Genomic DNA, 54,790 nt, shown 5'->3' with positions numbered 1-54,790 from the left:
GGGGCCGTTCGAGTAGAAGACGGCGACAGGCTCGATCGCCCGGATCTCGTCGATGCTCACGTCCTGCGGGAGGACGTGTACGTCGAAGCCGCGGGCGGCGAGGTTGTCGATCGTGGCCTGCTTCACACCCAGGTCGAGCACGGCGAGGTTGCCGATGCGCTCCCCCACCGCCGGGGTCACGGTCGCGTTCTCGACGGACACCTGGGCAGAGAGGTTGAGGCCGGTCATCTCCGGAGCCTCGCGGACGATGCGCAGCTGCTCCTCCGGGTCGAGCTCCGCGTCCGCACCCGAGAAGATGCCGCCGCGCATGGAGCCGGCGGAGCGGATGTGACGGGTGACCGCACGCGTGTCGATGCCACTGATGCCGACGATGCCGTCCTCGACGAGGACCTCGTCGAGGGACGCGTTCGCACGCCAGTTCGAGACGACGCGCGAGGGGTCGCGCACGATGTAGCCGGCGACCCAGATGCGGCGGGATTCGGTGTCCTCGTCGTTCATGCCGGTGTTGCCGATGTGCGGGGCCGTCTGCAGGACGATCTGTCCGGCGTAGGACGGGTCGGTGATGGTCTCCTGGTATCCCGACATGCCGGTGGCGAACACGACCTCGCCGAGGGTGCGTCCGCGCGCGCCGTAGGCGCGTCCGCGGTGTCGGGTGCCGTCCTCGAGCACGAGGACGGCGGGATCGGGGAGGCAGGCCGCGGAGGCCTGCGGGGAGGAAGTCGAGAGGGTCATGACGTGGCTCCTGTGTCAGGGGCGGCGGGGATGAGCCGCTGCAGGTCGGAGATGAGGGTCGGGAGGTCGCCGCCGGTGAGGCGCACATAGCTGTCGACGACGGTCGCGTCGTCGACGTGCCACGCGATGCGCACGAGCCCGCCGGGCTCCACGACGCGATCGATGGTGACGGTCGCGCGGTCGACGGAGACCAGGCGGTCGGCGGCGAGGAAGACGGTGGGGGCACCGTCCAGGGCCAGCGCGATGCCGCGGTCGGTCACAGCCAGCTCGCCGCGTGCACGGAACGCCAGCGGGGTGATCGCGAGCCGCTCGAGGGGCTGCTCGTGCCGAGTGGTGGACACGTAGAGCACCTCGTCGCGGCGCGTCACCTCCGCGTGCTCCGGCACCCCGAGCGGGGCCGTGTACGCGGCATCGCGCCGCACTCGTCGTCGCCAGGCGAACAGCATCGACAGCAGGATGAGCAGCGCGACGGCGATGATGATCGCGACCGCGAGGTCCCGTGCGCTCATGCGCCGAGCTCCTCGACGACGGTGCCGCCGTCGACCGTGAGGACGCCGCCGTGCACCGTGTACTCCACGCGCCCGGGCAGTGCGCGGCCCAGGTAGGGCGAGTTCACGCTGCGCCCGTGCAGGTCCGCGGCGGTGAACACACCGTCGACCGCGGGGTCGTACAGCGTGATGTGCGCGGGCTGCCCGGCTGCGAGCGGCGTGCCGTGGCCGGAGAGCCGGCCGATGCGGGCGGGCGTCGAGCTCATGACGCGGGCGACGTCGGCCCAGCCGAGCAGACCGGTCTGCACCATCGACTGGTGCACGACGCGCAGGGCGCTCTCCAGACCGACCATGCCGTTCGCGGCGGCCTGCCACTCGCACGCCTTGTGCTCGCTGGGGTGCGGTGCGTGGTCGGTCGCGACGATGTCGATCGTGCCGTCGGCGAGACCCTCCCGAACCGCGAGGACGTCCTCCTCGCGGCGCAGCGGCGGGTTGACCTTGAACCGCGCGTCGTAGCCGCGGACGAGTTCGTCGGTGAGCAGCAGGTGGTGCGGCGTGACCTCCGCCGTGACGTCGACGCCTCGCTTCTTGGCCCAGCGGATGATGTCGACCGAGCCGGCCGTCGAGAGATGACACACGTGCAGCCGCGAGCCGACGTGCTCGGCGAGGAGCACGTCACGGGCGATGATCGATTCCTCGGCGACCGCCGGCCACCCGGCCAGCCCGAGCTCGGCCGAGACGGTGCCCTCGTTCATCTGGGCGCCCTCGGTGAGCCGCGGGTCCTGCGCATGCTGGGCGATGACGCCGTCGAAGGACTTCACGTACTCCAGAGCCCGGCGCATGATCAGCGGGTCCCAGACGCAGAAGCCGTCGTCGCTGAAGACCCGCACCTGGGCACGCGAGGTGGCCATGGCGCCGAGTTCCGCGAGGCGCTCGCCCTTCTGGCCCACGGTGACGGCGCCGATCGGCTGCACGGTCGCGTAGCCGGCCGCCTCGCCGAGGGCGAGCTCCTGCTCGACCACGCCCGCCGTGTCGGCGACCGGGGAGGTGTTCGGCATCGCGAACACGGCGGTGAACCCGCCGGCGGCGGCCGCCCTGGTGCCGGTGAGGATCGTCTCGGAGGCCTCGAACCCGGGTTCGCGCAGATGGGTGTGCAGATCGACGAGACCCGGCAGCGCGACCAGGCCCGCGGCGTCGATCACGCGCGCGCCGGTGCGGGTGAGCCCCGTCCCGACCTCGGCGATCACGCCGTCCTCGATGATGATGTCGGCGCTCGTCGCGCCGAGCAGCTGTGCCCCGGTGATGACGAGGGTCTCGCTCACAGGTCTCCCCCTCGTTCGTCGTCTCGTTCCCCTGCCAGCAGCAGGTACAGCACCGCCATGCGCACGGAGACCCCGTTCGACACCTGTTCCAGCACCGTCGAACGGGGGGAATCGGCAGCTTCGGAGGAGATCTCCAGTCCCCGGTTCATGGGTCCGGGGTGCAGGACAATGCTACCGCCCGGCAGAGCCGCCACGCGCCGTGCGTCCAGGCCCCACCGGCGCGAATACTCCCGCTCAGTCGGGAAATACGCCGCGTTCATCCGCTCGAGCTGGATGCGCAGCATCATCACGGCGTCGGGCCCCTCCGCGAGGGCTTCGTCCAGGTCGTAGACCACGCGGACCGGCCACAAGGACACGTTCTGCGGAACCAGGGTCGGCGGCGAGACGAGCGTGACCTCGGCGCCGAGCGTCGTGAGCAGCCAGACGTTGGAGCGCGCCACCCGCGAGTGCAGCACGTCGCCGACGATCGTCACTCGGAGACCGGACAGATCGCGTCCGCGGCTGTCCGCTCCGAACCGGCGCTTGCGGATGGTGAAGGCGTCGAGGAGGGCCTGGGTGGGATGCTCGTGCGTACCGTCGCCGGCGTTCACGACCCCGGCGGAGATCCAGCCACTCGTGGCCAGGGTCTGCGGGGCGCCGGAGCCGGGGTGACGCACGACGACCGCGTCGGCGCCAATGGCCTCGAGCGTCTGCGCGGTGTCCTTCAGGCTCTCGCCCTTGGAGACGCTGGAGCCCTTCGCGGCGAAGTTGATGACGTCGGCGGACAGGCGCTTCGCCGCGGCCTCGAAGGAGATGCGGGTGCGCGTGGAGTCCTCGAAGAAGAGGTTCACGACCGTCTTGCCACGGAGCGTGGGGAGCTTCTTGACTTCGCGGGACTGCGTGTCAGCCATGTCCTCGGCGACGTCGAGGATGCGCAGGGCGGTGGCTCTGTCGAGCGTGCGGGTGTCGAGGAGGTGCCTCATTCGCCGATCGTCACCTCCTCGGCGCCGTCGTTCTCGAACAGGCGCACGTTGACGCGCTCGGTGCGCGCGGAGGGGATGTTCTTGCCCACGAAGTCCGGGCGGATGGGAAGCTCCCGGTGTCCGCGGTCGATGAGGATCGCGAGCCGCACGACGGCGGGACGGCCGATCGACTGCAGGGCGTCGAGCGCGGCGCGGATGCTCCGGCCGGAGAACAGGACGTCGTCGACGAGGACGACCGTCTTCCCGTCGATGCCGCCCGGGGGGATCTCCGTCGGCTGCGGCGACCGCGTCGGGTGCTTGGCGAGGTCGTCGCGGAAGAGCGTCACGTCGAGGGAGCCGACCGGGACGGAGACCTGGGCGATCTCGCTGATCAGGGCGGCGAGCCGGTGACCCAGCGTGACACCGCGGGTCGGGATGCCCAGCAGGACGAGGCCGTCGGCCCCGCGATTGGACTCGAGGATCTCGTGCGCGATCCGGGTCAGCGCTCGTGAGATGTCGGCTTGGTGCAGCACAGTGCGCACACTCATCAGCCGCTCCCTTCTCCGCCTCACAGGACGGTGTTAAAGGTTGCTAGTGCCCCCAGTCTATCGGACCCGCGATGGTCCCCCCGGTCAGCTCGCCTCGCGGAGCACGGGATCCGTCACGTCGTCGATTTTCGAGGAACGGATCGGGTGGCCGCTCGTGGAGAGGCAGCGCCCGGTCTTCAGGTCCCACTTCCAGTCGTGCATGCTGCACGTCAGGATGCCGTCCTCGTCGACCTTCCCCGTCTTGGTGAGGTCGGCACGAAGGTGCGGGCAGCGGCGCTGGACGACCCAGTCGCCGATCTCCGCATCCTCGGTCTGGTCGGTCTGCTCCTGGTACCAGTTCTCGACGTACTCGATCCGGTCGACCGAGAGGCACTTGAGGAAGGTGGTGAGGAACTCGTTGAACTTGCCGCTGCGCCCGACCGAGAACTGCATCGACAGGAAGATCGAGTTCGACCAGTCGATCTCGTGGTCGCGGATGTTCGTCGACACGAGGTCGGCCGGGATCGTGTACCAGTACACGCACTCCTCGCCCGCGTACTCGCGGACCTTGGCGCGCGGGAAGTCGACCACCATGTCCAGCTCCCCGATCCGGAAGCGGACGTGCCCGCCGACACCGAGGCGGATGGTGCGCGACTTCTTCAGCAGCGGCTCCCACCACTCCTTGATCGCCGCCAACATCTCGTCGGGCGGGATGGTCTCGGCGCGAGACGCCTCCTCGTCGCGGATCTCCTGCTGGCGGGTCGCGCGCTGCTCCTCCAGGTACTCCCACTTCTCGTCGAAGATGTGGGCGAGCTCGGCCTCGGTGTAGAGCGTCTGCTCGGTGGTCACCGCACCGCCGTCGATCGTGACGAGCGTGCCGGGGACGAAGAGCTGCCCGTCGTACTTCGGCGCCAGCTCCTTCATGTGCGCGATGAACTGCTTCTGGTCCGTGAAGATGGACTCGCCGTTGCGGCCCATCCCGTTGAAGTCGAAGAGGTCGTCGCGGAGGAACATGGGCGGCCCTGCCATCGGAAAGACGTGCGGCGCGTCGACCTTCTCGATGTAGTACATCGCCCGCTTGTTCTGCGCCTCGCGCTTGAGACGGGCGAAGTTCTGCTTGGCGTCCAGAGGCAGGTCGTAGACCATGGGCCACCAGATCGCTCCGGAGACCTGGGTGAAGTAGGCGTCGGGCTTCCCGAAGTGCAGCAGCTTGTCGAGATCGAGCGGGTGCGAGTCGTTCTGGTTCAGCATCGACCCCGTGCCGTCGTCCACGCTGAGCGACGAATCGCCGATCGGGCCGTCGCTCGGAGCGCGCAGCGGGGTGATCATCATCTTGAGCGCCCCGCGCTCGATGATCTCGCCGGCGGGCGCGTAGGTGATGTTCGTGTAGCCGAGCGCCCGGATGTCCTGCTCCAGGTCGTCGATCGGGTACTCCGGGAGGAGCACCTCGATGTCCTTGCGGATGTACCGCTCCAGCAGCGCCGGATCGAAGTGGTCGCGGTGCCGGTGCGAGATGTAGAGGAAGTCGGCTTCCCGTCCGTACCGCTCCCAGTCGAGCGCGCGGTTGTCCGGGAACGGGAACCAGGACCCGAAGAAGGACGGGCCGAGCACCGGGTCGCAGATGATGTTGCCGCCCACCGTCTCGATGAACATGCCGGCGTGGCCGAGTCCCGTGATCCGCATTGCATTCCTCTCGAAGATGAACCGTTCGATTGTACCGACGGCTCCCTGAGCAGCCGGCGGGACGGGCCGGGGAAAACGGTCTAGTCGTCGAAGAGACCGCGGATGTCGTCGGCGGTGAGCGCCTGGGCGAAGAGCGCGTCGTCGTCGAGCACGGCCGTGAACAGCCGCGCCTTGCGGCGTTGCAGCGCGAGGACCTTCTCCTCGATCGTGCCGGTCGCGATCATGCGGTACACGAACACCTGGCTGCGCTGGCCGATGCGGTGCGTGCGGTCGACGGCCTGCGCCTCGGCGGCGGGGTTCCACCACGGGTCGAGGAGGAAGACGTAGTCGGCCTCGGTCAGGGTGAGTCCGAATCCGCCGGCCTTCAGGCTGATGAGGAAGACGGGCTGCTCCCCCTCCGCGAAGTCCGTGACCACCCGCTCGCGATGCCGCGTCGAGCCGTCGAGGTGCGCGTACGGGATGCCGGCGGCGTCCAGACGCGCGGCCGCCATGTCGAGGAAGGACGTGAACTGGCTGAACACGAGCGCGCGGTGCCCCTCCGCCTGCAGCTCGACGATCCGTTCCAGGAGCTCGTCGAGCTTGCGGGAGCCGAGGCGCGCATCGGCCGGGTCGATCAGCGCCGGAGCGAGGCTCAGCATGCGCAGCAGAGTCAGCGACCGGAACACGATGAAGCGGTTCCGATCGAGATCCTCCAGCAGGCCGAGCACCTTCTGCCGCTCGCGTTGCAGCACCGTCTCGTAGAGCTCGCGATGCCCCGCGCTCAGCTCGACCTCCAGCACCTGCTCCTGCTTCGGCGGAAGATCGGGGGCGACGAGCTCCTTGGTGCGGCGGAGCACGAGGGGACGGATGCGCCGTCGAAGCTGCGCGAGGCGGCGCTGCCGGTAGGGTCCGCCCTCCGCGTTCTCCGGGACCTTCCCCTGCTCGATCGGCTGGATGTAGTGCTCGCGGAACTTCCGCGCCGAGGCGAACAGGCCGGGCGCCGTGAGCTTCAGCAGCGCCCAGAGCTCCTCCAGGCTGTTCTCCAGCGGCGTGCCCGTGACCGCGATGGTGACGTCGGCTGGGAAGCGGGCGACGGCACGGTGCAGCTTCGTCGCCGGATTCTTCACGAACTGGGCCTCGTCGAGGAACAATCCGGCCCAGGTGACGCCTGCGAACCCCTCTTCATCGAGCCGGGCGACGGCGTAGGTCGTCAGCACGACGTCGGCCTCGCGAGCCGCGACACTCGCCGACGGTCCGGCCGTGGAGTCCCGGGTGACCACGCGGAGGCCGGGAGCGAATCGCGCGGCTTCGGTGCGCCACGTGGCCAGCACGGACGTCGGGACCACGACGAGGAAGGGGCGCTCCTCCCCCGCCGCCCTGGCATGCAGGATGAGCGCGAGCAACTGGACGGTCTTCCCGAGCCCCATGTCATCGGCGAGGATGCCGCCGAGGCGGTGCGTCCAGAGGAACGCGAGCCAGTCGAGGCCCTCCTTCTGGTACGGCCGAAGGTGTGCGGTGAGCCCCGGCGGGATCGGCACCGACGGCACCGCAGTGGCGCTCCGCAGTCCCTCGGCCGTGGCGCGCCAGCTCACCGCGGGAAGGGCTTCGTCCGCCAGATCCTCGAACTCCTCCCACAGATCCGTCTGATGACGACTGATCCGTGGGCCCGTCTCCCACTCGTCGAGGTCTCCGGCCTCGTCGAGCAGGTCACGCAGACGGTCGAGCGCCGGGTGGTTCAGGGAGAAGTAGCTGCCGTCGACGAGCAGGAGCTTCCGTCTCCCCGCGCTCAGGGCGGTGAAGAGCGGCTCGAACGGGATGTTCCGACCGTCGATGCGGACGATGACGCCGAGGTCGAACCAGTCCGGGTCGGTGCTCTCCACGGTCGAGACCGTGATCTCCGGCTCCCCGGCGAGCTCGCGATACGTCTTGCGGCGGCCCGACCCCTCCACCTCGACGCCCTCCGCCTCCACGGCGGGGACGACGCGGGTCATGAACTCCGCGGCTTCCACGTCGTGGAACGCGCCCGCGGGGGCGAACGCGACACCGTGCTCCTGCCAGACGTTCCGGATCCGCTCCGTCACCCCGGCCTCGGCCTCCGGATCGCGCACGGCCTCCGGACCCGGCGTGAACGGCACCCGCCCGAAGCCGCGATAGTCCCACTCGACGGCGTACTCCACGGTGTCGCCGCGACGGAACGCCACCCGCAGCACGGCACGGGGCGGCGGGAGGTCCGGCAGCGAGACGCGGCCGACCGCGCGGACGGAGAGGCGACGCGCGAGGAGCGGATAGGCGTCCTGGAGGAAGGCCGCCTCCTCCGCTGCGGGGACGACGAGCATCCCGGCCCGGAGCAGCGACGGCGCGGGCCCCGCGAGCGGAAGCTCCGCGAGCGTCACCTGCAGGCGCGACCCGCTCTGCGCGACCTCGTACACGCCGGAGCGCCCGAGGGCGCGGATGCTGCCCGGCAGCGTCTCGCGCCCGTCCAGGGTCACGACCGGACGGACGACGAGGCCGCCGTCGTCGTCACGGGACACGGTCGCCGCCAGTTCTGCGCTGTCAGCGAGGACGAGCGTCGTCGACCGCTGGGCCGCCACGAGCGGGATGCCAAGGTCGGTCGCCGACCGAAGATGCCCCCAGAGGAGCCGCGACTCGATCAGGTCGGCGACGAGCCAGTCCCCCGCCGTGCCGGAGAGCAGCGCGTCGCGCGCGATGCTCAGCAGATCGGCGAACCACCGCGACTGCTCCCGACCGTACTGGTCCGGCGCGCGGCGGACCGCGTCCCAGGTGGCGGAGCCGAGCACCCAGGACCCCGTCGCCGCGCTCCGCTCCAGCGGACGGATGCCGAGGAGGATCTCTCCGGTCGCCTTCGCGACATCACGCGGAGTCGCGGTGCGCTGCGGCCGGGACGCCCACGGATTCGCTCCTCGGGCGTCGCGGACGCGCAGCTCGAACCCGAGGGCCAGCGGGGTCGTCGCCGCCGGAGCGGCGCCGCCCTCGAACAGCGCGCGCCAGTCCCGCGCCCCGTCTCCCGGGGCACCCGAGGCGGAGACGGGCGGGCGGATCATGGGATGATCCTGCCCGCCATCGCCGACACCGCCGCTGCGGCGCTCAGGCCGAGCGGGCGACGCGGGCGAGCACGCCGTGCACGAACGCGCCCGACTCATCGGTGGAGAACTCCTTCGCGAGCTCCACCGCCTCGTCGATCGCGACCGCGGTCGGCACCTCGTCGTTGTAGAGGATCTCCCACGCGCCGATGCGCAGCAGGGCGCGGTCGACGGCGGGCATCCGCTCGAGCTTCCAGTCACGGCTGTGCGTCGTGATCTGCTCATCGATCTCGTCGCGCTGGTCGATGATGCCGTCGACGATCTCGCGGGCGTACAGCCACGACGCCTCGCGCGCGGGCTCGTTCGCGGCACGCTTCGCCTCGGCGGCGAGGGCCACCGCGACGTCGTCGCCGCGGACGTCGGCGGAGAACAGGATGTCGAGCGCGCGCTTGCGCGCCTTCGTGCGGGCGCTCACGCCTTACTTCTCGCGGCCGAGGTACTCGCCCGTGCGGGTGTCGACCTTGACCTTGGTGCCGGTCTCCAGGAACAGCGGGACCTGGATCTCGTAGCCGGTCTCGAGCGTCGCGGGCTTGGTGCCGGCGGACGAGCGGTCGCCCTGCAGGCCGGGCTCGGTGTAGGTCACCTCGAGGATGACCGACGCCGGGAGGTCGATGTAGAGGGGGTTGCCGTTGTTGAGGGCGATGGTGACCTGCTGGTTCTCGAGCAGGAAGTTCTTCGCGTCGCCGACCGTGGCGGCCGGCAGCGTGATCTGGTCGAAGTCGGTCTGGTCCATGAACACGAACCCGTCACCGTCGGTGTAGAGGTAGGTGTAGTCGCGACGGTCGACGTTCTCGATGTCGATCTTCGCACCGGCGTTGTACGTGCGGTCCACGGTCTTGCCCGAGACGACGTTCTTCAGCTTCGTGCGGACGAACGCGCCGCCCTTGCCGGGCTTGACGTGCTGGAACTCGATGACGCTCCAGAGCTGCCCGTCGATGCTGAGGACGACGCCGTTCTTGATGTCTGCGGTGGATGCCATGTGCGAGGAGTTCCGTTCCTGAGTCCGTGGGGGCCGGGGTCGGCCGACAGTCGATTCTACGGGATGCCCGGCGCCAGCCGCCGCGTGGGCACGATAGACGCTCCTGGGTGCGAGGGGAAGCCCCGTGACGACGACGACCGCCCCCGGGCAGCCTGGAGCGGGACAGGAGGAATCGACATGAGCGAGAACGACCGCGACCGCGACCGCGACCCGACCAGGATGGCGAATCAGCCGGCACTGCGGACGTCGTCCGGGGCGGTGTGGCTCATCGTCGCCGCGATCTTCACCGCGGTCAGCCTCGTCCCCCTGATCGGGATCGTCCGCAGCGGCGGGGCGGCGGGAACGGTCGGCCTCATCACGGCGATCGTCCTGGTCATGGGTCTGGTGGCGATGGTCGTCATCCGCCTCGCCGTGGCGCCTGTGCGTCCTCGGCTCCGTGCGCTGGCCGGCTGCTTCCTCGCCATGGCTCTGCTGACGCTCGTGGGCATCACCGTCTGCGTCCTGCTCGTCGGCCTGCCCTGATCCCGCCCGGTCAGAGGTGCGCGACGAGCTCTCGCACGGCCTCCGCGTAGCCGTCGACGCCGTGTCCGATGACACGGACCGCGGCGACGTCGTGCAGGTACGAGTGGTGACGGAACTCCTCGCGGGCGTACACGTCGGAGATGTGCACCTCGGCGAAGGGCAACGCGACGCCGGTGAGTGCGTCGCGCAGGGCCACCGACGTATGGGTGAGGCCGCCCGGATTGATGACGATGCCCGCGCAGTCCGACCGCGCGTCGTGGATCGCGTCGATGAGCACGCCCTCGTGGTTGCTCTGCAGCGCCCGTACCTCGAACCCGAACGCCGCCGCGGCCTCGGCGGTGATCCGCTCGACGTCGGCGAGGGTCGCCGTGCCGTAGACCTCGGGTTCGCGGGTGCCGAGGAGGTTCAGGTTGGGGCCGTTGACGAGCAGCAGCCGACGCGGAGCCGTCATGCGGGCACGCTCCCCGTGTCGGCCAGTTCGCGGCGCATGACCCACTCCCGACCGAAGCCGGAGGTCTCGATCTCGCCGGTCCGGACGAAGCCGAGTCGACGATAGACCGCCTGCGCCCGCTCGTTGTCCACATGGACCTCGAGCACGAGGGCACGGAGGCCGCGATCACGTGCCCAGGCGGCCGCGGCGTCGAGGAGCGCATCGATGACGCCCGCACCGCGGTGCGCATCCGCCACGTAGACTCCCACGACCAGGCCGGCGTCATGCTGCTCGCGATGCGGGAGCAGCGTCACGGTGCCGGTCCAGGTGCCGTCGTCGGCGATCGCGACGAACTGCGCCGCGGCCGCGTCACCCGAGGCGTTCGCCGCGCGCTCCTGCCAGAAGCGGTCGGGCTGTGCGGCGGCGTGCTCGACGGTGTCGAGGAAGGCCATCGGCGCGGCGGGGTCGGCGAGGGCCTGCAGCCGCAGCGCCTTCACCTCCCGCCAGTCCTCCGGCGTGATGCGCCGGACGGCGATGCTCATGCGCCGATCTCCTGATACGCGGCGAAGAGCAGCGACTCGTCCGGCGCCTGGAGCACGGTGGGCTTGGCGATGTCGTCCAGCAGGATGAAGCGGAGCATGCCGCCGCGGCTCTTCTTGTCGCGCTGCATCGTGGCGAGCAGCTGCGGCCAGGCTCCGGCACGGTACGAGGTGGGCAGGCCCAGCGACTCGAGGATCGTGCGGTGGCGCTCCGCCGCAGCGTCCGAGAGGCGCCCCGCCAGCCGGGACAGCTCCGCGGCATACAGCATGCCGATCGAGATGGCCGCCCCGTGCCGCCAGCGATACCGCTCGGCATGCTCGATCGCGTGGCCGAGGGTGTGGCCGTAGTTCAGGATCTCCCGCTGTCCGGCCTCGCGGAAGTCGTCCGAGACGACCTGCGCCTTCATGTCGATCGCGAGTTCGACGGACCGCCGGAACTCCTCCGTCGTGGTGTCGACCGCGCGCGCGGGATCGGCCTCGATGATGTCGAGGATCTCCGGTGCCCAGATGAAGCCGGCCTTGACGACCTCCGCGAACCCCGCAGTGGCCTCGTTGGGGCTCAGGCTGCCCAGCTCGTCGAGGTCGCCGATCACCGCGCGCGGTGCCCAGAAGGCGCCGACGAGGTTCTTGCCCTCCGCGGTGTTGACCCCGGTCTTTCCGCCCACGGCGGCGTCCACGAGGCCGAGCACGGTGGTGGGCACCTGAACGATCTGGATGCCGCGCAGCCAGGTCGCCGCGACGAAGCCGGCGAGGTCGGTCACCGCTCCCCCGCCGTAGCCGACGACGGCGTCCGTGCGCGTGAAGTCCGCCTGACCCATGACCTGCCAGCAGAACGCGGCCACCTCGATGCGCTTGCCCTGCTCGGCATCCGGGATCTCGGCGAGCAGCACCTCACGCGGGCCATCGGCGGTGTCGGCGAGGAGTCGGTCGCGGAGTTCGGCGGCGCGGGCCGCGAGGGTCGGCGGGTGCACGACGAGGATCTTGCGGACGCCCGGCGCGAGAGCCGCGGACACCTGGTCGAGGATCCCCCGTCCGATCGTGATGTCGTAGGCGTCGCTCCCGGTGACGCTGATGGTCGTCGTGCTCATCGCTGTTCTCTCCTCCATGCCACGATCTCGTCCGCGATGCGCTGCATCGGACGCCGTGAGGTGTCGAACGTGGTCGACGCCACCTCGTCATACCATCCTCGCCGTTCCGCGAAGATGCGCTTCCACTTCTCGACCGGGTCCTCGCCCGCCAGCAGCGGGCGCGTCCCGCCGCGCAGTCGGTCGGCCACCGCTGCCTCGCTCACGGAGAGGAAGACCACGGGGTGCGCACGCAGCAGCGCGCGCGTCTCCGGGTCCGTGACCGCGCCGCCGCCGAGGGAGATCACGCCGCCCTCGGCGATAGCCTCACGGACCGCCGCGCGCTCGAGCTCCCGGAAGTGCGCCTCGCCGTGCGTGGCGAAGATCTCCGGGATCGGGCCGTGCGCGGCGACGATGCGCTTGTCGGTGTCGATGAAGGCGACCCCCAGACGCCGCGCGACCCGTCGCCCGACACTGGTCTTGCCTGCCGCCATCGGTCCGACGAGGACCAGCGTCAGCGGCTCAGCCTCGTTCGTCATGCGCGATGAGCGCCGCCTCGGACGCGGGGGCCGTGCGCAGCTCCGCGGGGATGCCGTCGAGGTATCCCTCCAGGTTGCGGCGCGTCTCACGGATGCTGTCGCCGCCGAACTTCTCCAACACGGCGCGGGCCAGCTCGATGGCGACCATGGCCTCCGCAACGACGCCCGCCGCGGGCACGGCGCAGACGTCGGAACGCTGGTGGTGCGCGGTCGCCTGGTCGCCGGTCGCGATGTCGATCGTGCGCAGCGCGTGCGGCACGGTCGCGATCGGCTTCATGCCCGCCCGCACGCGCAGGACGGTCCCCGTGGACATGCCACCCTCGGTGCCGCCGGCGCGGTCCGTGCCGCGGGCGATGCCGTCGGCGGTGACGAAGAGCTCGTCATGGGCGGCCGAACCCCGGCGACGTGTGGTCTCGAAGCCGTCGCCGACCTCCACGCCCTTGATCGCCTGGATGCTCATGAGTGCCTGGGCCAGTCGGGCGTCCAGGCGACGGTCCCAGTGCACGTGGGAGCCGAGGCCCGGCGGCAGGCCGTAGGCGAGGACCTCGACGATGCCGCCGAGCGTGTCGCCGTCCTTCTTGGCGTCGTCCACCTCCGCGACCATGAGTGCCGAGGTCGCGGGGTCGAAGCACCGCAGCGGGTCGGCGTCCAGCGCGTCGACGTCGTCCGGGGTCGGCAGCGCCGCGCCATCCGGCACGCGCACCGGGCCGATGGAGAGCGTGTGGCTGACGAGCCGGATGCCGAGCTCACCGAGGAAGGAGCGGGCGACGGCACCGAGCGCCACGCGGGCCGCGGTCTCCCGGGCGCTCGCGCGCTCGAGGATCGGACGGGCCTCGTCGAAGTCGTACTTCTGCATGCCCACGAGATCAGCGTGGCCCGGACGCGGCCGGGTCAGCGGCGCGCCACGACCGCGCGAGCGGTCGGTGAGCTCCACGGGCTCCGGGTTCATGACCTCGATCCACTTCGGCCACTCGGTGTTGCCGATGCGCAGGGCGATGGGGCTGCCCAGCGTCTTCCCGTGCCGGACACCGCCGGAGATGGTGAGCTCGTCCTGTTCGAACTTCATCCGGGAGCCGCGTCCATAGCCGAGCTTGCGGCGGGCGAGGTCGGCCTGGATGGCCTCGGACGACACCGGGACGCCGGAGGGCAGACCCTCCATGACGGCGATGAGTTCTGGGCCGTGCGATTCGCCGGCCGTGAGCACGCGGAGCATGTGCTCTAGTCTCCCATGCGTTTCCCCCCGCGCCGTGCCGCGTTTCGTCGGGCGGCGCTCAGAGGGTGGCGCGCATCGCGGCGAGGACCGCGTCCTCGTCCGGCAGCGGCGAAACCGGGTCGCCGTGCAGGAAGATCCGGATCTGCCGGACCGCCTGATGCAGCAGCATTCCGAGTCCGGAGACCGCCGGCGCTGCGCCCCATGCCGCCGCCAGGGTGGACGGCCAGGGCGCGTAGGCGGCGTCGAACAGCGTGCCGCCGGTCTCGGCCAGGCGGGCGGCACTCTCCGGCGGCAACGTTGTACCGGAGGGCAGCGTCGCCACCGTGAGGTCGACGGCGCCCTCCACCTCGTCGAGCGGTCGCGGGGTGACCACGACGCCGCGTCGCTCCCCGATCCCGACGAGCCCCGCGGCGCGCTCCGGCCGACGGGCGGCGACCTCGACCCGTGTCGCCCCCAGGTCGGCGAGAGCGACGAGGGCCGAGGCCGCCGTGGCTCCGGCGCCCAGGATCCGCGCCGTCCCGATCTCGCGGATGCCGGCGTCCCCGAGCGCATCGACGATCCCGCCGACGTCGGTGTTGAATCCTGCCGGGGTCTCCGAGAACAGGAGCGTGTTGACCGCGCCGGTCAGCTCCGCGTGGGCATCCCGGCTGGCGGCGTATCGGTAGGCCTCTTCCTTGAGCGGCATCGTCAGGGACAGGCCGCGCCAGGTGTCGTCGAGCGCCTCGACCGCGTCCGCGAAGCCCTCCGCGCCCACCTGGCGGCGCCCGTACTCCCAGTCCAGCCCGAGCACCGCGTAGGCTGCGGCGTGCAGCTCCGGCGACCGTGAGTGCCCGATCGGGTCGCCCCAGACCGCCAGCCGTCTCCGGTTCACCGCGTCAGCAACCGGCGTCGGGGTTCGCGCGGCACCAGTCCCGCCACTTCTCCACGCCCTGCTCGTGCTCCGCGAGAGTCTCCGAGAACTGCGTCTCGCCGGTCTCGAGGTTGACGGTGACGAAGTAGATCCACGGCCCGTCCGCGGGGTGCATCGCGGCATCGATCGCGGCATCGTTCGGGCTCGCGATCGGCGTGGCCGGAAGCCCCTTGTTCACGTAGGTGTTCCACTCGTTGGGGTCTTCCAGAGCCTCGGCCGAGCTCGAGACCACGCCCTCGTGCAGGGAGCCATACCCGTACTGCGCCGTCGAGTCCATCTGGAGCAGCATGTCGTCGTCGAGGCGGTTCTGGATCACGCGGGACACCTTGGCGAAGTCGTCCGTGCGGCCTTCGCGCTGGATGATCGAGGCGATCGTGAGGATCCGCTGCGCGTCCTCGTCCGGGACGCCGGCGGCGGCGAGCGATTCGCGCGTCCGGTCGACCATGCGCTGGATGACCTGCGTCGCGGTGACCTCGGGGTCGAACGTGTACACCGCGGGGAACAGCCACCCCTCCAGGCTCTGCGCCTCCACCCCGTACGCGGACGGATCGGCGACGGCTGCCTCGAGGTCGGCCAGCGGCATCCCGAGAGTCTCGGCCATGGACGGCAGGGCCGATTCGATCGTCCCGCCCTCCGGCATGGAGACGGTGTTCTCGAGCTTGTTCTCCTCGTTGCGGAGCGCGGCGAGGGCATCCTCCGCCGTCATCTTCTTCTGCAGGCGGTAGACGCCGGGATAGAAGGTCACCGCGATGTTCTCGTCGATGAGGTAGTCGTAGAAGACGTCCTCGGTCTTCGTGACGCCGGCTTCGTACAGCGCCGTCGACACGGGGCCGCCCGTGTCGCCCTGCTTGATCGTGACGTACACCTCACCGGTCGCCTGACCGGGCTCCCAGTCCTTCGGCTCCCCCCACCCCATGGCGTCGGCGATGCGGTCGCCGAAGGTGTTGGCGACCCAGACTCCGCCGGCGGCGATGCCGCCGAGGATCACCAGGACGATGATCAGGGCGACGAGGCAGCCCTTGCGGCGCTTCTTCTTGGTCGGCGCACCGTGATCGCGGCCGTCGTCCTGGGCGGCGAAGATCTCGTCGAGCCCGCCGCCCAGCGCGGGTGCGGGGTCTTCGGTGCCGGTCGACCGGCGCGGCCCCGGAGCGGGGGTCTCATCCGCGCTCGTCGCGGCGACGGGCATCGCGCGTGTCGCGACCGGTTCGGGATCCGCGCCGGGCACCGCCGGCCGGTGGTCGTTCCCCGGTGTCTCCGCAGTGGTCGCCGCCGACGCCGAGACCGGGCGGGCGGGCACATCGGCAGCGGGTGCGACACCGGGGTCCGGAGCGGGCGGGGCCTCCTGCTCGCGGGCCGCGGCCTCCCTCGCCGCGCGGCGGGATCCGGGTGCCGGCGTGTCATCCGCGGCGGTCGGGACCTGCGGGGACGGAGCGGGGAGGTTCTCGAACAGATCCCCCAACCGGGTGCTCTGCTCGTGCTCGGGCGCACGGCTCTCGCGTTCGGACATGTTCAGGCGGGCTCCTCGTCAACGGGGACCGGGGCACCGGCCGGGTTTCCGGTGCTCTTCTCCGTGTCGATCGCCTGCTGCAGCAGCACCACGGCGGCGACCTGATCCACAATGCTACGAGAGTTCTTCTGTGATCGCCCAGAACTCCGCAACGCCGCATGCGCGGAGACGGTGCTCAGACGCTCGTCCACGAGGCGGACCGGCACGCCGCTGCGTCCCTGGAGTGCGGCCGCGAACTCCCGCGCATCGACCGTCGACGGCGTGTCCGCGCCCTGCATGTTCACCGGAAGTCCGACCACGATCTCCAGCGGCTCGTACTCCGCAGCCAGCTCCGCGATGCGCGTCAGCGAGTGCTCGTCGCGCGGCACGGTCTCGACGGGGACGGCCAGCATGCCGTCCGGATCGGACCGGGCCACGCCCACGCGGGCCCGGCCGACGTCGATGCCGAGCCGGACCCCGCGGCGATAACCGCTCACGCGCCCCGCAGCTCCTGGGAGACGGCCTCGAGCGCGGCGGGCAGCGCCGCTGCGTCGGTACCGCCGCCCTGGGCGACGTCGTCCCGGCCACCGCCGCCTCCGCCGAGCACACCGGCGGCGCGCTTCGCGAGCGCACCCGCCTTCGCCCCGGCACCGCGCGCGGCCTCGTTCGTGGCGACGACGATGACAGGGCGACCGTTGACGACCGCCCCGAGCGCGACGACTGCGGGGTCGGAGCCGAGCCGGTCGCGCACGCCGTTGACGAGCTCGCGGACATCGTCCGCCGACGCGACATCACCCAGCGACTGTGCCGCCACGCGGAAGTCCCCGACGCGCGTCGCGGCCTCGGCGATGGCGGGGATGCGTCCCGCTCGCTCCTTCGCCTCGAACTGCGCGATGCGCTTCTCCGCGGCCTTGAGGCTCGCGGCGAGATCGGCGATCCGCTCCGGGAGCTGCTCGCGCGGGGTCTTCAGAGAGGCGGTGAGCTGCGAGACGAGAGCGCGCTCTGCCGCGAGCTCCCGGAACGCATCCGCGCCGACGAGAGCCTCGATCCGGCGGTTGGAGGCGCCGACCGACGACTCCCCCACCACGCTGACCAGACCGATCTCGGCACTGGTCGACACGTGCGTGCCGGCGCAGAGCTCGCGCGACCACGGGCCGCCGATGTCGACCATCCGCACGACGTCGCCGTACTTCTCGCCGAAGAGCGCCATGGCGCCCGCTTCCTTGGCCTCGTCGAGCGTCACGATGCGGGTGGTCACCTCGAGGGCGTCCTGCACGGCGCGGTTCGTGATCTCCTCGATCTCCGTGCGGGTGTCCGTCGACAGTGCCTGCGACCAGGCGAAGTCGAACCGCATGTAGCCGGCGCGGTTGAGCGAGCCCGACTGCGTGGCGGTCGGGCCGAGCGTGTCCCGGAGGGCGGCATGCACGAGGTGGGTGGCGGAGTGCGCCTGACGGGCGGCGCGCCGATTAGCGGCGTCGACGATCGTCGTCGCGATGTCATCGACCGCGACCGTGCCGCGGGAGACCTCCACCGTGTGGCTGATCAGCCCGGGGACCGGACGCTGCACGTCGAGCACCTCGAGCTCGTAGCCGGGGCCCACGATGGTGCCCTTGTCCGCGACCTGGCCGCCGGACTCGGCGTACAGCGTCGTCTCGGCGAGCACGACCTCGGCGATCTGGCCCTCGGCGGCGCTGCGCACCGGCGCGCCGTCGACGAGCAGGCCGAGCACACGGGACTCCACCTCGAGGGCCGTGTAGCCGTCGAAGCCCGTCTCGCCCAGCGCGCGCAGGTCGCGGTACACCGAGACATCCGCGAGCTGGCGCTTGCGGTTGCGGGCGTCGTCCTTCGCGCGCTGACGCTGCTCCTGCATGAGGGAGTCGAACGCGGCACGGTCCACGTCCAGCCCGGCCTCTTCGGCGACCTCCAGGGTGAGGTCGATCGGGAAGCCGTAGGTGTCGTGCAGCAGGAACGCCTCGGAACCGCTGAGGGTCTTCCCGCCGCCCTTCTTCGTCTCGTCGAGCGCGAGGTCGAGGATGGTCGATCCCTGCGCCAGGGTGCGCCGGAAGGTCTCCTCCTCGGCGAAGGCCGCCGAGGAGAGCACGGACCAGTCCCGCTCCAGCTCCGGGTACGCCGACTTCATCGCGTCGCGGGAGGCGGCGAACAGCTCGGGGAACGCGGGGTCGTCGACACCGAGGAGCCGCATGGCGCGCACGGTCCGGCGCATGAGGCGCCGCAGGATGTAGCCGCGGCCCTCGTTCGACGGACGCACGCCATCGGAGAGGAGCATGAGCGAGGAGCGCACGTGATCCGCGATCACCCGGAAGCGGACGTCGTCCTCGTGCACGGCGCCGTAGCGACGGCCCGAGAGTTCGACGGCACGGTCGAGCACCGGACGCACCTGGTCGGTCTCGTACATGTTCTCGACGCCCTGCTTGAGGAACGCGACGCGCTCCAGTCCCATGCCGGTGTCGATGTTCTTCATCGGCAGTTCGCCGACGATGTCGAACTCGGTCTTGCCGCGGATGTTCTCGATGAAGTCCTGCATGAACACGAGGTTCCAGATCTCGAGGAACCGCGAGTCGTCGACAGCGGGGCCGCCGTCCTTGCCGTAGGCCGGGCCGCGGTCGAAGAAGATCTCGGAGTCAGGGCCCCCGGGACCGGGCTGCCCGGTGTTCCAGTAGTTGTCCGCGCGGCCGAGGCGCTGGATGCGCTCCGGCTTGAGTCCGATGATGTCGCGCCAGATCGCCTCGGCCTCGTCGTCGGTCTCGTACACGGTGACCCAGAGATCCTTCTCGTCGAAGCCGAGGCCGCCGTCGGCCTCCGAGCTCGTGAGCAGCTCCCAGGCGTAGCGGATCGCGCCTTCCTTGAAGTAGTCGCCGAACGACCAGTTGCCGAGCATCTGGAAGAACGTGCCGTGACGCGCGGTGCGCCCGACCTCCTCGATGTCGTTGGTCCGGATGCACTTCTGCAGGTCGGCGATGCGCGGATGCGGCGCCGGGACCACGCCCGTGAGGTACGGGATCATCGGGACCATGCCGGCGACCGTGAACAGCAGCGAGGGGTCGTCGCTGACCAGGGATGCCGAGGGGACGATGAGGTGGTCGTTCTTCTCGAAGTAGGAGAGGTAGCGCTGCGCGATTTCCGCAGTTTTCATAGGAGTGCCGGATGTCCTTGCGTGAGGGGGCGCGCCGAGGCGCAGATGCGGGGGGTCAGTTCTCGCCCGGCTCGGTCAACCGAGCCTCCTGCGCGCGATACGCGTCGCTGAGGATCGCGGCGAGGCCGTTGAGGCGGGCGTCGACGTCGGCCAGGATGTCGTGGCCCCGCGGGTCCTTGTTCATGAAGTGAGCCGCGACGAAGCCGCCGATCACGCCGATCAGGAACCACAGCACATTCTTCATGTCGTCATCCTTGCCCTAGAGCCGCGAAGGCGCGGTCTCTCCATCGTAGGCGGAAACGACAGGAGGCGTCGGGAACCCCGACGCCTCCTGCCTGATGCTCTTCCGCTGGATCAGCGAGCCGCGTAGTACTCGACGACGAGCTGCACTTCACAGGTCACGGGGACCTCGGCGCGCTTCGGACGACGGACCAGGCGGGCCTGGAGCTTGTCGAGCTCGACCTCGAGGTAACCCGGAACGGCGGGCAGGACCTCGGCGTGACCGCCGGCGGCTGCCACCTGGAAGGGCTCGAGGCCCTCGCTCTTGGGCTTGACGTGGATGAGCTGACCCGGCTTCACGCGGAACGACGGGCGGTCGACGAGCTGGCCGTCGACGAGGATGTGACGGTGCACGACGAGCTGGCGAGCCTGCGCCGTGGTGCGGGCGAAGCCCGAACGGACCACGAGCGCGTCGAGACGCATCTCGAGGAGCTCGACGAGGTTCTCACCGGTCAGACCGTCCTGGCGACGGGCCTCGTTGAACGCGATACGCAGCTGCTTCTCGCGGATGCCGTACTGCTCGCGCAGACGCTGCTTCTCACGCAGACGGACGGCGTAGTCGCTGTCGGCCTTGCGCTTGGTGCGGCCGTGCTCGCCCGGAGCGTAGGGACGCTTCTCGAGGTAGCGGGCGGCCTTGGGGGTGAGTGCCACGCCGAGGGCGCGGCTGAGACGCACCTTGCGGCGGTCCTGGGACTTCGTGACCACGAAGTTATCCTTCCGATGACGTGGACGTGGATTTCACGTCCGACGGACGTATCACCGCGTTCTTCCTCGGGGCGCACGCCGGGGTGCCGTCGAGGTGGGGTGTGAACGAGGAGATGCCCGAAAACACGGTTTCGAGCCGCTCAAGTCTAACAGACGACGGCAGACACCCGAGGCCCGCGGATCACCGGTCGCCGAGGATCCGGCGGATGCGCTCCAGCCGTGCACTGATGTCGCGCTCCGCGCCCAGGTTCTTCGGCTCGTAGTAGTGGCGTCCGTCGAGCTCGTCCGGCAGGTACTGCTGCGGCACGATCCCGAACTCGCTGTCGTGCGCGTAGCGATAGCCGCGGCCGTGGCCCAGGCGCTTGGCGCCCGGGTAGTGGGCGTCGCGGAGGTGCAGCGGCACGCGCCCGAACCCTCCGGCCCGGATGTCGGCGATGGCCGCGTCGATGCCGACATACGCCGCGTTCGACTTCGCGGTCGTGGCCAGGTACACGGTGGCCTCCGCGAGCGGGATGCGTCCCTCCGGCATCCCGATGAAGGCCACGGCGTCGGCGGCGGCCACGGCGATGCCGAGCGCCTGGGGGTCGGCGAGCCCGACGTCCTCGGACGCGGAGATGACGAGCCGCCGGGCGATGAACCGCGGGTCCTCCCCCGCCTCGATCATGCGGGCGAGGTAGTGCAGCGCGGCGTCCGGGTCGGAGCCTCGGATCGACTTGATGAAGGCGCTGATGACGTCATAGTGCTCGTCGCCCTGCCGGTCGTAGCGGAGCAGAGCCTTGTCGACGGCCTGCGCCACATCGTCGGCGGTGACCTCGGGGACGGTCGACTCCTGGTCCTCGCTGTCGTCGTCGGCCGTCGCCGCGTGCGAGAGCGCCACCGCGGCGGCGGCCTCCAGCCCCGTGAGGGCGCGACGGGCGTCCCCCGACGCGAGGCGGATGAGGGCCGACCGCGCCTCGTCGGTGAGCGCGACCGCGCCTCCGAGTCCGCGGGCGTCCGACACCGCCCGATCCACGAGCACGCCGATGTCGTCATCGGTGAGCGGCTGCAGGGTGAGCAGCAGCGACCGGGACAGCAGAGGCGAGATCACCGAGAACGAGGGGTTCTCCGTGGTGGCGGCGATGAGGATGACCCAGCCGTTCTCCACGCCGGGCAGCAGGGCGTCCTGCTGGGCCTTGGTGAAGCGGTGGATCTCGTCGAGGAAGAGGATCGTCGTCTGCCCGTAGAGGTCGCGCTGCGTGATCGCCTCCTGCATGACCTCCCGCACGTCCTTCACGCCGGCGGTGATGGCCGAGAGCTCGACGAACCGGCGGCCGGAGGACCGGGCGATGGCCTGGGCGAGCGTGGTCTTCCCGGTGCCGGGCGGGCCCCAGAGGATGATCGACACCGCACCGGGCGAGCTGGCCTCCGGATCGGCGAGGGCGACGATGGGCGACCCGGCCCGCAGCAGGTGGCGCTGTCCCGCGACCTCGTCCAGCGACACCGGACGCATGCGCACGGCGAGCGGTGTCTGCCCGGAGAGCAGGGCGGAGGGAGAGGACATTCCTCCAGGCTAACGGCGGCCGGGGACACGAGGCGAGGCCGGCGCCCCGGTAGGCTCTCAGGCGACGTCGTGGACCGGCGTCGGACGGGAGAAGCAGGGCATGGCTGCACGCGGTTCCAAGAAGGCGCAGACACGCACCGAGGCGGAGCGCGCTCGGCTGCACACCGCTCGCACCCGCTGGCACCAGGACCAGATCCGCCGACGGACCCGGGACAACGCCATCGCGATCACCGTCGGCGCCCTCATCGTCGTGGGCGCGATCGTCAGCCAGGTCGTGCATGCGCAGGTGACCGCTCCGGAACCGACGCCGTCGCCCTCGCCCACCTCCTCGATCGAACCGTCCCCGGCGCCGACCGATACCCCGACGGAGGCTCCGACCGCGCCCGCCACTCCCTCGGAGTGAACCGATCCGGCACGATCAGTCGTCGAGCACCGCGAGTCGATAGCCGCGCTTGACCACGGTCTGCACGAGGTCGACGTCGCCGAGGGCCTCGCGGAGCCGCGCCACAGCGACCTCGACGGCTCGAGGACTCCGCCGCCCACCCGGGAGCACCTGCCCGATCTCCGTCCGGCTGAGCACCCGCCCGTCGGCCACGAACAGCGCTTCCATGACGCTCACGGCTCCGCGGGAGAGCGGGACGAACACGCCGTCGATGAGAATGCCCCCGCTGCGTACCGCCACGTCGCCGACGTCCGTCCGCCGTTCGCGCCCCGCGCGGGCGAAGTGATCGATGACCGTGCGGGCGAGGTCTTCCGCCGTCGGCCCGCACGCTGTGGACGCGGCCAGTCCGAGCTCCGCCAGCTGAGCCGTCGCTGTGGGGTCGGCGGTCGCCAGGAGCAACCGCGAAGCCCGCGCGCGAGCACGCACCGCATCGAGCATGCCGAGGCGCTCGAAGATCGCCAGGAGGCCTGGCACGCCTTCGGCGGCGGGGAACAGCACAGCGTCGACCTGGCCGGTCGCGATGCGGTGCGCCGTTCGCTTCGTGCCGGCGGGGATCGCCTGATCGTCCCGCAGTGACACGATCCGCACGACCTCCGACCCGCTGCCGGTGAGGGCGTGCAGGAGCGCGTCGGCGTCGACGGGCTCGGGCCGCACCGGCCGTGCCACCTCGGCGACCGCGATGCGGGAACCCACGAGTGCCGGGGCCACGCGGGTCGGCGCGCTCATCTCGCCCCCTCTGCGGACCGCACTCCCGCCGCCGTCCCTGTGCCGCTGCGGTCCAGGTCTCGACGCCGGCGGGTTCCCCCGTCCGCGGGTCCGACCAGCGGCGTCATCGGGTGGCGCCCGCCGGCTTCCGGCTCCGAGGTCCGGATCACCGCGCCTGCGGCCCGGAGGCCCGCCAGCACTCGCGGGAGGTCGCCGCGCCGGATCCCCCCGACGGTGATCGTCGCCTCGCCGAGACCGATCGTGGCGTCGTGACGCTGGGCCAGGCGGCCGATCACGAGGAGGAGCGCAGCGTCGATCTCCCTCCCGACCTCGACCTCGACGTCGACGACGGAAGCGGCGGCCGAACCGCGGAGGCAGACGCCCGGTCGGCGGTCGGGGGTGTCGGCAGGGGCGGGGTCACGCTGCAGCAGCGCAACCGCCAGACGGCGGAGGCAGGGCCCGCAGTCACGGCTCTCCCCCGCTGCGGCCAGGGCATCGGCGAACGTCCGGATCCCCCGGCGATCCAGCTCGACACTCAGCGCGTCCAGCGGGAGCGTCAGGAGACCGTGGCCGCATTCGTCCGCGCGGTCGTCGGACGCTGCCGAAGCCAGAAGCACGCGAACCTCCGCGCGCCGATCGGTGTCATCGCGCGAGAACCGCGCCAGCCATGCCTCACCCTGTTCGCCGATCGTCGTCGTTCCGTACACCTGACGCGCATCTGCGGAGAGCAGGATCTCTCCGAAACGGCGTCCGTCGAGGGCGGACAGCGGGACGGCGAAGGCCGACCCGCGGACGTCGTCGATCCGCAGGACGGCGAGGTCGATGCCACCGGGCCGTCCGTACCAGCGCCGCGGTCCTCGGTACGTGAGCGGAGCACCGCACAGGGCGGCGACCGCACGGTCCGCGGAGGAGCATACGGCTTCGACGCCCCGCTCGAGCTGACCGACTCCCACCGCGACGTCCCCGATGGCGAGGATCCGCTCATCCTCTGTCTGTCCGGCGGCATCCACGATCACGCCTCCGCCCTGGCGCACCGGGAGACCGGCGTTGCGCGCGAGTTCGTCTCTGGCCCGTGCACCGGTCGTCACGACGAGGTCCGCCCGGGCGAAGGTCCCGTCCTGGAACTCGACCGCGGTGACGGCACCGGCCTCGTCGGGATCGACGCGCGTCAGCCGCGTCCGGGTCCGCACGGTGATCCCGCGTGCCTCCATGACCCGCCGCAGCGCCGCCGCAGCCGGCGCCGACAGCACGGAGGGAAGCAGCCGATCCGCGGTGGCGACGAGGGTCGTCTGCACTCCGGCCTCGTCCAGAGCGAGCGCAACGTCGACCCCGGACTCGTCTCCGCCGACCACCACCGCTCGGAGGGCACGTGGCAGCTCCGTCCTGCGGATGGCCAGGAACGCGCGCAGGGTCTGTGCGTCTTCCATCGCGCGGAAGGTGAAGGCCCCACGAGCGCGGATGCCTGGCACCTCGAGCGGGCGGGCGTGGGTCCCGGTCGCCAGGACGAGCGCGTCGTAGTCGTACCAGCGGCGCGAACGGGTCCGCACGCGGCGTCCCGCCCTGTCGATACGCAGCACCCGGTCGTCGTCGATCAACCGCACCCGATCGTCGCGGAACGGCGCCCGGTCGAGATCGATGCCCGATGCCGCGTCGCCCGCGACCACCCGCGCCAGCCCGGAGCGGTCATAAGGCAGCCGCCCCTCGTCTCCGAACACCGTGATCCGCACGTCCCGCTCCGGATCCTCCAGCATCCGCGCGACGAAGCGGTGCGCCGCAACGCCCGCCCCCACGACGACGATCTCCGCTGTGCGCGCTGCGTTGTCGTCCATGGAACTCCTGTCGACCTGGGGACTGTCGTGGTCGCGACGATAGGAGCGCCGTGTTACCCGGAGATGACGCGGAGTGTTTCCTGCGTCGAACGTTCTGCTCACGAAACGGTAACGTCCCACTTCGTCGAGACCCCGGGTCGCCGTCGAGACCCCGCCTCGTTCGCGCACGAAGCACGGGGTCTCGGCGGGAAGACGGGGTCTCGCGGATCGAAGAGGGCGTACTAGGCTGAGCCTCGTCCTTTCCGCCTCCCGCGGCGTGACCGCGCAAGGAGAATCACCGTGTCTGCCAACGAGCCCGCGAAGCCGACCCCGCCCGTTCCCACCCCGCCCGCCGTGCCGCTGCCGCGAAAGGCACCGACACCGGCCGCCGTCGCGCCGGCCGCTGCGAAGCCGACACCGGTCTCCTCCGCCGGCGAATGGGGCCGGGTCTCCGAAGACGGCACCGTCGAGGTGCGCGAGGGCGAGTCCTGGCGCGTCGTCGGTCAGTACCCGGACGGCACTCCCGACGAGGCCCTGGCCTACTTCGTCCGCAAGTACGACGACATCGCCTTCAAGGTCGTCGCCCTCGAGCAGCGTCACCAGGCCGGCGGCGCCTCGGCGAGCGACCTGTCCAAGCAGGCCGCCCACCTCATCGACGAGGCTACGGATGCCGCGGCCGTCGGCGACCTCGCCGGACTCCGCGACCGCCTCACCGCACTGACCGCGTCGCTGTCCGAGGCCACCGCTCAGGAGGCGCAGCAGGCGAAGGAGCTCGTCGAGCAGGCCGTCGCCGAGCGCACCGCCCTCGTCGAGCGTGCCGAAGCCATCGCCGCCCGCGACCTGAGCAAGGTCCAGTGGAAGCAGGTGACCGCCGAGCTCAACGAGCTGTTCGAGTCCTGGCAGGCGCAGCAGCAGAACGGTCCGCGCCTGTCGAAGGGCGTCTCGCAGCAGCTCTGGAAGCGGTTCCGCGATGCCAGGGCCGTCGTCGACAAGCACCGCCGGGCGTTCTACTCCGAGCTCGACGATGCGCACAAGGCGGCGCGCGACGCGAAGTCCCGACTGGTCGAGCGCGCCGAGGCCCTGGCCCCGCGCGGGGTCGACGGCATCCCCGCCTACCGCTCCCTCCTGGACGAGTGGAAGACGGCCGGTCGCGCCGGACGCAAGGCCGACGACGCCCTGTGGGCACGGTTCAAGGCCGCCGGAGACGCGCTCTACGCCGCCCGTGCCGAGCAGGCCGCTGCGGAGGAGGCCGACTCGGCTCCGAAGATCGAGGCCCGGCAGGCGCTGCTCGAGCAGGCGAAGGCGGTCGCCGACGAGCCGAACATCAAGCGCGCCCGCGCCCTGCTCACGCGTATCCAGCGCGAGTGGGACGAGGTCGGACGCATCTTCCCGCGCGACAAGGAGCGCGCACTCGACGACAAGCTCCGCGTCATCGAGCAGGCACTCAAGGCGCGCGAGGACGTCGACTGGAAGAAGAACAACCCCGAGACCAAGGCGCGGGCGAACGACATGAGCTCGCAGCTCCACGAGGCCATCGAGAAGCTCGAGGCCGAACTGGCCGCCGCCGAGAAGGCCGGGGACAGCAAGGCCGCCAAGGAGGCAGCGGACGCCCTCGAGGCCCGTCGCGCCTGGCTCAACGCCCTCGGCGGCTGAGCTCTCCACAGGTTCACTGATCTCCGCATGAGCGGGGTGCATCACGCCACACTGGCGGCATGCACCCCGCTCTGCTGTATCTGCCCGGCGCGCGCCTGAGCGTGGGCGAGCTCAGTGCCGCCCGGCTCGACGGCCATGTCGTCGAGGTCGGTGACGCCTACATCCCGGCTGATCTGCCGGAGTCCCCCGATGTGCGGGCGCAGAGCATCGCCGCGCTCGTCCAGGAGGGCGCAGCGGCCTGCGGGCCCAGTGCCGCCTGGATCCACGGCGCCCGCGATGCCCCGCCGTCGATCCACCACGTGCGACGCTGCGTGGAGCGCCGGGTGCGCCCGCGGGTGCAGACCAGAGTGTCGTTCCACGACACCTTGGTCCCCGCGGCGGACCTGGCCCGCCTCGGCGGGATCTTCGTGACGTCGCCGGTGCGCACGATGGGCGACCTCGCCACGGCGCTGCACCGCGATCCCCGTGTGCTCCCGTGGATGCAGGCCCTCGCCCAGGTCGACCCGACCGCGCTCGACGGCGCCATCGCCGACCTTCGGGCCCGGCACCGAGTGCCCGGCAGCGTCAGTGGTGTCGCGGCGTTGGAGCGGCTCGTCAGGAGGACGTGACGCGGTACACGTCGTAGACGGCGTCGATCCGGCGCACCGCGTTCAGGACGCGGTCCAGGTGCACGGCGTCACCCATCTCGAACACGAACCGACTGAGTGCCAGGCGCTCATCCGTCGTCGACACGGTCGCCGACAGGATGTTCACGTGATGCTCGCTGAGCACCCGCGTGACGTCCGAGAGGAGGCCGGAGCGGTCCAGGGCCTCCACCTGGATCTGCACACGGAACACGCTCTTCTTCGTCGGCGCCCAGGAGACCTCGACGAAGCGGTCCTGCTCGCCGCTGAGAGCCTTCACGTTCACGCAGTCCGCCCGGTGCACGGAGACACCGCTCCCCCGGGTGACGAAGCCGACGATGGGATCACCGGGCACCGGAGTGCAGCACTTCGCGAGCTTGACGAGGATGTCGTTCGCGCCGCGCACCAGCACGCCGGAGTCGCCGCCCCGCGACTCTCGCGTCTGGACGCTTCCCGGAAGGTCGATCGCCCCGGTGGTCGGCTCGTCGGTGGCGACGAGCGCGGTGACCTTCTCCAGCACCGACTGGGTCGAGACGTGGCCCTCGCCGACCGCGGCGTAGAGACCCGAGACGTCCTCGTAGTGCATCTGGTGAGCGACCTCGGTGAACGAGTCCTGGCTCATCAGACGCTGCAGCGGGAGGTTCTGCCGGCGCATCGCGCGGGCGATCGCCTCCTTGCCCTGCTCGATGGCCTCTTCGCGGCGCTCCTTGGTGAACCAGCCGCGGATCTTGTTCCTGGCACGGGTGCTCTTGACGAACCCGAGCCAGTCCTGGCTCGGCCCCGCGTCCGGATTCTTGGAGGTGAAGACCTCGACGACGTCGCCGCTCTTCAGCTCCGACTCCAGCGGCACCAGGCGTCCGTTGACCTTGGCGCCCATGGTGCGGTGCCCGATCTCGGTGTGCACGGCATAGGCGAAGTCGACCGGGGTGGCGCCGGCCGGGAGACCGATCACGCGCCCCTTCGGCGTGAAGACGTAGACCTCCTTGGCGCCGATCTCGAACCGCAGGGAGTCGAGGAACTCCCCGGGGTCTGCCGTCTCGGCCTGCCAGTCGGAGATGTGCGCGAGCCACGCCATGTCGGTGTCGGAGGCGCGGACCTCGGCCTTGCCTCCGCCGTTCATCCGCTCCTTGTACATCCAGTGCGCGGCGACGCCGTACTCCGCCTGGTGGTGCATCTCGTGCGTGCGGATCTGGATCTCGACCGTGCGACCGGCCGGGCCGATCACGGTCGTGTGCAGCGACTGGTAAAGGTTGAACTTCGGGGTGGCGATGTAGTCCTTGAACCGGCCGGGCAGCGGCGTCCAGCGAGCATGGATCGCCCCGAGCACCGCATAGCAGTCGCGCACGGACGAGACGAGGACGCGGATCCCGATCAGGTCGTAGATGTCGTCGAACTCGCGACCTCGGATGACCATCTTCTGATACACCGAGTACAGCTGCTTGGGCCGGCCGACGACCTTGCCGCGGATGCGCAGGTCGCGGAGGTCTTCGTCGATCTCCTCGATGACCTGGCTCAGGTACTTCTCGCGCTGCGGGGTGCGCTGGGCGATGAGGCTGTGGATCTCGTTGTAGATCTTCGGGTGGAGGACCGCGAAGGACAGGTCTTCGAGCTCCGACTTGATCGCCTGGATGCCGAGGCGATTGGCCAGCGGCGCGTAGATCTCCAGCGTCTCCTTGGCCTTCTTCGCCGCCTTCTCCGGCGGGACGAAGCCCCAGGTGCGGGCGTTGTGGAGCCGGTCGGCGAGCTTGATGAGCAGGACCCGGATGTCCTTCGACATCGCGACGATCATCTTGCGGACGGTCTCGGCCTGCGCGCTCTCGCCGTACTTGACCTTGTCGAGCTTGGTGACGCCGTCGACGAGCATCGCGACCTCGTCGCCGAACTCGGCGGTCAGATCGGTGAGCGCGTAACCGGTGTCCTCGACCGTGTCGTGCAGCAGGGCGGCGGCGATCGCGCGCGGTCCGAGACCGAGCTCCGCGAGGATCTGCGCGACGGCGAGCGGGTGCGTGATGTACGGCTCACCGCTCTGCCGCTTCTGACCCTCGTGCTTCTCCTTCGCCACGGCATAGGCGCGGGAGATGACAGCGAAGTCGCCCTTCGGGTGGTTGGCCCTGACGGTGCGGATCAGGTTGTCGAGATCGTTGATCCGGGACGCGCGCGAGAAGATGCGGGGCACCAGCCGTCGCAGACTCGAACCCTGCGATGCCGTCTGCGGCTCCGCCATCCACTCACCTCCGAATCAGACAATCCTACGCGCGCTGAGCGGGGGTCGGCCCCGCGGCGGGGGCGTCAGGCGTCGACAGCCGCTTTGGTCCGTGCGGCACGGATGCGGGCGTCGCGCTCCTTGATCTGCGGCTCGTTCTCACGGAAGAGCGAGTACAGCGGCGCGGCCACGAACAGGGTCGAGTAGGTCGCCACGAGGATGCCCACGAAGATCGACAGCGAGATGTCGGTCAGAGTCTCGGCACCGAGCCAGAAGGCGCCGATGAAGAGGATCGCACCGACCGGCAGCGCCGCCACCACGGAGGTGTTGATCGACCGGATGAGGGTCTGGTTCACCGCGAGGTTGACCGACTCCCCGAACAGCCGCGACGTCTTCTCCCCGTCCTCCGTGGTGTTCTCCCTGATCTTGTCGAACACGACGGTGGTGTCGTACAGGGAGTACGCGAGGATGGTCAGGAAGCCGATGACGGCCGCCGGCGAGATCTCGAACCCGGCGAGGGCGTACACGCCGACCGTGATCACGAGCACGTCGAGCAGGCCGATGATCGCCGCCGCCGACATCTTCCAGGTGCGGAAGTAGATGGCGAGGATGAGGAAGGTCAGCGCGAGGAAGATCGCCAGGCCCCACAGCGACTGCCGGGTCACGCTCTCGCCCCAGGCCGGGCCGATGAACGAGGAGGCGACCGCATCGGGTTCGACGCCGTAGGCGTCGGCGAGGGCGCGCGCCACCTGCTGTGTCTCCGCCTCGGTCATCTGATCGGTCTGCACCCGGACGTCCTGGTCGTTGACGATGACGACCTTGGTGGCGGCGCCGGGAACCACCGACTGCACCGCTTCGGTCGCGGTGTCCTGATCCGTGGTATCGGGCGCGGCGACCGTGAACTGCGAGCCGCCGGTGAACTCGATCGAGAACTGGATCGGGCGGAACAGCGGCACGAGGGCCGAGCCGACGACCAGAGCGATCGCGATGATGAACCAGAGGCGGCGGCGGCCGACGAACGGGAAGGAGGTCTTGCCCGTGTAGAGGTTGTTGCCGAACTCATTCATGGAAGGCATCAGTTGTCTCCCTCTCTTCCGGCCGTGGTCTGTCTCTCGGCGGCGAGGGCCTCCGCCCGCTTGCGCTCGGCGATGGTCTGCCGGCGGTCCGCCTCTCCGCGCGAGCGCGCGTTCTTCGCCCCGCGCCCCGCGGATGCCGTGGCGACCTCGCGGTACTGCGAGCGGCTCCGGTACACGGCACCAAGGGCCTCCGGATCCAGGCCGGAGAGCTTGTGCCCGCCGCCGAAGAACCGCGTACGAGCGAGCAGCTGCATGACCGGGTGGGTGAAGATCACGAAGATCAGCACGTCGATCACGGTCGTGAGGCCCAGCGTGAACGCGAAGCCCTTCACCGTCGAGTCGGCGAGGATGTACAGCACCACGGCGGCCAGGACGTTGATCGACTTGGAGATGTAGATCGTCCGCTTCGCCCGACCCCAGCCGTCCTCGACGGCGCCCGTGATCGACTTGCCGTCGCGCAGCTCATCGCGGATGCGCTCGAAGTAGACGATGAAGGAGTCCGCGGTGAAGCCGATCGACACGATCAGGCCGGCGACGCCGGCGAGCGACAGCCGGAAGCCGATCCGCCACGCCAGGATGCAGATGACGATGTACGTGAGCACCGCCATCACCGCGATCGACGCGATGATCACCGTCCCGAGTGCGCGGTAGGACAGCAGCGAGTACACCGCCACGAGCGCGAGACCGATGAGGCCCGCGATCAAACCGATCTGGAGCTGCTGGGTGCCGAGGGTCGCGGAGATCGTGTCCGAGCTCTGCACCTCGAAGCTGAGCGGAAGGGCTCCGAACTTGAGCTGGTCGGCCAGGGTCGTCGCGCTCTCCTGCGTGAAGCTGCCCGAGATGCTGGGACGGCCGTCGAGGATGACGCCGTTCATGCGCGGTGCGCTGATGACCTCGCCGTCGAGCACGAATGCGAACTGGTCGCGCGGCGACAGTCCGTCGATGCGGTTCTGGTTGAGGCGGGTGCTGACCTGGCCGAAGGCGTCCGCGCCCTCGCCGTTCATGGTGAGCTGCACGATCCAGGCACCGGAGCGCGGGTCGCGTCCCGCGGTGGCGTCGGTGATCGCGCGGCCGTCCAGCTCAGCCGGGCCCAGGATGAACTTGGCCGTGTCATCGGGCGAGCAGGCGATCACCGGCTCGTCCTTCGGGGCCTTCGACGGGTCGTTGGCGGGGTTGGCGCAGTCGTACGCCTGGAACTCCGCCGCGAGCTTGTCGGTGACCCACGAGAGGTCGCTGGCGTCCGTGGGCTCCGCCGTGGGCTCCGCGTTCAGCGACGGGTCCGGGCTCGGGTACGGCGTGGAGTTGCCGTCCTCGCCGACGAATTCGGTGCTCGCCGCCGTGGTGTAGAGCACGGGACGGAACTCGAGCTGAGCGCTGGACTGGATGCGCTGCCGCGTCTGCTCGTCAGCCTCACCCGGGATCTGGACGACGATGTTGCGCCCGCCCTCGGTGGTGATGTCGGCCTCGGCGACGCCGGAGGCGTCGACACGCTGACGGATGATCGCCGCGGCCTGATCGAGCTGCTCCTGCGTCGGCGCGGCTCCGTCCTCGGTCTCGGCGCTCAGGACGATCTGGGTGCCGCCCTGCAGATCGAGCGCGAGCTCGGGTGTCCACGAGCTCTGCTTGAAGACGTACACACCCAGCGCATTGATGCCGAAGAGCACGCCCGTCACGAGGAGCAGGCCGAGGAGGACCCGCCAGGCGTGGCGGACGGGAGAGGATGAAGCCACGTGTGTTCAGCTTTCTGGAAGGACGGTGATCCGGGAGGCCGTGACGGCCTGCGTGCTACTTGTCGTCGGCGTCCCGCTCGAGGCGGGCGCGGGTCTCCTCCGGCGTCTCCAGCGCGGGAGCGGCGGTCTCGTCGACGATGTGGTCGTCCGCGCCGGCGACAGGCACGTCGACGATGGCGTCCTTGGGCTCCACGACACGGAGGATGGCCTGGCTGTGCACCTCGATGACGGTGCCGGGAGCGATCTCCACGAGGGCCGGGGAATCGAGGTCTTCGGCGTCGTACGCGACGATGGTGCCGTAGATGCCGCCCTGCAGCAGGACCTTGGCGCCGGGCACCGTCTTGGTCGCCTTCTCCTCCTGCTCGGCCTTCATCTGCCGGGTGCGCTTGCGCGTGTTGAAGATCATGAAGATCAGCAGGACGGCGAGGAGTCCGAAGAGGACAAATTCCATGGGCATGGGGATGGCGCCTTTCTCAGGTGCACGCACCAGCCTTTGGGCGCACAGCGGTATCGGGGAAGTCTTCAGCGATTATAGGTCATCCAACTTCAGCATCCCGTCCGGGTGCGCCACACCGAGGTGGTCGTAGGCCTCCGGCGTCGCGACCCGCCCTCGGGGCGTCCTGCCCAGGAAGCCGATCCGGACGAGATAGGGCTCGACCACGCTCTCGACGGTCTCCGGCTCCTCTCCCACCGCCACCGCGAGCGTGCTCAGGCCGACCGGTCCGCCGCGGAACCGACGCACCAGGGCCTCCAGCACCGCGCGGTCCAGACGGTCCAGTCCGATCGCGTCCACGTCGTAGAGGTCGAGGGCCGCCCGCACGCCGCTGAGCGTCGCCTCGCCGCCACCGTGCACGAGCGCATAGTCGCGCACGCGGCGCAGCAGCCGATTCGCGATGCGCGGGGTCCCGCGGGAGCGTCGCGCGATCTCGGAGAGCGAGTCCGTCGGGAGGTCGACGCCGAGCACCGCAGCGGAACGGCCGATCACCCGCTCCAGCTCCCCCTCGTCGTAGAACTCGAGGTGCCCCGTGAAACCGAACCGATCCCGGAGCGGATTGGGCAGCAGCCCGGACCGCGTGGTCGCGCCGACCAGGGTGAACGGCGACAGCTCCAGCGGGATGCTGGTCGCCCCCGCGCCCTTCCCGACCATGATGTCGATCCGGTAGTCCTCCATGGCGAGGTACAGCATCTCCTCCGCCGACCGGGCCATGCGATGGATCTCGTCGATGAAGAGGACCTCGCCGGGCACGAGGCTCGACAGCAGCGCCGCCAGATCCCCGGCGTGCTGGATCGCAGGCCCGCTGGACATGCGCAGCGGACGCTCGCTCTCGTGCGCCACGATCATCGCCAGCGTCGTCTTGCCGAGTCCGGGAGGGCCGGCGAGCAGGATGTGGTCCGCAGGGCGCGATTGGATGCGGGCCGCCTCCAGGAGGAGCTGCAGCTGTCCCCGCACCTTCTGCTGCCCCACGAACTCGTCGAGGCTCGAGGGGCGGAGGGCGCCCTCGATGGCGAGTTCGGACTCGTCCGTCGGCTCGGTCGGATCGAGGGCGTCAGCCACGGCCTTGGCCTGCCTGCGCGGGTCCGAGCAGCGCGAGCGTACGCCGCAGGAGGAGGGCGACCGACGCGCGCTCGGTGTCCGTCGCATCCGTCGCCGTCTGGGTCGCCGCCTCGGCTGCGACCTTCTCCGACCAGCCGAGCCCGACGAGCGCCACCGTCACCTGGGTGACGACGTCCCCGCCTCCGGCCGCCGCAGGAGCCGACGGCGCAGCCACGGGCTGCACCTTGCCGGCGAGCTGCACGACGATGAGCTTGGCCGTCTTCGGGCCGATGCCGGAGACCCGACGGAACGGAGCGTCGTCCTCCGCGGTCACCGCCTCGGCGATCTGGTCGGCGGTGAGGTGCGACAGCACGCCGAGCGCCGACTTCGGACCGACCCCGGTGACGCTGAGCAGCAGGCTGAAGATCTCCAGCTCTCCGCGGTCGGCGAACCCGAACAGGGACAGCGAGTCCTCCCGCACGATGAGGCTCGTGTGCAGCAGGAGCTTCTCCCCCACCGTCGCGGTGTGGGCGACATCGGCCGGGACCGCGACCGCGAAGCCCACGCCGCCGACGTCGATGATGACCTGGTCCGGCGTCGTGTGCAGCACGGTGCCGTGCAGAGAGGAGATCATCCTCTCAGTCTAGGAGCCGGCTCGTAGATATGTTCGAGCGACACGCTCCGCGTCGGCCCATGCGCGCTGCGCGGGGGTCAGGCCGCCGCCCGCGCGGCTCGATACCGGGGCGCCGCGGCGCCAGGCGTGACACAGGGCGATCGCCAGGGCATCGGCGGCGTCGGCCGGCTGCGGAGGGGCATCCAACCGCAGGATCCGCGCGATCATCGCCTGGACCTGACGCTTGTCGGCGGAGCCGTACCCGGTGACGGCGGCCTTGACCTCGCTCGGCGTGTGGGTCGCCGCCGGCAGGCCCGCCTCTGCGGCGATCAGGAGCGCGACACCGCTCGCCTGCGCGGTGCCCATGACCGTATGCGTGTTCTGCTGCGCGAACACCCTCTCGACCGCGACCGCATCGGGGCGGTGCTCGGCGATCGCGGCGCGGATGCCCGCCGCGACGACGGCGAGGCGGTCGCCGATCTCCGCATCCGGGGCGGAGCGGATCACCCCCACGTGGACCAGCGTGCCGCGGCGGGCACGGTCGACATCGACGATCCCGACACCGCACCGGGTGAGTCCGGGGTCGATGCCGAGCACGCGCAGCGAAGTGGTCACCCGATCAGGCTAGGCCGCGTGCGCCGTCGTCGACTCGCGCCGCGCCTAGGCGTCGTCGTTCTCGAGCTCCGCCTGGACTTCGGCGGACAGGTCGAAGTTGCTGAAGACGTTCTGCACGTCCTCGCTGTCTTCGAGCGCATCGATGAGGCGGAACACCTTGCGGGCGGTCTCGGCGTCGATCTCGACCTTGAGGTTCGGCACGAACTCGACGTCGGCCGACTCGTAGTCGATCCCGGCGTCCTGCAACGCGGAACGGACGGCCACGAGATCGCTCGCCTCGGTGATGACCTCGAAGCCCTCGGCGTGCGGCTCGATCTCCTCGGCGCCGGCCTCCAGCGCCGCCATCATCACGTCATCCTCGGTGGTGCCCTCGGAACCGACGACGATGACGCCCTTGCGGCTGAAGTTGTACGCGACACTGCCCGGGTCGGCGAGGGTGCCGCCGTTGCGGCTGAGTGCCGTGCGCACCTCGGCCGCGGCGCGGTTCTTGTTGTCGGTCAGACACTCGATCATGAGCGCGACGCCGTTGGGCCCATAGCCCTCGTACATGATCGAGGTGTACTCGACGGCCTCGCCGCCGATGCCGGCACCGCGCTTGATGGCACGGTCGATGTTGTCCTTGGGGACGGAGGTCTTCTTCGCCTTGAGCACCGCGTCGAAGAGCGTCGGGTTGCCCTGCAGATCGGCGCCGCCCAGCTTGGCCGCGACCTCGATGTTCTTGATGAGCTTGGCCCAGGACTTCGCACGGCGCGCGTCGATGACGGCCTTCTTGTGCTTGGTCGTGGCCCACTTGGAATGCCCGGACATAAGTCTCCGCTCGTCGTCTGCGCCCCGGAACGCCGCCCAGGGCGTCGTCCAGTCTATCGAAACGTGCCGCGGCACCGCTCCGGCTCCGCTGGCACAGGCGTTCGCGCGAGTTCAGGCATCTGCGCGCGGAGGCGCCTGTTCGCGCGCGCACGCCTGCACTCGCAGTCGCGAAGTCAACGGCGGGAGACCCGATCCAGGAAGCGCCGGTGGAACCGCGTCTCGTTCGAGATCTCCGGGTGGAAGCTCAGACCGAGCAGCCCGTCCTGCTCCACGGCGACCACACGGCCGTCCGGCAGCGTCGCGAGCACCGAGGCCCGCGGCCCCACCGCCTCCACGACGGGTCCGCGGATGAACGCCGCCGTCACCGGCTCGTCGAACGCGGGCACCGTCAGCTCGGCCTCGAACGACTCGGCCTGCCGCCCGAACGCGTTGCGCCGCACGACCGCATCGAGTCCGCCGAAGCTCTGCTGCCCATCGATCGCGTCGATGACCTCATCGGCCAGCAGGATCAGCCCCGCGCAGGTGCCGAGCACCGGCATCCCGCCGGCGATCGCGTCGCGGATCGGCTGCTGCAGCCCGAACAGCCGCGCCAGCTTGTCGATCACGGTCGATTCGCCGCCAGGGATCACGAGGCCGTCGACCCGGGCGAGTTCCTCGGGCCGACGGACCAGAGCGACGTCGGCGCCGAGGGCCTCGAGGAGCGCGGCATGCTCCCGCACGTCCCCCTGGAGCGCGAGGACGCCGACGCGCGGACTACCAGCCACGCTCGGCGAGGCGGTGCGGCGCGGGCAGGTCGCTCACATTGATGCCGACCATCGCCTCGCCCAGCCCGCGGGACACCTCGGCGATCACCTTCGGGTCGTCGAAGAACGTGGTGGCCTTGACGATGGCCTTCGCCCGCTCGGCGGGATTGCCGGACTTGAAGATGCCGGAGCCGACGAACACGCCGTCGGCGCCGAGCTGCATCATCATCGCCGCGTCGGCCGGGGTCGCGACCCCACCGGCGACGAACAGCACCACGGGGAGCTTCCCGGTCTCGGCGATCTCCGCGACGAGCTCATAGGGCGCCTGCAACTCCTTCGCCGCCACGAACAGTTCGTCCTTCGGCAGCGCGGTCAGCGCGGCGATCTCTCCCCGGATCTTCCGGATGTGCTTCATCGCCTCAGAGACGTCACCCGTGCCGGCCTCGCCCTTGGAGCGGATCATCGCCGCGCCCTCGTTGATGCGGCGCAGCGCCTCCCCCAGGTTCGTGGCCCCACAGACGAACGGCACGGTGAAGCCGAACTTGTCGATGTGGTTCACGTAGTCGGCGGGCGAGAGCACCTCGGACTCGTCGATGTAGTCGACGCCGAGCTCCTGCAGCACCTGCGCCTCTACGAAGTGCCCGATCCGCGCCTTCGCCATGACGGGGATGGACACCGCGTCGATGATGCTGTCGATCATGTCCGGGTCGCTCATCCGCGAGACGCCGCCCTGCGCGCGGATGTCCGCGGGGACCCGCTCCAGTGCCATCACGGCGACGGCGCCGGCGTCCTCGGCGATCTTCGCCTGCTCGGCGGTGACGACGTCCATGATGACGCCGCCCTTGAGCATCTCGGCGAGACCGCGCTTCACGCCTGCGGATCCGGTGGTGGGCTGCTCGGTCATGGGGGTCTCCTGTCGGATGATCCGAAATGGTTTTTGATCTAGATCAAAGGTAGCACTGTCCGCTCCGCCTAGAATCTCGGAGGAGGATCATGAGCGAGCAGATCAGGGGAACCACCGCGGCCGAGATCGCGGACAGCGTGCGCGCCCTCCGGGACCGCGGCACGCTCCGCCCCGGCGAGGTCCTTCCTCCGGTGCGCGAGCTCGCGGCGACACTCGGTGTCAACCGGAACACCGCGGTCGCCGCCTACCGCCAGCTCGCGCAGGCGGGACTCGTGCATTCGCGAGGGCGCGCGGGCACCGTGCTCGCCGGCGTCGACGTCGTGCCGCAGGAGGGCTACGCGCCGGACACCGTGCTCCGCGACATCGGCACGGGAAACCCCGACGCTTCTCGGATCCCCGACCCGTCGCAGGCGCTCGGCACGATCGGCCGCCGCCCCGTGCTCTACGGCGAGCCGGTGATCGACCGCGGTCTTGAAGCGTGGGCGAGGGAGTGGATGGGCGCCGACCTTCCAGGGCAGGACTTCCGCGTCACCGTCACCAGCGGGGCCGTGGATGCCGTCGAACGGCTGCTCGCCCAGGCCCTGATGCGGGACGACGCGGTGGCCCTCGAGGACCCCTGCTTCCTCGCGAGCATCCATACCGTGCGGCTCGGAGGGTACCGGGCCGTCACGGTGCCGGTGGACGAGGAGGGCATGACGGTCGACGGCCTCCGTGCCGCTCTGGACGCGGGTGTCCGCGCCGTCATCTGCACCCCGCGGGCACAGAACCCGACGGGCGTCAGCCTCTCCCCCGCCCGGGCGAAGGCGCTGCGGGCCGTGCTCGCCGACCACCCGTACGTGCTCGTGATCGAGGACGACCACTTCTCTCTGCTCTCGCAGCGCCCCTACGAGTCGCTGATCGGCCCGGAGCACCGACGGTTCGCCCTGGTGCGCTCGGTGTCGAAGTTCCTGGGCCCTGACATGTGCCTGGCCCTCGCGGCGACCGACCCGGAGACCGCGGAACGCCTGGCGATGCGGCTCAGCCCCGGCACCACCTGGGTGAGCCACCTGCTGCAGCGCCTCACGCTCGCCCAGCTCACCGACCCCGCCGTGCGCGAGGAGATCGCGGAGGCAGGTCGGCACTATGCCGCGCGGAACGCCGCCTTCGCGGAACGCCTGCGCGCGGAGGGGATCGACGCCCCGGACCCGGACGGCCTGAGCCTGTGGGTCGGCTTCGCCAAGCCGGCGCGCGCCATCGCCGACCACCTCATGCGCCGGGGCTGGCTCGCCCGCACCGGCGACGACTTCGCGCTGGACGAGCGCGCCGAGCCTTCGCGCCACCTCCGCCTGACCGTGCACGACCTCTCCGAGGACGACACGGAGACCCTCATCGCCGACCTCGTCGCCGCCGGACGATGACCACCCGACGCGGGCTCCGGCCCGCCCAGAATGAAAGGGACCGGGTATGAAGATCCTGTCCATCCAGTCCGCCGTCGCATACGGTCACGTCGGCAATTCCGCGGCTGTCTTCCCGCTCCAGCGCATCGGCGTCGAGGTGCTGCCGGTCTACACCGTCACCTTCTCGAACCACACCGGGTATGGCGCCTGGCGCGGCCCGCTGATCGACCCCGCCGATGTGGGCGAGGTCATCACCGGCATCGAGGAGCGCGGCGTGTTCGGCTCCATCGACGCCGTGCTCAGCGGCTACCAGGGCAGCGAGGGCATCGGCGACGTCATCATCGACGCGGTCGCCAGGGTGAAGGCCGCGAACCCCACGGCGCTGTACGCGTGCGACCCGGTCATGGGCAACGCGAAGTCCGGCTGCTTCGTGGCTCCGGCCATCCCTGTCCTGCTCCGCGAACGCGTGGTGCCGGTGGCCGACATCATCACGCCGAACCAGTTCGAGCTGGGCTTCCTCACCGAGACCGAGCCCTACACGCTCGAGTCGACCCTCGCGTCGGTCGACCTCGCGCGGGCGATGGGGCCGCGCACGGTGCTCGTCACGAGCGTCGAGCGGCCCGACCGCGAAGAGGGCACGATCGAGATGCTCGCCGTGGACGACGCGGGCGCGTGGCTCGTGCAGACCCCGCACCTGCCGATGAAGGCGAACGGCTCCGGCGACGTGACGGCGGCGCTGTTCACCGCGCACTACGTCGAGACGGGCAGCGCACAGACCGCCCTGGAGCGCACCGCCTCCAGCGTCTACGACCTGCTGCAGGCGACGCTCGACTCGGGCGAGCGCGAGCTGCAGCTCGTCGAGGCTCAGGAGTTCTACGCGAACCCGCGGATGCAGTTCACCGCCCGCCAGGTGCGCTGAGTCCCCGGAACGGGGACCCCGACGCGACGGCTCAGCGGTCGGCGGGGGGCCACGCCTCGGCGACGGCCTCCCGCACCTCGCCGAGGAGCTGCGGGAGCGCCTTCGTCTTGGCGATGATCGGGAAGAAGTTCGCGTCCGAGCGCCACCGCGGCACCACGTGCTGGTGCAGATGCGCGTCCACGCCCGCTCCAGCCACCGCTCCCTGGTTCATGCCGAGGTTGAAGCCGTCGCAGCCGGAGACCTCCCGGAGCACGCGCATCGCGGTCTGGGTGAGAGCGCCGATCTCGGCGACCTCCTCGGCCGTCGCCTGGTCGTAGGTGGCGATGTGCCGGTACGGGCAGACGAGCAGGTGACCCGAGTTGTACGGGAAGAGGTTCAGCAGCACGTACGCGGTCTCCCCGCGCGCCACGATGAGCCGCTCGGCATCCGGGTACTTCGGTGCCTCGCAGAACGGGCATTCCTCGCGCAGCGGCTCCGGCCCGGCCTGGATGTACGCCATCCGGTGCGGGGTCCACAGCCGCTGGAACTCGTCGGGCACCCCGACGAGACGGGAGGCGTCCTCGAGGTCCGCCTCACCGTCCGTCATGCGAGGTCTCCCGCCTTCAACACCAGCGCGTGCGAGGCGATGGCGGCGCTGATCCGGCGCACCGCGTCGGCGACCGGCACGCCGTTCTCCTGCGTGCCGTCGCGGAAGCGGAACGACACCGTCCCCGCGGCACGATCCTGCTCCCCCACGATGAGGATCAGCGGCACCTTCGCGGTGGTGTGATTCCGGATCTTCTTCTGCATGCGGTCGTCGGAGTGATCGACGTCGGCCCGCACGCCCGCCGCGCGCAGCTGCGCGATGACGTCGTCCAGGTAGTCGCCGTACTGCTCGGCCACGGGCACGCCCACCACCTGGCTCGGCGCGAGCCAGAGCGGGAAGTCGCCGGCGTAGTGCTCGAGGAGGATCGCGAAGAAGCGCTCGACGGAGCCGAGGAGCGCCCGGTGGATCATCACAGGCCGGTGCTTCTGCCCGTCGGGACCGGTGTACTCCAGCTCGAACCGGTCGGGCTGGTTGAAGTCGAGCTGGATGGTCGACATCTGCCAGGTGCGGCCGATGGCGTCGCGGGCCTGCACCGAGATCTTCGGGCCGTAGAAGGCGGCGCCGCCCGGGTCGGCCACGAGCTCGAGACCGGACTCGATCGCGACCTCGCGCAGCGTGTCGATCGCCGTCGCCCACTGCTCGGGCTCGCCGAGGAACTTCGGGTTGCCCTCCTCGTTCGTCGAGAGCTCGAGGTAGAAGTCGTTGAGGCCGTAGTCGCGGAGCAGGTCGAGCACGAGGTTCAGGTTGGTGGTGAGCTCCTCCTTCACCTGGTCCTGGGCGACGTAGATGTGCGCGTCGTCCTGGGTCAGACCGCGCACGCGGGTCAGCCCCGAGAGCGTGCCGGACTTCTCGTAGCGGTAGACCGTGCCGAACTCGGCCAGACGCAGCGGCAGCTCCCGGTAGGAGCGCCCGCGCGAACGGAAGATGAGGTTGTGGAACGGGCAGTTCATCGGCTTCAGGTAGTAGTCCTGGCCCTGGCGGGTGACGTTGCCCTCGTCGTCGAGGACCTCGTCGAGGTGCATCGGGGGGAACATGCCGTCCGCATAGGTCTGCAGGTGCCCCGACGTCATGAAGAGATCCTTCTTCGTGATGTGCGGGCTGTTGACGAGGTCGTAGCCGTTGCGCAGCAGATGCTTGCGCAGGTTCTCCTCGACCTCGTAGCGGATGATGCCGCCCTTGGGATGGAACACGGCCAGTCCCGAGCCGATCTCGTCCGGGAACGAGAACAGGTCCATCTCGGCGCCGAGCTTGCGGTGGTCGCGGCGCTCGGCCTCGGCGATGCGCTCCTGGTAGGCGCGCAGCTCGTCCTTCGTCGGCCATGCGGTGCCGTAGATGCGCTGGAGCTGCGGGTTCTTCTCGCTCCCCCGCCAGTACGCGGCGGCGATGCGGGTGAGGTCCCAGCCATTGCCGATCATGCGCGTGTTGGGCAGGTGCGGACCGCGGCAGAGGTCCTTCCAGACGACCTCGCCATCGCGGGTGGTGTTGTCGTAGATCGTGAGCTCACCCTCGCCCACCTCGACGGATGCCCCCTCGGCGATCTCGCCCTCGGAGGCCGTCGACGGGCCCTTGAGCCCGATGAGCTCGAGCTTGAACGGCTCGTCCGCGAGCTCCGCACGAGCCTCCTCGTCGGTCACGACGCGACGGACGAAGCGCTGGCCCTCGCGGACGATGCGCTGCATCTCCTTGGAGATCGCCTTGATGTCCTCGGGCGTGAACGGGGTGTCGACGCCGAAGTCGTAATAGAAGCCGTCGGTGATGGGCGGACCGATGCCGAGGTTCGCCTGCGGGTTGATCCGCTGCACCGCCTGCGCGAGCACATGCGCGGTCGAGTGACGCAGGATGTTCAGGCCGTCGGGGCTGTCGATCGTGACGGGCTCGACGTCGTCGGTGTCGGTGACCGTCGCAGCGAGGTCCTTCAGGACGCCGCCGACGCGCATGGCGACGACGTTTCGGTCAGAGAACAGGGCGAAGCCGTCGGTCGGCTGGGCGTTTTCAGGCACTGATCACTCCATCTGGGTCTGGATCTAGGCTACTCGTCCGCTCGCCGGTCGCCGACCGTCACGCGGCGGTCTCCGACAGCGGATCCGCGGCCGCCGGTGCGAAGATGATGATCGCCGCCCCGGCCAGCGCCACCACGGATCCGATCACGTCCCACGAGGTGGGGCGGAATCCGTCGACGATGACGCCCCAGGCGAGGGAGCCTGCGATGAAGATCCCGCCGTAGGCGGCCAGGACGCGGCCGAAGTTCGCGTCCGGCTGCAGCGCCGCGATGAACCCGTAGGCACCGAGGGCCATCACCCCGAGGACGGCGAACAGCCACCCCCTGTCCTCCTTCACCGCCTGCCAGATGAGCCAGGCACCGCCGATCTCGGCGATGGCGGCGAGGAAGAAGAGGACGGTGATGCGCAGCACGGTCATCGCCTCAGTGTGACAGGCACGGCGTCCGACGGGGACGGTAGCGTGGGCGCATGACACGGACGATCGCCCGCTGGCTCCTTGCTCTCGCCCTCGGGACGATGGGCGTGCTGCACTTCACCCAGACACGCGGGTTCCGGGTCGTCGTGCCCGACTGGGCGACCCGCTTGACCCGGATGGACAAGGACACGATCGTCCTGGCGTCGGGTGCGGCCGAGGTCGCGCTCGCGGCGGGCCTGGTGGCTCTGCCGCGGGAACGCCGCAAGATGGGGTGGGCGACGGCGGGATTCTTCGCCGCGGTCTTCCCTGGCAACTGGCATCAGTGGCGCACCGGGAGATCGACGCCCGGGCTCGACACGGAGCGGCGGCGGTTCGGCCGCCTGTTCCTGCAGCCTCTGCTGATCGCCTGGGCCCTGTGGGCGACCCGATGACCTCGCCCTCGATCGTCTGGTTCCGCGACGATCTCCGCCTGGCCGACAACCCCGCGCTGCGTGCCGCGGTCGACCGCGACGAACCGATCATCGCGCTCTTCGTCCTCGATGAGGAGTCCCCCGGCATCCGTCGGCTGGGCGGTGCCGCGCGTTGGTGGCTGCACCATTCGCTGGCCTCCCTCGCCGCGCGGCTGCAGGAGAAGGGGACGACGCTGGTGCTGCGGCGCGGGCCCGCCGACCGGATCGTGCGGGAGCTGGTCGCCGAGTCGGGTGCCGGAGCGGTCTTCTGGAACCGCCGCTACGAGGCGGCCGGGCGCGAGATCGACGCGGGGCTGAAGGCGACGCTGCGCGACGACGGTCTCCAGGTGGCGTCTTTCGCGGGTTCGCTCCTGCACGAGCCGTGGACGGTCACCACCGGGAGCGGCACGCACTATTCGGTCTTCACGCCGTTCTGGCGGGCCTGTCTGGCCCTTCCGGCCCCGCGCGCTCCGCTCCCCGAACCCCGCGAGCTCCGCGGCGCCGGGAAGCGGCTCTCCTCCGATGCGCTGGACGACTGGGGGCTGCTGCCGACCGCCCCGGACTGGGCGGGCGGGCTCCGCGAGACATGGGAGCCCGGGGAGCCCGCCGCGCGCCGCCGGTTGCAGCACTTCCTCGCCGACGACATCCGCACGTACGACCACGCTCGCGACGCCCCGGCTGCCGGTGCCACTTCCCGGCTGTCTCCGCGACTGCGCTGGGGCGAGCTCAGTCCGTTCACCGTGTGGCATGAGGCGATCGAGGTCGACGGGGCGGGCGGATTTCTCTCGGAGCTGGGCTGGCGCGAGTTCGCCTGGCACACGCTGTTCCACTTCCCCGACCTCGCGACGAAGAACCTGCGGCGGGAGTTCGACGCGTTCCCGTGGCCTCCGCTGGATCCCGCACGTCTGGAGCTCTGGCAGCACGGCGAAACCGGAGTTCCCCTCGTCGACGCGGGCATGCGCGAGCTCTGGCACACCGGGTACATGCACAACCGGGTGCGGATGGTCACGGCATCGTTCCTCGTCAAGAACCTCCTCATCGACTGGCGCCTCGGCGAGGAGTGGTTCTGGGACACGTTGGTGGACGCCGATGACGCGAGCAATCCGTTCAACTGGCAGTGGGTCGCGGGTTCCGGCGCCGACGCTGCCCCGTACTTCCGCGTGTTCAACCCGGAGCTGCAGGCCAGGAAGTTCGACGGCGAGGGGCACTACATCGGGCGCTGGGCTGCGGACGCCCCCACCGAGCCGATCGTCGACCTCGGCGAGACGCGCAAGGCTGCGCTCGCCGCCTACGACGGCGTGAAGCGCACCGGAGCACCACGGGGCTGACGCGCGCCCCGGCCCGTCACGGACTCCGGCACATGGCAGACTGGTGGCCGTGAGCCCGTCCCGCAAGCCCGCCGTCGTGCGGGGCTTCGCGACCTCGTCGCTCGCGATCTTCGTGGCTCTCGCGGGTCACGTGAGCGGCGGCGGAGAGATGCCGGGCCCCTTGGGTATCCTCGTGCCCTGGCTGTTCGCCTTCATGGTGAGCGTGCTGCTCGCCGGACGGAAGCTCTCCCTCACCCGGCTCACCCTCTCGGTGGCTGTCAGCCAGTTCCTCTTCCACGTGCTCTTCGTGCTCGGCACGGTCACTCCGTCCGGCGTGGCGATCCGGCACGTGCACGGCGCACCGCTCGTGCTTCCCGCAGCCGAGGGCGCTGCGGTCGTCGCGACCGCGGACGCCGCGATGTGGCTCGGGCACGCCCTCGCCGCCCTCCTCACGGTGACGGCGCTCCACCGCGGCGAGCGGCTGCTCCTCACCGTGCGTGATCTCGCCGTCCGATTGATCCGCTGGGTGCGTCGGCGTGCGGACGTGACGCTCGCCCCGCGCTCCGCCACCTCTCCGTGTCGCCTGGCCGGGGTCTTCCTCGTCCGGACGGCCCATGATCTTCGGCTCCTCACCCCGCTTCTCGGGCGCGCACCGCCCTCTCTTCCCGCGCTCTGATCCGCGCCCACGGCTTCGCGCCGTGCGGTGCGTCCTCGCGCTGTCCCGGTGACGCGCGTCCGAACGCAGGTACCCACGTCGCTCGGCGACGTCTGAAGAGAGGCTCTTCCATGTCCCCTGTCCGCAGATTCGCGGCCGGGGCGGTGCTGGCGGCTGTCGCGGTCCTCGCGACGGCAGCGCCGGCGACCGCCCATGACCAACTCCTCGAGAGCGACCCCGGCGACGGTGAGCATCTCGATGCTGCGCCCTCGAGCGTCACCATGACGTTCTCGGGCGAGCTCCTCGTCCTCGACGAGTCGACCGCCGGGGCCGTCGTCCTCGTCGTCGACGCGGAGGGCGAGGACTGGGCGACCGGCGAGGTGGAGGTGCGCGGCCGGAATGTCACGGCCGCTCTCAGGACGGACTTGCCGGACGGCGGGTACCAGGTGCGTTGGCAGGTCGTCTCCGAGGACGGGCACCCGATCGCGGGGGTCATCCCCTTCGCCGTCGGAGACGCCGTCCCGCTGGAGTCGACACAGAACCCGGAGCCGACCTCCTCCGCCCCGGACGACTCGTCGACCGCATCGGATCAGAACGCAGACGAGACGGGCGACCCGATCCGGGTCCTGCTCGTCGGCGGGGCGGGAGCGGCACTCGCCGTCGCTGCTTTCTCCGTCCTCCTCATCCTCCGCCGCCGTCGCGCGGCCGCCGTGGCGCCGGAATCCGGCGACGACACGGCAGAGAACTCCCGAAAGGCATCATCATGAACACTCGCACCTCCCTCCCCCGCCTCGGCGCGGCGATCGTCCTCTCGCTCGTCGCGCTCACCGGGTGCACCGCACCCACAGCCGAGACGCCGACCAGTGCCCCCGCCGGTGAGGTCCTCCGGATCGACGACGCCTGGGTCAAGTCGGCCGATGACGGCATGTCCGCGGGCTTCGGCGTACTCGTCAACGAGGGCGCGGCGGACGTGACGGTGACGTCGGTCACCTCCGCCGCCTCGCCGATGATCGAACTGCACGAGACCGTGGAGAACGAGGCCGGGGAGATGGTCATGCGGGAGATCGCCGGGGGCTTCGTCGTCCCCGCCGGCGGCACCCTCGCCCTCGAGCCCGGGGGGAATCACATCATGATGATGGACCTCTCCGAGCCTCTGAAAGCCGGTGACGAGGTCGCGTTCACCGTCACCCTGTCGGACGACTCCACGTTCGAGTTCGCCGCGCCGGTGAAGGACTACTCCGGCGCGAACGAGAACTACGACGGCGCCGACGACCACGAGGGCATGGACCACTGATGTCCGCGCGCGTCTCGGGCGCGCGCGCCGGCCGCACCGGCTCGACTCGGCGGCAGTTCCTCCTCGGAGGGGCTGTCGCCGGTGTCGGGGCCGCCGTCGCGGTCGGGGCGGATCTCGCCCTCACGCGAGCGGACACGGAGGCTCCCGCGGCCCCCGCACCGCTCAACGGCTCCCTCACCGTCCCGTTCCACGGCGTCCATCAAGCCGGGATCGACACCGCGGCGCAGGCGCACGGCTCGTTCGTGGCGCTCGATCTGCGCCCGGAGGTCGACCGCGACGCGCTCCGCCGGCTCCTGCGGATCCTCACGGACGATGCGGCGAGGCTCACCCAGGGACGGTCGGCGCTCGCGGACTCGGAGCCGGAGCTCGCCGTCGCCCCGGCCCGGTTGACGATCACATTCGGCTTCGGTCCGGCGCTCGTGGCACGGGCCGGCGGCAGCACGCCCTCGTGGCTCGCGCCGCTTCCCGCCTTCCGGGTGGACCGCCTGCAGCCGGAGTTCTCGGACGGAGACCTGCTCCTCCAGATCGCCGCTGACGACCCCCTGACCGTCGCACACGCGCAGCGCATGCTCCTGAAGGACGCGCGCGGCTTCGCGACCGTCCGGTGGATCCAGCAGGGCTTCCGCCGCGCACACGGCACCGAGCGACCGGGGACGACCATGCGCAATCTCTTCGGACAGGTCGACGGCACGAGCAACCCGCAGCCGGGGACCGACGACTTCGAGCGCGTGGTCTGGAGTGATGACGGCTGGCTGGCCGGCGGCACGGGCATGGTCCTGCGCCGCATCCGCATGGACCTCGACGCCTGGGACCGCCTGGATCGCGGGGGCCGCGAGGCCTCCGTCGGGAGGACCCTGCGCGAGGGCGCGCCGCTCACGGGGACGTCGGAGTTCGACGAGCCGGACTTCGACGCGACGACGGCCATCGGGTTCCCCGTCATCCCGGCGTTCGCGCACATCCGGCGCGCTCGCGGAGACGGGACGGAGCGCATCTTCCGACGGGCGTATAACTACGACGAGCGCCCGGCCGGAGACGGCGTGTCCGAATCCGGGCTGCTCTTCGCCGCGTTCCAGGCCGACGTCGCGCGGCAGTTCGTCCCGATGCAGCAGCGGCTCGACGAGCTCGACCTGCTCAACGAGTGGACGGTCCCGATCGGATCCGCCGTGTTCGCTGTCCCTCCGGGATGTGCGGAAGGCGGCTACATCGGGGAGACGCTCCTCGACTGAAGCCGAGGAGTCAGTGGGGTCCGCGTCGCCGCGCGGCGGCGACGGCGGGCCCCACGCCATCCAGGACGGGGTCTCCGTGGCCCGTCAGGACGACCCGCGCGCTCGTCCGTGCCAGGGTATCCAGCGACTCCATCGCCTCCGCGGTATCGGCCGTGGCCGCCCTGGCGACGATCTGCGGACCGGTCTCGCCGGTGTACGGGTCGAGCGTCACGAGGGCGTCGCCGGCGATGAGCACCCCGGACTCCTCGAACAGGTACGCGCAGTGCCCTTCCGTGTGCCCCGGAGTCCACAGGGCGATCGGGGTCCCGGGGGCGTCGATCGGATGCTCGTGCGTCACGCGAGGCTGCGCGTCGAGGCCGCGGACGTTGAGCGCTCCGGCAAGAGCCATCCGGGTGATGGTGGGGATCCCCCGCGGATGGGTGAGCACGTAGGGGACGCGAGGTGAGGCCGGACGGTAGCTGTAGGGGTGACGGGCCAGTTGTGCGTCGCGAGGGTGGACGAACACCGAGACCCCCTCCTCGTGGAGCCCGCGCGCGACACCGACGTGGTCGAAGTGCCCGTGCGTCAGGACGACCGCATCGATGTCGGTCTCCTTCGCCCCGAGGTGGCCGAGCAGGTCGCGCAGCACGCCCCTGCTGCGCGGCAGTCCCGCGTCGAACAGCGTGAGCCCGTCCGCGGTCTGCACGAGGTAGCAGTTCACGTCCGCCACACTGATGCCGAAGAAGCCGGGAACCACCTCCGTCCACTGCCGCCCTCTGCTCATTCCCGATCCTCCTCGTCGCCGGCGGGTCCGCGCCCCGCATCGAAATTGCGCTCGTACCGTTCCCTGGCCTCGAGCAGGACGTGTTCGCCGATGACGGCGATGGGCTCCACCTCTCGGAGCAGCGGCTCGCAGTCGGGCCCCCGGCCGCAGTGCTCGCCACGGAGGATCCAGGCGATGCGCTGCGGGTCCTTCTCGGCGAGGTGCCGGTACTGACAGAGCTGGCGCGCGAGCCAGTCCTCCAGCGGACGCGTCCACCAGCGTTCGGCGTCCAGCGGGTTCACGGAGAGACCGGGCAGCTCGAGGCCGCTCTCCGTGTCGACGCTGGAACGACGGGCATCCGCATCCGGGCCCTCGGAGTAACGGACGTGCAGACCGGGGCATGCACGGACGACGGCGGCCAGTTGCGCCAGATGGTCGATGCGTCGCAATCCGGTCGCGGCGTCGCGATCGGATGTCGAGGCGAGGCCGCAGGTGCGGTCCAGAGCGGCATCGGTCATGGCCTGAGCGTACGAAGCGGTCCCCTCCTGCCGAGGGGGATTGACAATCCGCGGTTCTCGCCCACGTCGCAGCGGCGTCCGGGAACGGGCGCATGAAGTTACCGCGTGACTCCTGATGCGTCAATGCCCTCTCAGCGCGCGCACAGGAAGTCCTACGGTCGGGCAACCGCACCACACCCTGGAGGGGATCATGAGCGACACCACCCGCACCACCCGCTACGCCGGCACACCGATCCAGAAGACGGCGCTGATCATCGGCATCGTCTTCCTCATCGTGGGCATCGCCGGTTTCATCCCGGGCGTCACCCACTCGGCCGAGCACCTGCACGGCGCCGGAGCAGCGTCCGAGGCCCTGCTCCTCGGCGTGTTCCAGGTGTCTGTGCTGCACAACGTCGTGCACCTGCTGTTCGCGGTCGCGGGCATCGCGCTCGCCGCGTCGCCGCGCGCGTCCCGTCTCTACCTCATCATCGGCGGGCTCGCGTACCTCGTCGTCTGGCTGTACGGCCTCATCGCGGTCGGCAACGAGCAGCTGAACTTCCTGCCGGTGAACAACGCCGACAACTGGCTCCACCTCGGTCTCGCGATCGGCATGGTGCTGCTGGGCATCTTCGTCAGTCGAGAGCCGCGCGTCCCGCAGAACGGCGCGGGCACGGCGCGCGTCTGACGCTCACCCCACCCGGTCGGGGACGTCCCCTCCTCGCATGACGGAGGGGGCGTCCTGTCTGTCGCGTCCGGCGTGGAGCCGGAGTGCGAGCGGTGTCCGCCGGCCCGGTCACCCGTCCACGGGTTGCACGGCGTTCCCCCAGACCCAGCAGCGGTACGTGCGGTCACCGGCACGGAACTCGATACCCGCGGCGAGCGGGGTGGAGCGGACGACCTTCGCCTCGACGCGGATCGCCTCCGGGCCGAACCGCACCCACGCCCGCACCCGCCGCTGGAGCGCGTGCGGATAGACGGTGACGGCGGACTCCCGCAAGGCGAGCTCGCGATCGGACAGGGACTGCAGGGGGCCCCGGCGCGCGGCGGCCTCGATGGCCTGATGCTGCGACCGCATGTCGTTGTACGCAGAGAGCGCGCGACCCGAGTTCCCCACACCGGCTCCTTCCTCCGGCCACGTCCAGGATATCGATATTCGAACACATCTTCGAACTCGATCCCGACGGCATCGACACGCAAATTCGCACCGAGGTCGCGGAGCTCCGCGATCGGGCTGCGACCTCCCGCGGATCTGCGACCTCGCGCGCAGGGAGGAGAGCTGGGGGCAACAAAAAACCCCCGGCGAACCGGGGGTTTCAGGTGGTGCGCGATACTGGGATCGAACCAGTGACCTCTTCCGTGTCAGGGAAGCGCGCTACCGCTGCGCCAATCGCGCCCGTTGGGGCTATTCAGTTTTCCCGTGAGGTGGCGACGGGATTCGAACCCGTGTAAACGGCTTTGCAGGCCGGTGCCTAGCCGCTCGGCCACGCCACCGTGTGGATTGACCCCACGTGCCGCCGATCTTCGAGAAGATCTACTGCACTCGAGCGGATGACGAGACTCGAACTCGCGACCCCAACCTTGGCAAGGTTGTGCGCTACCAACTGCGCTACATCCGCATTTCGTTCCCGGTTGTCCCGGGCACTTATGAAACATTAGCCGATGATCCGCGCTCCGCCAAACCCGCAGCGAATCTCGCGCGTGTCTCCCGGACTGGTCATCGGAGCGCCTGACGGTCGGGTAGTATCGGTTGACGTACCCCACGGGTATGGGCGATTGGCGCAGTTGGTAGCGCGCTTCCTTCACACGGAAGAGGTCATCGGTTCGAGTCCGGTATCGCCCACCGAATCCCCTCCGAAGGCCCCGGTCATCCGGGGCCTTCGGCGTTTCCGCCCGTCACAGGATCCTGCCGTCTCCCGGGCGGGAGACCCGCAGCCACCGGTAGCCGTAGGCCGGAAGCTCCAGCTCCACCTCTCCGTCGTCGTCGAGGGGCACGCGCCGCGCGTCGAGGAGGTCGACCAGGGTCGTGCCCGCGGGCTCCTCCCCCAGTCGGAACCGCGTCGTCGCCGGACGTTCCGCGAAGTTGTGCACGGCGATCGTGCGCCCGACGTCGGCCTCCAGGGAGTGCACCAGCAGGGCGTCCTGCGGCTGCTCGATGACGGTGAACGACCCCCACCCGAGCTCCGGCGATACCCGGTAGAGCGCGGTCAGTTCGCGGAGAAAGTGCAGCAGCGAGCCATGGTCCTCGAGCTGGGCGGCGGCATTCACGTGCGTGGGCGCATACCCGTCGGTCGGCGGCGGCGCGACGAGCCGGGAGGGGCGCGCGTCGGAGAAGCCCCCGTTGCGATCCGCCGACCACTGCATCGGCGTACGCACGGCCTGCCGCCCCTCGACGGCGATGTTCTCGCCCATCCCGATCTCTTCGCCGTAGAACAGAACGGGGGTGCCGGGGAGCGTGAAGAGCAGGCTGTACGCCATCCGGATCCTCCGCGGGTCGCCTTCCAGCATCGGCGGCAGGCGCCGCGTGATCCCGCGGCCGAACACGCGCTGCCGCTCGTCTGGCGCGAACGCCTCGAAGACCTCCTGACGCTCGGCATCGGTCAGCTTGTCGAGAGTGAGCTCATCGTGGTTCCGGAGGAAGTTCGCCCATTGCACCTCCGGTCCGAGGACCGGGCGCGCGGTGAGTGCGGCGACGAGCGGCGCGGGATCACGACGGGCGAGGGACAGATACAGCGACTGCATCGCCACGAAGTCGAACTGCATGGTCAGCTCGTCGCCGTCGGTGCCCCCGAAGTACGCGCGCTGCTCCTCGTACGGCAGATTGACCTCGCCGAGCAGGATCGCCTCGCTGGAACGACGCTGCAGGAATCGCCGCATGTCGCGCAGCAGCTCGTGTGGATCGGGGATGTCCGCCGTCTTCGGAACCTCGAGGAGGAACGGCACGGCATCCACCCGGAAGCCCGAGACGCCGAGCTGCAGCCAGAACCCGATGACCTTCGCGATCTCGTCCCGGACCACGGGGTTGGCGATGTTGAGGTCGGGTTGGTGCTCGTAGAAACTGTGCTGGTACCACTGCCCGGACTTCTCGTCCTTGGTCCAGATCCCGTCGGCCTGCCCGGGGAAGACCGGGTTCTTCTGTCCCTTTGGAGGCGCGTCGTCGCGCCACACGTAGTAGTCGCGATAGGGCGAGTCGACGCTGCGGAGCGCCGCGCGGAACCACGGATGACGGTCCGAGGTGTGATTGACGACGAGGTCGACGATCACGCGGATGCCGCGGTCACGGGCCGTGCGTATCACCTCCACGAGGTCGCCGTGGGTGCCGAGACGCGGGTCCACGCCGTAGAAGTCGCTGACGTCGTACCCGTCGTCGAGGTCCGGCGAAGGGTAGAAGGGCATGAGCCACAGGCACGTCACGCCCAGCTGTGAGAGGTAGTCGATCCGCTGCGCGAGGCCGCGGAGGTCGCCGACGCCGTCGCCGTCCGAGTCCAGGAAGGTCTCCACATCGAGGCAGTAGACGACGGCCGTCTTCCACCAGAGGTCGCTCGTATCGGTGATCTTCATGTGCGCTCCCTCAGAGCGGGCAGGATCTCGGCGGCGGCCGCCTTCAGGAACCGGGTCTGCTCTCGTCCGACGTGATGCAGGTAGATCCGGTCGAAGCCGATGTCGACGAGCTCCGCCACCCGTCCCGCGAGCGACCGGGCGTCGTGGTCGACGAGGACGGCCGCGCGCAGCCTTGCTTCATCGACCTCGCCCACCGCGGCGTCGAAATCCTCCGGCTGCTCGATGTTCCACGCGAGCGGCGGAGTGACCACGCCCTGCCGCCACTGCTCCTTCGCGATCGCGTACGCCTCGGCGTCGTCCTCGCCCCAGCTCACGTGCGTCTGCAGGATGCACGGCCCTTCTCCCCCGGCCGAGCGGTAGGCCTCCACCACCCTCCGCAGCGCGGACGGCTCCCGGGCGACGGTCGCGAGGCCGTCCGCCCAGCCGGCCGCCCACTCCGCCGTCTCCGGACTGACGGCGGTGGCGAAGAGCGGCGGCGGCTGCGCCGGCCGGGTCCAGACGCGGGCGCGGTGCACGCGCACGAGACCGTCGTGATCGACCTCCTCGCCGGCGAGCAGCCGTCGGATCACATCCACGCTCTCGTACAGCCGCGCGTTGCGGACGTCCTTGGCCGGCCAGACGTCGCCGGTCACGTGCTCGTTCATCGCCTCGCCGCTGCCGAGCGCGGCCCAGAACCGTCCGGGGAACATCTCCTCCAGCGTTCCAAAGGCCTGCGCGACGATCGCGGGGTGGTACCGCTGTCCTGGCGCGTTGACCATGCCGATGGGGAACCTGGTACGGGCCAGCGCCGCAGCGATCCAGCTGAACGCGAATCCCGACTCCCCCTGATCGGGGAGCCACGGGGCCAGGTGGTCGGAGCACATCGCCCCGTCGAAGCCGGCCCACTCCGCGCTGACGACCGCGTCCAGCAGCGCGCTGGGTGGGATCTGCTCATGGGAGGCGTGGAATCCGATGAAGACCATAGGCCGAGTCTGGCAAGGGACGACGCCCGGCGGCAGTGGTTGACAGGAGCGCCGGGTGCTGGCAGGTGGCGGCCGATGTCCGAGGGCGGACGTAGCCTGCCCGGGTGCCGAAACCCCGACTTCTCCCCGGCCCCTGTCCCCTCTGCGGTGGTCTCGCTGGGCTGCGAGCGGACGACGCGTGGCACTGCGCGCTCTGCGGCTGGCGCTACGGGGACTCCCCCGACCCCGATCTGCCGTTCCCGCGGATCGACGTCGTGTACTACCTCCGCTACGACAACCGCGTGAAGATCGGCACGAGCAGACAGCCGCGGCGCCGTCTCGCGAGCATCCGTCACGACGAGCTCCTCGCCTTCGAGCACGGCGATCGGGTGCGCGAACAGCAGCGGCATCGGCAGTTCGCCTCCGCTCGCGAAGGCGGTGAGTGGTTCACCCTGACACCGGAGATCCGCGCCCACATCGCGGCGCTGCAGCGGCACGGCGACCCCTGGCATCAATACGCGCGCTGGCTCAGCGCCGCGCTCCGAGGGTGAACGCGCCTATCACTGCGCACAGGATCGCACCAGGGGATCCCCCGCTGCGCCGGCAGGAGGCAGACTCACCTGTGAACGGGCGCACCCGGCGCCCCGCGTGAGAGGACCGGACATGAACGGACGAGAGAACATCCCCGCCGACGACGTCAGCGCGCAGGATCCGCTCGCCGGAGACGGGAGCGGCGACCCGAACAGCGACCGCCAGTTCCTGCAGGACCTGCCTCCCGCACAGGTCGACACCGAGCAGCAGCAGGAGCATCAGGCCGAGTCCGACGACGAGGCCTAGTCCGCGCGGACGACGAGGGGCGACCGGATCGATATCCGGTCGCCCCTCGTCGTGTGCGGATCAGGCGGTCGCAGCCCGTCCGCGGGTGCTCTGCGGCTGCGGCTGCGAGAACAGCACGACGACGATGACGGCAGCACCCACCACGACGTGCGGCAGCCAGACGTTCAGCGCCTCGCCTGCGAACCCGAACAGCCACGGCGACAGCGCGAGGAAGAGGCTGGCGACGATGTCGAAGACGAGGTGCACGGGCATGGGGATCAGACCGAACGGACCCCACTCGTACTTCGTGAAGAGGCTGTAGACGATGAGGCCCACGCCGAGCACGATCGGGATGACGACCGGGGCTCCGCCCATACCGGCGAAGCCGAACAGCCAGGGCGCGGCGATCAGAGCGATCCC

At 70.4% G+C, this 54,790-nt stretch carries 57 protein-coding genes and 4 tRNA genes (2 of these 61 only partly in view); 16 read left to right on the top strand and 45 right to left on the bottom strand.

Annotated elements, in window-relative coordinates; all coding sequences use genetic code 11:
• From carA to efp, 9 genes are all read right to left on the bottom strand, one after another.
• A protein-coding gene (gene carA / locus AB0N68_RS10965; RefSeq protein WP_292795095.1) for a glutamine-hydrolyzing carbamoyl-phosphate synthase small subunit crosses the window boundary here: on the bottom strand, positions 1 to 732 show its 5' portion. 471 nt of this gene lie to the left of the window's left edge; only the first 732 of its 1,203 coding nucleotides appear in the window; its start codon is at positions 730 to 732; its stop codon lies beyond the left edge, outside the window.
• Positions 729 to 1,241, bottom strand: coding sequence for a PH-like domain-containing protein (locus AB0N68_RS10960; protein ID WP_187661502.1), 513 nt, complete (start codon positions 1,239 to 1,241; stop codon positions 729 to 731). Before AB0N68_RS10960 ends, carA begins: the two co-directional genes overlap by 4 nt.
• Positions 1,238 to 2,542, bottom strand: coding sequence for a dihydroorotase (locus AB0N68_RS10955; protein ID WP_259954494.1), 1,305 nt, complete (start codon positions 2,540 to 2,542; stop codon positions 1,238 to 1,240). The genes AB0N68_RS10960 and AB0N68_RS10955 overlap by 4 nt, the downstream gene beginning before the upstream one ends.
• Positions 2,539 to 3,504, bottom strand: coding sequence for an aspartate carbamoyltransferase catalytic subunit (locus AB0N68_RS10950; RefSeq protein WP_062634500.1), 966 nt, complete (start codon positions 3,502 to 3,504; stop codon positions 2,539 to 2,541). Before AB0N68_RS10950 ends, AB0N68_RS10955 begins: the two co-directional genes overlap by 4 nt.
• A complete protein-coding gene (gene pyrR, locus AB0N68_RS10945; protein WP_259954496.1) occupies positions 3,501 to 4,031 on the bottom strand; it encodes a bifunctional pyr operon transcriptional regulator/uracil phosphoribosyltransferase PyrR in 531 nt (176 codons plus the stop codon). The genes AB0N68_RS10950 and pyrR overlap by 4 nt, the downstream gene beginning before the upstream one ends.
• Before the next feature lie 84 nt (positions 4,032 to 4,115).
• Positions 4,116 to 5,693: a Rieske 2Fe-2S domain-containing protein gene (locus AB0N68_RS10940; RefSeq protein WP_259954498.1), complete on the bottom strand. Its 1,578-nt coding sequence runs from the start codon at positions 5,691 to 5,693 to the stop codon at positions 4,116 to 4,118.
• A gap of 80 nt (positions 5,694 to 5,773) precedes the next feature.
• Positions 5,774 to 8,734, bottom strand: a complete 2,961-nt coding sequence (locus tag AB0N68_RS10935) for a DEAD/DEAH box helicase (RefSeq protein WP_363332693.1) — start codon at positions 8,732 to 8,734, stop codon at positions 5,774 to 5,776.
• A gap of 43 nt (positions 8,735 to 8,777) precedes the next feature.
• On the bottom strand, positions 8,778 to 9,188 hold the full coding sequence (gene nusB / locus AB0N68_RS10930) for a transcription antitermination factor NusB (RefSeq protein ID WP_101845674.1): 411 nt from the start codon (positions 9,186 to 9,188) through the stop codon (positions 8,778 to 8,780).
• Between the two features lie 3 nt (positions 9,189 to 9,191).
• Positions 9,192 to 9,752, bottom strand: a complete 561-nt coding sequence (gene efp / locus AB0N68_RS10925) for an elongation factor P (RefSeq protein ID WP_025103502.1) — start codon at positions 9,750 to 9,752, stop codon at positions 9,192 to 9,194.
• Between the two features lie 177 nt (positions 9,753 to 9,929).
• Between efp and AB0N68_RS10920 the strand changes: the two genes are divergently transcribed.
• On the top strand, positions 9,930 to 10,274 hold the full coding sequence (locus AB0N68_RS10920) for a hypothetical protein (protein WP_292795093.1): 345 nt from the start codon (positions 9,930 to 9,932) through the stop codon (positions 10,272 to 10,274).
• 10 nt (positions 10,275 to 10,284) lie between these two features.
• Here the strand turns inward: AB0N68_RS10920 and aroQ are convergent, their stop codons facing one another.
• From aroQ to AB0N68_RS10860, 12 genes are all read right to left on the bottom strand, one after another.
• Complete coding sequence (gene aroQ, locus AB0N68_RS10915; RefSeq protein WP_292795092.1) at positions 10,285 to 10,725, bottom strand: type II 3-dehydroquinate dehydratase; 441 nt, start codon at positions 10,723 to 10,725, stop codon at positions 10,285 to 10,287.
• Positions 10,722 to 11,246 carry a GNAT family N-acetyltransferase gene (locus AB0N68_RS10910; protein ID WP_292795091.1) on the bottom strand — a complete coding sequence of 175 codons (525 nt, stop codon included), beginning with the start codon at positions 11,244 to 11,246 and terminating at the stop codon, positions 10,722 to 10,724. Before AB0N68_RS10910 ends, aroQ begins: the two co-directional genes overlap by 4 nt.
• The gene (aroB, locus tag AB0N68_RS10905) at positions 11,243 to 12,331 is read right to left on the bottom strand and encodes a 3-dehydroquinate synthase (protein WP_280570118.1); all 1,089 of its coding nucleotides are present in this window, start codon (positions 12,329 to 12,331) and stop codon (positions 11,243 to 11,245) included. Before aroB ends, AB0N68_RS10910 begins: the two co-directional genes overlap by 4 nt.
• The gene (locus tag AB0N68_RS10900; RefSeq protein ID WP_259954503.1) at positions 12,328 to 12,846 is read right to left on the bottom strand and encodes a shikimate kinase; all 519 of its coding nucleotides are present in this window, start codon (positions 12,844 to 12,846) and stop codon (positions 12,328 to 12,330) included. The genes aroB and AB0N68_RS10900 overlap by 4 nt, the downstream gene beginning before the upstream one ends.
• Positions 12,830 to 14,059, bottom strand: coding sequence for a chorismate synthase (gene aroC / locus AB0N68_RS10895; protein ID WP_259954504.1), 1,230 nt, complete (start codon positions 14,057 to 14,059; stop codon positions 12,830 to 12,832). Before aroC ends, AB0N68_RS10900 begins: the two co-directional genes overlap by 17 nt.
• 58 nt (positions 14,060 to 14,117) lie before the next feature.
• Complete coding sequence (locus AB0N68_RS10890; protein ID WP_292795090.1) at positions 14,118 to 14,930, bottom strand: shikimate dehydrogenase family protein; 813 nt, start codon at positions 14,928 to 14,930, stop codon at positions 14,118 to 14,120.
• A gap of 4 nt (positions 14,931 to 14,934) precedes the next feature.
• On the bottom strand, positions 14,935 to 16,476 hold the full coding sequence (gene mltG, locus AB0N68_RS10885; protein ID WP_313366732.1) for an endolytic transglycosylase MltG: 1,542 nt from the start codon (positions 16,474 to 16,476) through the stop codon (positions 14,935 to 14,937).
• 2 nt (positions 16,477 to 16,478) lie between these two features.
• Positions 16,479 to 16,952, bottom strand: a complete 474-nt coding sequence (gene ruvX / locus AB0N68_RS10880) for a Holliday junction resolvase RuvX (RefSeq protein WP_187661512.1) — start codon at positions 16,950 to 16,952, stop codon at positions 16,479 to 16,481.
• The gene (alaS, locus tag AB0N68_RS10875) at positions 16,949 to 19,609 is read right to left on the bottom strand and encodes an alanine--tRNA ligase (protein ID WP_280613456.1); all 2,661 of its coding nucleotides are present in this window, start codon (positions 19,607 to 19,609) and stop codon (positions 16,949 to 16,951) included. Before alaS ends, ruvX begins: the two co-directional genes overlap by 4 nt.
• A 55-nt stretch (positions 19,610 to 19,664) precedes the next feature.
• Positions 19,665 to 19,853, bottom strand: a complete 189-nt coding sequence (locus AB0N68_RS10870) for a hypothetical protein (RefSeq protein WP_025103513.1) — start codon at positions 19,851 to 19,853, stop codon at positions 19,665 to 19,667.
• Between the two features lie 110 nt (positions 19,854 to 19,963).
• The gene (gene rpsD / locus AB0N68_RS10865; RefSeq protein WP_187661514.1) at positions 19,964 to 20,593 is read right to left on the bottom strand and encodes a 30S ribosomal protein S4; all 630 of its coding nucleotides are present in this window, start codon (positions 20,591 to 20,593) and stop codon (positions 19,964 to 19,966) included.
• A gap of 181 nt (positions 20,594 to 20,774) precedes the next feature.
• Positions 20,775 to 22,133, bottom strand: a complete 1,359-nt coding sequence (locus AB0N68_RS10860) for a replication-associated recombination protein A (protein ID WP_259954509.1) — start codon at positions 22,131 to 22,133, stop codon at positions 20,775 to 20,777.
• A gap of 100 nt (positions 22,134 to 22,233) precedes the next feature.
• On the opposite strand from AB0N68_RS10860, the gene AB0N68_RS10855 reads away from it, so the two are divergent.
• Positions 22,234 to 22,536, top strand: coding sequence for a hypothetical protein (locus AB0N68_RS10855; RefSeq protein ID WP_187661516.1), 303 nt, complete (start codon positions 22,234 to 22,236; stop codon positions 22,534 to 22,536).
• Positions 22,537 to 22,551: 15 nt separating this feature from the next.
• Here the strand turns inward: AB0N68_RS10855 and AB0N68_RS10850 are convergent, their stop codons facing one another.
• Both AB0N68_RS10850 and AB0N68_RS10845 read right to left on the bottom strand, forming a co-directional pair.
• Positions 22,552 to 23,301: a winged helix-turn-helix domain-containing protein gene (locus tag AB0N68_RS10850; protein WP_292796215.1), complete on the bottom strand. Its 750-nt coding sequence runs from the start codon at positions 23,299 to 23,301 to the stop codon at positions 22,552 to 22,554.
• Entirely contained in the window at positions 23,298 to 25,109 is a 1,812-nt protein-coding gene (locus tag AB0N68_RS10845) for an NAD(P)/FAD-dependent oxidoreductase (protein WP_313366750.1), read from the bottom strand. The genes AB0N68_RS10850 and AB0N68_RS10845 overlap by 4 nt, the downstream gene beginning before the upstream one ends.
• A 279-nt stretch (positions 25,110 to 25,388) precedes the next feature.
• On the opposite strand from AB0N68_RS10845, the gene AB0N68_RS10840 reads away from it, so the two are divergent.
• Positions 25,389 to 26,741: a DUF349 domain-containing protein gene (locus tag AB0N68_RS10840; protein ID WP_259954513.1), complete on the top strand. Its 1,353-nt coding sequence runs from the start codon at positions 25,389 to 25,391 to the stop codon at positions 26,739 to 26,741.
• 59 nt (positions 26,742 to 26,800) lie between these two features.
• On the top strand, positions 26,801 to 27,349 hold the full coding sequence (locus AB0N68_RS10835; protein ID WP_187661520.1) for a type IV toxin-antitoxin system AbiEi family antitoxin: 549 nt from the start codon (positions 26,801 to 26,803) through the stop codon (positions 27,347 to 27,349).
• Here AB0N68_RS10835 and AB0N68_RS10830 read toward each other — a convergent pair.
• The 10 genes from AB0N68_RS10830 to pdxS all read right to left on the bottom strand — a co-directional run bounded on the left by AB0N68_RS10830 (position 27,336) and on the right by pdxS (position 37,589).
• Positions 27,336 to 29,588 carry a RelA/SpoT family protein gene (locus AB0N68_RS10830; protein WP_187661521.1) on the bottom strand — a complete coding sequence of 751 codons (2,253 nt, stop codon included), beginning with the start codon at positions 29,586 to 29,588 and terminating at the stop codon, positions 27,336 to 27,338. The genes AB0N68_RS10835 and AB0N68_RS10830 overlap by 14 nt on opposite strands.
• Positions 29,589 to 29,653: 65 nt before the next feature.
• A complete protein-coding gene (gene secF, locus AB0N68_RS10825; RefSeq protein ID WP_280565377.1) occupies positions 29,654 to 30,643 on the bottom strand; it encodes a protein translocase subunit SecF in 990 nt (329 codons plus the stop codon).
• Complete coding sequence (secD, locus tag AB0N68_RS10820) at positions 30,643 to 32,373, bottom strand: protein translocase subunit SecD (RefSeq protein WP_187661523.1); 1,731 nt, start codon at positions 32,371 to 32,373, stop codon at positions 30,643 to 30,645. Before secD ends, secF begins: the two co-directional genes overlap by 1 nt.
• Positions 32,374 to 32,428: 55 nt before the next feature.
• A complete protein-coding gene (locus AB0N68_RS10815; RefSeq protein WP_313366752.1) occupies positions 32,429 to 32,830 on the bottom strand; it encodes a preprotein translocase subunit YajC in 402 nt (133 codons plus the stop codon).
• Positions 32,831 to 32,902: 72 nt separating this feature from the next.
• Entirely contained in the window at positions 32,903 to 33,928 is a 1,026-nt protein-coding gene (gene ruvB, locus AB0N68_RS10810) for a Holliday junction branch migration DNA helicase RuvB (RefSeq protein ID WP_259954516.1), read from the bottom strand.
• Positions 33,921 to 34,541 (bottom strand): Holliday junction branch migration protein RuvA, encoded by a 621-nt coding sequence (gene ruvA / locus AB0N68_RS10805; protein WP_187661525.1) that lies wholly within the window; start codon positions 34,539 to 34,541, stop codon positions 33,921 to 33,923. The genes ruvB and ruvA overlap by 8 nt, the downstream gene beginning before the upstream one ends.
• 9 nt (positions 34,542 to 34,550) lie before the next feature.
• On the bottom strand, positions 34,551 to 35,135 hold the full coding sequence (gene ruvC / locus AB0N68_RS10800; RefSeq protein WP_187661526.1) for a crossover junction endodeoxyribonuclease RuvC: 585 nt from the start codon (positions 35,133 to 35,135) through the stop codon (positions 34,551 to 34,553).
• A gap of 45 nt (positions 35,136 to 35,180) precedes the next feature.
• Positions 35,181 to 35,942 (bottom strand): YebC/PmpR family DNA-binding transcriptional regulator, encoded by a 762-nt coding sequence (locus AB0N68_RS10795; protein ID WP_187661527.1) that lies wholly within the window; start codon positions 35,940 to 35,942, stop codon positions 35,181 to 35,183.
• A gap of 173 nt (positions 35,943 to 36,115) precedes the next feature.
• A complete protein-coding gene (pdxT, locus tag AB0N68_RS10790) occupies positions 36,116 to 36,706 on the bottom strand; it encodes a pyridoxal 5'-phosphate synthase glutaminase subunit PdxT (protein WP_187661528.1) in 591 nt (196 codons plus the stop codon).
• Complete coding sequence (gene pdxS / locus AB0N68_RS10785) at positions 36,696 to 37,589, bottom strand: pyridoxal 5'-phosphate synthase lyase subunit PdxS (protein WP_187661529.1); 894 nt, start codon at positions 37,587 to 37,589, stop codon at positions 36,696 to 36,698. The genes pdxT and pdxS overlap by 11 nt, the downstream gene beginning before the upstream one ends.
• An 89-nt stretch (positions 37,590 to 37,678) precedes the next feature.
• Here pdxS and AB0N68_RS10780 point away from each other — a divergent pair, with 89 nt between their 5' ends.
• Both AB0N68_RS10780 and pdxY read left to right on the top strand, forming a co-directional pair.
• Positions 37,679 to 38,986: an aminotransferase class I/II-fold pyridoxal phosphate-dependent enzyme gene (locus AB0N68_RS10780; protein WP_280565369.1), complete on the top strand. Its 1,308-nt coding sequence runs from the start codon at positions 37,679 to 37,681 to the stop codon at positions 38,984 to 38,986.
• Positions 38,987 to 39,032: 46 nt separating this feature from the next.
• On the top strand, positions 39,033 to 39,884 hold the full coding sequence (gene pdxY / locus AB0N68_RS10775) for a pyridoxal kinase PdxY (protein WP_280565366.1): 852 nt from the start codon (positions 39,033 to 39,035) through the stop codon (positions 39,882 to 39,884).
• Between the two features lie 31 nt (positions 39,885 to 39,915).
• On the opposite strand, the gene AB0N68_RS10770 is transcribed toward pdxY, so the two are convergent.
• The 3 genes from AB0N68_RS10770 to AB0N68_RS10760 all read right to left on the bottom strand — a co-directional run bounded on the left by AB0N68_RS10770 (position 39,916) and on the right by AB0N68_RS10760 (position 42,888).
• Positions 39,916 to 40,470 carry an HIT family protein gene (locus AB0N68_RS10770; protein WP_187661532.1) on the bottom strand — a complete coding sequence of 185 codons (555 nt, stop codon included), beginning with the start codon at positions 40,468 to 40,470 and terminating at the stop codon, positions 39,916 to 39,918.
• Positions 40,467 to 42,407: a threonine--tRNA ligase gene (gene thrS, locus AB0N68_RS10765; RefSeq protein ID WP_280565405.1), complete on the bottom strand. Its 1,941-nt coding sequence runs from the start codon at positions 42,405 to 42,407 to the stop codon at positions 40,467 to 40,469. The genes AB0N68_RS10770 and thrS overlap by 4 nt, the downstream gene beginning before the upstream one ends.
• Before the next feature lie 121 nt (positions 42,408 to 42,528).
• Positions 42,529 to 42,888 (bottom strand): YnfA family protein, encoded by a 360-nt coding sequence (locus tag AB0N68_RS10760; protein ID WP_259954522.1) that lies wholly within the window; start codon positions 42,886 to 42,888, stop codon positions 42,529 to 42,531.
• 50 nt (positions 42,889 to 42,938) lie between these two features.
• Between AB0N68_RS10760 and AB0N68_RS10755 the strand changes: the two genes are divergently transcribed.
• From AB0N68_RS10755 to AB0N68_RS10730, 6 genes are all read left to right on the top strand, one after another.
• On the top strand, positions 42,939 to 43,316 hold the full coding sequence (locus AB0N68_RS10755) for a DoxX family protein (protein ID WP_259954523.1): 378 nt from the start codon (positions 42,939 to 42,941) through the stop codon (positions 43,314 to 43,316).
• Positions 43,313 to 44,662, top strand: a complete 1,350-nt coding sequence (locus AB0N68_RS10750) for a cryptochrome/photolyase family protein (protein WP_280565360.1) — start codon at positions 43,313 to 43,315, stop codon at positions 44,660 to 44,662. The genes AB0N68_RS10755 and AB0N68_RS10750 overlap by 4 nt, the downstream gene beginning before the upstream one ends.
• A 49-nt stretch (positions 44,663 to 44,711) precedes the next feature.
• On the top strand, positions 44,712 to 45,317 hold the full coding sequence (locus AB0N68_RS10745) for a hypothetical protein (RefSeq protein ID WP_268776279.1): 606 nt from the start codon (positions 44,712 to 44,714) through the stop codon (positions 45,315 to 45,317).
• 110 nt (positions 45,318 to 45,427) lie between these two features.
• Positions 45,428 to 46,063, top strand: a complete 636-nt coding sequence (locus tag AB0N68_RS10740; RefSeq protein WP_280565356.1) for a copper resistance CopC family protein — start codon at positions 45,428 to 45,430, stop codon at positions 46,061 to 46,063.
• The gene (locus tag AB0N68_RS10735; RefSeq protein WP_259954529.1) at positions 46,060 to 46,590 is read left to right on the top strand and encodes a copper chaperone PCu(A)C; all 531 of its coding nucleotides are present in this window, start codon (positions 46,060 to 46,062) and stop codon (positions 46,588 to 46,590) included. Before AB0N68_RS10740 ends, AB0N68_RS10735 begins: the two co-directional genes overlap by 4 nt.
• Positions 46,590 to 47,816, top strand: coding sequence for a Dyp-type peroxidase (locus AB0N68_RS10730; protein WP_280565352.1), 1,227 nt, complete (start codon positions 46,590 to 46,592; stop codon positions 47,814 to 47,816). The genes AB0N68_RS10735 and AB0N68_RS10730 overlap by 1 nt, the downstream gene beginning before the upstream one ends.
• Before the next feature lie 10 nt (positions 47,817 to 47,826).
• Here AB0N68_RS10730 and AB0N68_RS10725 read toward each other — a convergent pair whose 3' ends face one another.
• Together AB0N68_RS10725 and AB0N68_RS10720 are read right to left on the bottom strand one after the other, a co-directional pair.
• Positions 47,827 to 48,579 carry an MBL fold metallo-hydrolase gene (locus tag AB0N68_RS10725; RefSeq protein ID WP_280565350.1) on the bottom strand — a complete coding sequence of 251 codons (753 nt, stop codon included), beginning with the start codon at positions 48,577 to 48,579 and terminating at the stop codon, positions 47,827 to 47,829.
• Entirely contained in the window at positions 48,576 to 49,076 is a 501-nt protein-coding gene (locus tag AB0N68_RS10720) for a DUF6098 family protein (protein WP_280565348.1), read from the bottom strand. The genes AB0N68_RS10725 and AB0N68_RS10720 overlap by 4 nt, the downstream gene beginning before the upstream one ends.
• Before the next feature lie 190 nt (positions 49,077 to 49,266).
• Here AB0N68_RS10720 and AB0N68_RS10715 point away from each other — a divergent pair, with 190 nt between their 5' ends.
• Positions 49,267 to 49,740 carry a DUF4383 domain-containing protein gene (locus tag AB0N68_RS10715; RefSeq protein WP_259963067.1) on the top strand — a complete coding sequence of 158 codons (474 nt, stop codon included), beginning with the start codon at positions 49,267 to 49,269 and terminating at the stop codon, positions 49,738 to 49,740.
• A gap of 108 nt (positions 49,741 to 49,848) precedes the next feature.
• Here AB0N68_RS10715 and AB0N68_RS10710 read toward each other — a convergent pair whose 3' ends face one another.
• From AB0N68_RS10710 to AB0N68_RS10695, 4 genes are all read right to left on the bottom strand, one after another.
• On the bottom strand, positions 49,849 to 50,169 hold the full coding sequence (locus AB0N68_RS10710; protein ID WP_232089025.1) for a hypothetical protein: 321 nt from the start codon (positions 50,167 to 50,169) through the stop codon (positions 49,849 to 49,851).
• Positions 50,170 to 50,373: 204 nt separating this feature from the next.
• A tRNA-Val gene (locus tag AB0N68_RS10705) sits at positions 50,374 to 50,448 on the bottom strand.
• 27 nt (positions 50,449 to 50,475) lie between these two features.
• Positions 50,476 to 50,546, bottom strand: a tRNA-Cys gene (locus tag AB0N68_RS10700).
• A 52-nt stretch (positions 50,547 to 50,598) separates the two neighbouring features.
• Positions 50,599 to 50,671, bottom strand: a tRNA-Gly gene (locus AB0N68_RS10695).
• A gap of 151 nt (positions 50,672 to 50,822) precedes the next feature.
• On the opposite strand from AB0N68_RS10695, the gene AB0N68_RS10690 reads away from it, so the two are divergent.
• Positions 50,823 to 50,895: transfer RNA gene (locus AB0N68_RS10690), tRNA-Val, on the top strand.
• 53 nt (positions 50,896 to 50,948) lie between these two features.
• On the opposite strand, the gene AB0N68_RS10685 is transcribed toward AB0N68_RS10690, so the two are convergent.
• Both AB0N68_RS10685 and AB0N68_RS10680 read right to left on the bottom strand, forming a co-directional pair.
• A complete protein-coding gene (locus AB0N68_RS10685) occupies positions 50,949 to 52,613 on the bottom strand; it encodes an alpha-amylase family protein (RefSeq protein WP_259963069.1) in 1,665 nt (554 codons plus the stop codon).
• Positions 52,610 to 53,575 (bottom strand): TIGR03885 family FMN-dependent LLM class oxidoreductase, encoded by a 966-nt coding sequence (locus tag AB0N68_RS10680; RefSeq protein WP_280565342.1) that lies wholly within the window; start codon positions 53,573 to 53,575, stop codon positions 52,610 to 52,612. The genes AB0N68_RS10685 and AB0N68_RS10680 overlap by 4 nt, the downstream gene beginning before the upstream one ends.
• Before the next feature lie 104 nt (positions 53,576 to 53,679).
• Here AB0N68_RS10680 and AB0N68_RS10675 point away from each other — a divergent pair, with 104 nt between their 5' ends.
• Positions 53,680 to 54,105: a GIY-YIG nuclease family protein gene (locus tag AB0N68_RS10675; protein WP_280565340.1), complete on the top strand. Its 426-nt coding sequence runs from the start codon at positions 53,680 to 53,682 to the stop codon at positions 54,103 to 54,105.
• 112 nt (positions 54,106 to 54,217) lie between these two features.
• Positions 54,218 to 54,391: a hypothetical protein gene (locus AB0N68_RS10670; protein WP_268776275.1), complete on the top strand. Its 174-nt coding sequence runs from the start codon at positions 54,218 to 54,220 to the stop codon at positions 54,389 to 54,391.
• Between the two features lie 60 nt (positions 54,392 to 54,451).
• Here the strand turns inward: AB0N68_RS10670 and AB0N68_RS10665 are convergent, their stop codons facing one another.
• On the bottom strand, positions 54,452 to 54,790 hold the 3' portion of the coding sequence (locus AB0N68_RS10665) for an SPW repeat domain-containing protein (RefSeq protein WP_187661546.1). It continues 48 nt past the right edge of the window; only the last 339 of its 387 coding nucleotides appear in the window; its start codon lies off the right edge, out of view — the gene reads right to left on this strand; its stop codon occupies positions 54,452 to 54,454.

It is taken from the genome of Microbacterium meiriae (assembly GCF_040685015.1).
GTDB lineage: Bacteria > Actinomycetota > Actinomycetes > Actinomycetales > Microbacteriaceae > Microbacterium > Microbacterium meiriae.
The sequence above is the reverse complement of the archived record's forward strand: the minus strand, read 5'-3'. Positions and strand labels throughout refer to the sequence as shown.

Coding starts and splice junctions, on each gene's coding strand:
- AB0N68_RS10960 (WP_187661502.1), bottom strand. CDS start 1,241: ATGAGCGCACGGGACCTCGCGGTCGCGATCATCATCGCCGTCGCGCTG.
- AB0N68_RS10950 (WP_062634500.1), bottom strand. CDS start 3,504: ATGAGGCACCTCCTCGACACCCGCACGCTCGACAGAGCCACCGCCCTG.
- pyrR (WP_259954496.1), bottom strand. CDS start 4,031: ATGAGTGTGCGCACTGTGCTGCACCAAGCCGACATCTCACGAGCGCTG.
- AB0N68_RS10940 (WP_259954498.1), bottom strand. CDS start 5,693: ATGCGGATCACGGGACTCGGCCACGCCGGCATGTTCATCGAGACGGTG.
- AB0N68_RS10935 (WP_363332693.1), bottom strand. CDS start 8,734: ATGATCCGCCCGCCCGTCTCCGCCTCGGGTGCCCCGGGAGACGGGGCG.
- efp (WP_025103502.1), bottom strand. CDS start 9,752: ATGGCATCCACCGCAGACATCAAGAACGGCGTCGTCCTCAGCATCGAC.
- AB0N68_RS10920 (WP_292795093.1), top strand. CDS start 9,930: ATGAGCGAGAACGACCGCGACCGCGACCGCGACCCGACCAGGATGGCG.
- aroQ (WP_292795092.1), bottom strand. CDS start 10,725: ATGACGGCTCCGCGTCGGCTGCTGCTCGTCAACGGCCCCAACCTGAAC.
- AB0N68_RS10910 (WP_292795091.1), bottom strand. CDS start 11,246: ATGAGCATCGCCGTCCGGCGCATCACGCCGGAGGACTGGCGGGAGGTG.
- aroB (WP_280570118.1), bottom strand. CDS start 12,331: ATGAGCACGACGACCATCAGCGTCACCGGGAGCGACGCCTACGACATC.
- AB0N68_RS10900 (WP_259954503.1), bottom strand. CDS start 12,846: ATGACGAACGAGGCTGAGCCGCTGACGCTGGTCCTCGTCGGACCGATG.
- aroC (WP_259954504.1), bottom strand. CDS start 14,059: ATGCTCCGCGTGCTCACGGCCGGCGAATCGCACGGCCCAGAACTCATC.
- mltG (WP_313366732.1), bottom strand. CDS start 16,476: ATGTCCGAACGCGAGAGCCGTGCGCCCGAGCACGAGCAGAGCACCCGG.
- alaS (WP_280613456.1), bottom strand. CDS start 19,609: ATGAAAACTGCGGAAATCGCGCAGCGCTACCTCTCCTACTTCGAGAAG.
- AB0N68_RS10870 (WP_025103513.1), bottom strand. CDS start 19,853: ATGAAGAATGTGCTGTGGTTCCTGATCGGCGTGATCGGCGGCTTCGTC.
- AB0N68_RS10860 (WP_259954509.1), bottom strand. CDS start 22,133: ATGTCCTCTCCCTCCGCCCTGCTCTCCGGGCAGACACCGCTCGCCGTG.
- AB0N68_RS10855 (WP_187661516.1), top strand. CDS start 22,234: ATGGCTGCACGCGGTTCCAAGAAGGCGCAGACACGCACCGAGGCGGAG.
- AB0N68_RS10850 (WP_292796215.1), bottom strand. CDS start 23,301: ATGAGCGCGCCGACCCGCGTGGCCCCGGCACTCGTGGGTTCCCGCATC.
- AB0N68_RS10845 (WP_313366750.1), bottom strand. CDS start 25,109: ATGGACGACAACGCAGCGCGCACAGCGGAGATCGTCGTCGTGGGGGCG.
- AB0N68_RS10835 (WP_187661520.1), top strand. CDS start 26,801: ATGCACCCCGCTCTGCTGTATCTGCCCGGCGCGCGCCTGAGCGTGGGC.
- AB0N68_RS10830 (WP_187661521.1), bottom strand. CDS start 29,588: ATGGCGGAGCCGCAGACGGCATCGCAGGGTTCGAGTCTGCGACGGCTG.
- secF (WP_280565377.1), bottom strand. CDS start 30,643: ATGCCTTCCATGAATGAGTTCGGCAACAACCTCTACACGGGCAAGACC.
- AB0N68_RS10815 (WP_313366752.1), bottom strand. CDS start 32,830: ATGCCCATGGAATTTGTCCTCTTCGGACTCCTCGCCGTCCTGCTGATC.
- ruvA (WP_187661525.1), bottom strand. CDS start 34,541: ATGATCTCCTCTCTGCACGGCACCGTGCTGCACACGACGCCGGACCAG.
- AB0N68_RS10795 (WP_187661527.1), bottom strand. CDS start 35,942: ATGTCCGGGCATTCCAAGTGGGCCACGACCAAGCACAAGAAGGCCGTC.
- pdxS (WP_187661529.1), bottom strand. CDS start 37,589: ATGACCGAGCAGCCCACCACCGGATCCGCAGGCGTGAAGCGCGGTCTC.
- AB0N68_RS10780 (WP_280565369.1), top strand. CDS start 37,679: ATGAGCGAGCAGATCAGGGGAACCACCGCGGCCGAGATCGCGGACAGC.
- pdxY (WP_280565366.1), top strand. CDS start 39,033: ATGAAGATCCTGTCCATCCAGTCCGCCGTCGCATACGGTCACGTCGGC.
- AB0N68_RS10770 (WP_187661532.1), bottom strand. CDS start 40,470: ATGACGGACGGTGAGGCGGACCTCGAGGACGCCTCCCGTCTCGTCGGG.
- thrS (WP_280565405.1), bottom strand. CDS start 42,407: ATGCGCGTCGGCGGCGTCCTGAAGGACCTCGCTGCGACGGTCACCGAC.
- AB0N68_RS10760 (WP_259954522.1), bottom strand. CDS start 42,888: ATGACCGTGCTGCGCATCACCGTCCTCTTCTTCCTCGCCGCCATCGCC.
- AB0N68_RS10755 (WP_259954523.1), top strand. CDS start 42,939: ATGACACGGACGATCGCCCGCTGGCTCCTTGCTCTCGCCCTCGGGACG.
- AB0N68_RS10750 (WP_280565360.1), top strand. CDS start 43,313: ATGACCTCGCCCTCGATCGTCTGGTTCCGCGACGATCTCCGCCTGGCC.
- AB0N68_RS10740 (WP_280565356.1), top strand. CDS start 45,428: ATGTCCCCTGTCCGCAGATTCGCGGCCGGGGCGGTGCTGGCGGCTGTC.
- AB0N68_RS10735 (WP_259954529.1), top strand. CDS start 46,060: ATGAACACTCGCACCTCCCTCCCCCGCCTCGGCGCGGCGATCGTCCTC.
- AB0N68_RS10730 (WP_280565352.1), top strand. CDS start 46,590: ATGTCCGCGCGCGTCTCGGGCGCGCGCGCCGGCCGCACCGGCTCGACT.
- AB0N68_RS10725 (WP_280565350.1), bottom strand. CDS start 48,579: ATGAGCAGAGGGCGGCAGTGGACGGAGGTGGTTCCCGGCTTCTTCGGC.
- AB0N68_RS10720 (WP_280565348.1), bottom strand. CDS start 49,076: ATGACCGATGCCGCTCTGGACCGCACCTGCGGCCTCGCCTCGACATCC.
- AB0N68_RS10715 (WP_259963067.1), top strand. CDS start 49,267: ATGAGCGACACCACCCGCACCACCCGCTACGCCGGCACACCGATCCAG.
- AB0N68_RS10685 (WP_259963069.1), bottom strand. CDS start 52,613: ATGAAGATCACCGATACGAGCGACCTCTGGTGGAAGACGGCCGTCGTC.
- AB0N68_RS10680 (WP_280565342.1), bottom strand. CDS start 53,575: ATGGTCTTCATCGGATTCCACGCCTCCCATGAGCAGATCCCACCCAGC.
- AB0N68_RS10670 (WP_268776275.1), top strand. CDS start 54,218: ATGAACGGACGAGAGAACATCCCCGCCGACGACGTCAGCGCGCAGGAT.